Below are 57,671 nucleotides of genomic sequence, written 5' to 3'. Positions count from 1 at the left end.
ATTCGTAATCGCAAAAAATAAAGCTGGGAAATATTACCTATGAAAGGACTCTCAACTAAAAGTCTGTCTTTAGCTTATGATGGGGCGCTGATTATCCGTGACCTAAATTTGGCAATCCCTGCCGGACAAATCAGTGCTTTAGTTGGTGCTAATGGTTGTGGGAAATCAACTTTGTTACGAGGTCTGGCAAGATTGCTTCAACCCCGTAGCGGTACAGTCTATCTTGATGGAACGTCTATTTTCAATCTTTCTACCAAAGAAGTAGCACAGCAATTAGGTATTTTGCCCCAAGCACCAGTAGCACCAGAAGGGTTAACAGTGCAAGATTTAGTAGCACAAGGGCGTTATCCTTATCAAAATTGGTTACAGCAATGGTCGACAAAAGATGAAAAAATCGTGCAGCAGGCACTCTTAATTACAGATTTGTCGAAATTAGCAGATAGAGCATTAGATACTTTGTCTGGTGGACAACGACAAAGAGCTTGGATTGCAATGGCGTTGGCGCAAGATACAGAGATTTTACTTTTAGATGAACCGACTACTTTTTTAGATTTGGCGCACCAGATAGAAATTTTGGATTTGTTGTATGAGTTAAACCAAAATCAGAGACGGACAATTGTGATGGTACTGCATGATTTAAATCAAGCGTGTCGTTATGCTGATTACTTAGTTGCAGTCAAAGATGGTCGAATTTTTGCTGCTGGGGAACCAAAGCGAGTGATGACTCAAGAAATGGTTCAAGAGGTTTTTGGGTTGGAGTGTCGGATTATTCCTGACCCAGTGGTGGAGACGCCAATGTGTGTACCAATAGGACGCAAGGGAAAAGTAGTAAATAACAAACAAATGTACTTAAATTCCTGATTCTATTTTTATTAGAAATATCGCTCTCATGAATCATCTAACTACAAATAAGAAACTGTCGTGACAATCACATCAAAATCTCCTAGAGTATCTAAAAATCAAAGAAATTCAGCCCATCCTTTACAACGCTTGCTCAACTATGGCAGCCAATATCGACAAAAAATTTGGCAGGCAACAGCATGTTCTATAATTAATACAATTTTAGATTTAGCACCACCGTGGTTAATTGGTATTGCGGTAGATATTCTCGTAGAGCAGCAAAATTCTGTATTTGCTAAGTTGGGTGTAAAAGAAATATTTTGGCAGTTTTCACTACTTTCATTTATCACTATCATTGTCTGGATACTAGAATCTACTTCTGAGTACGCATATAACAGAATTTGGCGTAATTTAGCCCAAAATATCCAGCATAATTTACGCTTGGATACCTACAATCATGTACAAGAATTAGATTCAGCTTACTTTGAAGAAAGCAGTACTGGCGGTTTGATGGCAATTTTGAATGATGATATCAACCAGTTAGAAGATTTTTTAAATTTTGGAGCCAATGAAATTATCAATATTATCGCTTCACTGATCATTTTAAGTGGTGGTGCATTCTTCATTTTACCTCCCTACATCACCTTTGCTGCAATGTTACCAATGCCATTTATTGTTTGGGGTTCCTTTAGTTATCAAAAGCGTCTGGAAGCTCGTTACGCTGAAGTCCGGGAAAGAGTAAGCTTTCTGAACTCACGACTAGCCAATAATATTAGCGGTATTACTACAATTAAAAGTTTCACTGCTGAACCTTATGAAAGCGCTAGATTGGCAGGAGATAGCGAAGCTTATAGAAAAAGTAACACTAAAGCAATTAAACTTTCTGCCGCATTTGTGCCCTTAATCAGAATGCTAGTTTTAGCAGGGTTCACAGCTTTATTATTTTGGGGAGGTATGGCAGCATATGCTGGTCAAATATCTATCGGAAATTACAGCGTTTTACTCGTTTTAGTACAGCGATTATTGTGGCCTTTAGTAACATTAGGAGAAATATTTGACAAATATCAAAGGTCAATGGCTTCTACTAATCGGGTGATGAATTTATTAGATGCTCCCATCAACATTACTGCGGGAGACAGATTCTTACCTGTGGATCGAGTTCGAGGTAAAATTGACTTTAAACAAGTTACTTTTGCTTATCACGATAGAGAAGCAGTAATTAAGAAATTATCTTTACATATCCCCGCAGGTAAAACTATTGCTATTGTTGGTTCTACAGGTTCTGGAAAAAGCACTTTAGTTAAATTATTGTTGCGATTGTATGATATTTCTTCTGGCACAATTACTATTGATGATATTAATATTCAAAAATTAAATTTACGTGATTTGCGTCGCAGTATTGGCTTGGTCAGCCAAGACGTATTCTTATTTCATGGTACTATTGCTGAAAATATCGCCTATGGTACTTTCGATGCTACTGATAAACAAATCATTGAAGCTGCGAAAATTGCCGAAGCTGATGATTTTATTATCAGCCTACCCCAAGGTTATGAGACAATAGTCGGAGAACGGGGTCAAAAATTATCTGGTGGACAACGCCAAAGAATTGCGATCGCTAGGGCTGTTTTGAAAAACCCGCCTATATTAGTTTTAGATGAAGCTACCTCAGCAGTGGATAATGAAACTGAAGCTGCCATTCAGCGTTCTTTGGAACGAATTACTGTTAATCGAACCACAATAGCCATAGCTCATCGTCTTTCCACTATCCGCAATGCTGATTGTATTTATGTGATGGAATATGGAGAATTAGTTGAATCGGGAACACACGAACAATTGTTAGAGAAAAATGGGATTTATGCTGGTTTATGGAACGTGCAATTGGGGGTGAAATAAAATATAGGATGTTGCTGAATTATCAAATCAAACATACTTTATCAAAGCTATGATTTCACAGGCGGAATTTGCGCTATGCTCGCAGACTGCAAAAGATCGGGAAGTTGTTCCCAAGCTAAAACTCCTTTACGGCTCTTGATATAGAGTTGTATAAATTCTAGTAACGGTGCTGGGCTTTCTTCAGGGAGAAGATTAGCAAAAACATAGGTGGGCTTATTGTGGCTCGATACAGATACAACGCAGCCTTTATTGCAAGCCCATAAACATCCAACGGGCTGAATTTTAAGTTCATTAGCATGAAATTGTTGGGCGCATAAAGTGTTTAGTTGGTCAAGTAAAATATCACCATCGAAAGGCGCTTTTTCTGGTCGTTCTTCAGATGAGCGATGACAAGATTTGCAGACGAATAACGTGTGTTTAGTCATTTAATTTAAGGGGTGTTAACAAGGTATTTGTAGAGGTCATCTATTACTGCATTGACCGCAAGCAAATTTGACCGTGCCAATTTTAGATTTTAGATTTTAGATTTTGGATTTTAGATTGAGGTGGCTTTCAGCGCTTTCTATAATAGTTTTTGCTAGAGTTTTTTAAAAATTTTTTGTTCGTCATCTCCATCAAACCCTATAAATATAATAATATCACCGTCTATCTTCGATAGTTCTTTTTCAGGAATAAAAATATATCCTTTATAGATGAATAGGGGATGTTTAGTCATCATTTAGAATGTATTGACGAGGTATTTATAAAGGTCATCAATTACTACATCAGTTCCAAGCATATTTGTCGCAGCCCATGACGTAAAATCAACATAATAAACATGATTCTCTTGAACAGCCTTAAGGCTTTTCCAAAGTGGCTCTCGTTGTTTATCTTCAAGAAATTGATTGCCACCACTTGAATAAGTTGTCACAAATAAAATATCGCCATCTGCTTTTTTTAATTCCTCTAATGAAATAGGAAACGATCCATAAACTGAATCCCTATTTTGTGAAGCTGGACGCTGCAAAAGAACATCGTTAAGAATTGAACCAGCAAAGGAATTTTTTGCATCAATATATATTTGATTGTGCCCAAGAGTTACGAATGATATTTTTTTACCTTGATAGCGACTTCCTAATGCTTGTTTTAGCTTTTGTATTCGTTGATAGTAGCGTTCCCAAAGTTCTTTCTCAACTTCTTGTTTTCCCAGTGATTGTGCAACAAAACTGAAATGTCTTTGCCAGTTGACGTAATCAATTTCGCCTAATACTGTAGGGGCAATTTTAGATAGTAAAGGATATATTGGCTTAAACCAATCTACACCAATAATTAAATCTGGTTTGAGTAGTAATGTTGCTTCTAAATTGGGTTGAGAAAGTCCAAGTAATTTTATTCCCTTTGGATCGCCATTCATGGATGTTAGAGAGTTTCCTTCTACGTAAACTTCGTTAGTTGTCCCGATGGGTTTAACCCCAAGTGCTAGGACATTGCCTAAAGTACATGAAGATAAGGTAACAACACGCTGGGGGTTAATAGGAACACAGGTTTCCCCCATTGTGTGTTTAACCATACGACATTCTGCGGTTGGTTGTTTAGGTAATGAGGATGTATTGTGAAGTGCGCGATCGCTGCAAGCTGTAACTAGAGTAAATCCTAAGATGCCCAATATTAGCCAATAGGAAAAATGTCGCATGATTGTCTTAAGTCTTAATTATTAAAGCTGCCACGAAATGGTTCCTTGGACTGTAAAAGGCTGTCCATAACCAACACGACCGCCAAAATACGTATTTTCAAAATACTCTACGTCAAATAAGTTTTTGAAATTGAGTCCGACTCTAAATCTATCTCTGTTGTAGAAAATAGCTGCATCAGTCCGAACATAACTCGGTACTTCATAAGTATTTGGCAAATCTCCAGCGCGATCGCCCACAAAAAATAAACCTAAACCAAATCCTAACCCTTGTAAATCACCTTTTTGAATTTCGTAGGTTGTCCATACGTTGAAAGCATGGTCTGCGGTATTGGGCAAACGACTTCCAACTGGAATAGTAGCATCCTCGGTAATACGGGCATCAGTATAAGCATAGCCTGCAAGAATATTCCATCCTGGCAAAATTTCGCCCGTCAGACTCAGTTCAATCCCTCGGCTGTTCTGCTCACCTGTTTGGATTTGAAAATCTTGATTATTCGGGTCAGTTACTAAAACATTGGTACGGGTCAAATCATAGAAAGCAAGCGTTGCCGAAAGTCGGTCGTTTAAATCTGCCTTTACGCCAACCTCATACTGCCTACCCCGTTCTGGGTCAAAACCTGTCGCCAAACTAGCGCCAAAAAGATATGTGCCTCTTGCTGGAGTAAATGAACTGATATAGCTGGCATACAGCGAAATAGCTTTTATGGGTTGATAAACAATTCCAAACCGAGGATTTAAGGCGCTATCTGACTGGCTACTTTCTGTATTAGTAGGAAAATCTTCAGAGTATTGCTTAAAACCATCAAACCGCGCACCCAACAGCAGCTTCAAGTTTTCTGTTATGGCGATTTGATCTTGAAGATAAATTCCTAAAGAATCTGTTGTTGCTTTATTGCTAGTTTCAAAAGTAAACTCACCTCTTGGTTGACCGTAAATAGGGTTAAATATATCAATGGATGCAGCATCAGCAAACGCATATCTTGGTGTTGCGTTTATATAATGATTCAGATCGACTCCAAATAGAAGCTGATGCCGAATAGAACCTGTGGAAAACTTACCTACAACATTTGTTGTGAGAATATAATTCGTGAAATATTGGTCAAATATTGAGAAAGAACGGCTAATAGTTCGGTTGTCTGCATCTAAACTTCCAGGTCTCGTTTGTGCAGCATAGTAACTGTTAAAACCATACCGAAAAGCATTGTTCAAAGACCAATTGTCGCTAAATTTATGTTCTAGCTGATATCCAATCCTTGTAGTCGATCCGTTTATTTCATCGGTCGGTTCAGTAAGGTTGCGATTACGGGGGATTTTACCGTAAGGGTTCGGAAATATAGTGCCAACAGTCGGTACACCAAATTCTGTGCCAGAATTTCTAGTCTCAATGTAGTCTGCGCTTAAAGTCAGCTTAGTTCTTTCGCCAATCGCCACATCGATCGTAGGTGATATATTGAAGTTTTCACTACTGTAGAAATCGATAAAACTGCCTGAATTTCTATAAGCTGTATTGAGCCGATACAATACGCTTTTTGAGTCATTTAACGGCCCAGAAAGATCGATTGCACCTCTGTAGAAACTATAGCTGCCAACGGTTGCATCAACAGCGTAAAAAGGATCGCTTAAAGGAGGTTTAGTAACGATATTGATGCTTCCTCCCGGACTACCCAAGCCAAATAGTACGGATGCTGGCCCTCTGAGTACCTCGACTCGCTCAACATTGGCAAGTTCAACCGTATCTCCAACCCCAGGGTCGGGTAAACCATTCCTAAGCAAATTATTATCCGATAGAGCAAATCCGCGAAGTCTATAGTAAACACCTGGGCCACTGGTAAATTCTTGAGTTACACCCGCAACGTTTCTGAGTGCATCGTCTAGGCGAGTAACCTGTTGGTCGCGCAACACTTGTTGTGGTACTATCTGAATCGATTGAGGAATGTCACGCAAGGGTGTATCGGTTCTTGTCGCAGTTGAAGAATCAGGTACGCGATACCCATCTTGCTCCCCTGTCACCACCAATTCAATCGGCTCATCTGGTTGCGCTGCTGGTTCCTCTTGCGGTGTCTCATTTACTGGTTGCTGTGGTGTTACCGGTGGCTGCGTCGCCGTTGCAGCAGTTGTTGTCACTCCAAAAATCAGACCTTCATCACCATCAAACAACTCAGCTTGTGGTAGTCCTGCCTCACCTACCACCATCACCCGGACAGTATTCGCATCCTGGTTGATGACTGTAATCTCAGTCACTCCCGTAAGTGGTTTTTCTGAACGAAATACGAAAGCTTCACCACTGGGTAAACGCAGTTGGGCGTTGGGAATATCAGCAATAAAGTTATTCCCCTGACTACGATTTGTTATTTGTAGTTTTTCCCCAAGAGATGTCTCTAGAATTAGCTCTACACCTTTGTCTGTGGGATTTACCTTGACTCCTGTGATTGGTATGACTTGTTGATCCCCATTTCTTTGTTCTGAGTTAGGGGGGTTAGTTGGTGTTGGTGACTGTACCAGCATTTGAGCGCTAGTAGCGGGAAGTTCGATTTCGCTTAGTCGGCGAATATTTTTACTTGTTTTATCCGACTTTGTTTTAAGGAGTTGGGATTTGTTGCTACTGGGAGTTAGTACTGGAGATTTGCTGTTCGCAAATTTTTTATCTGTAACTGCAACCTTTTCATCTAATGCAGATTTCCCTACCTTGTGGGTAGAAGATTTGCTTTGAACATTCTCTCGTACTTCCTCACCTTTAGCTGGAGTGTTAATCACAACAACAACCGCACCTGTTAACAGCAGGCTTTGAAAAAATTTATCTAACTTCATTGATCCGCTTACACTCAATCACACTACTTGGCCGGACTCGGAGACACAATGACAATCTTTGAAAAGAATTGTCATTTAGGTTTAAGCTAGTTGAATCATATTATGAAGTGATGCTAGACACAAGATAATTAATAATCTTTTTTATTTAATCTGGATAGCAAGCAGCAATTATTCTTATAGCTAGTTGTTTGCTTGACGCGTCATCAGAGATTTAACTAGTAGCTAAAACTACTTCCTCGATAAGTATTTCCAAAATGCTTAGATAACCTTATTGTTTATTTATTTGCCCAAATAGAACGAAATCCTGTGTTATTTAGCCCTATGCAAAACTTAGACATCTATTTTGAGATGGGGTTTGGAAAAGTATATTGCTCGTCATCTATAAACAAGGTTACATAAAAAAAGCTGATATAGATGTAGCTTTTTGATAATTTTTATATATAAATTTTCTCTTGCTAAAGCAACTCATTCTCGTTAATCTAATCAAGGATAAATAAAAATTACTTGCAATAAAGAAAATATTTATCCAAAAAAATTCTATGGAATTTTTTTTGTACTTACGCAATATATTACTCAAACTCTGATTTCTCCGTGTCCTCTGCGGTAGCCTGCGCCTTCGCCTTTGGCGTTCAGAGGAGCAGCTTCTACGAGAACCTAGCGTGTGGTAGACAGAAGCTTTGCAAATGCGTCTACGTTATTCCGTAACTCGTGCGTAAGTCCTATCTTGAAAAAAATCTTTGATTGATGCTCTTACACCAAAACAAGTTGCACATCGTGCTGAGTATGTTGGAGTTTTTATGCAAATTCAAGCTAATGAATCAATTTTAAAAATCAAAAGTCCTAGTACAAAGCAATTTTCAGAGTTATTGAAACAATATCATCCTTTTATAATTAAAGATGTTGCTCAATATTGGGATGCTTGTAATAATTGGACAAATGATTATCTGATAAAAAAGTGCGGAAATAATCTGGTTCCAGTACGGTTTTTTAAGAAAGATTTTTGGCAAGACTATAAAAACTTTGCTTATGAAGATGGGTACGAAACTCCAAAAGAAATGAAATTGGAGGAGTATATAAATAACCATATAGAAGATAGGGTTAGTAAAAATAATAATATTCATAGTTTAGAATGTTATTTAAATCAGGCATATTTTGAAGAGCGCTTCCCTGAAATTATTGGAGATATAACTTATCCAGAATACTTCAACAGGAAGGCGTTTGTGATGTTATGGTTTGGTTTATCAAGTAAAAGTTTTTCCTCAAATAGTCCTCTTCACTTTGACTTATCACATAATCTTTTTGCCCAAATTAGAGGTAGAAAAAGAGTACTCTTATTTCCACCTTCAAATTATTTGTCATTCTATCCACCTCTTGAGGCTCGTTCTGGGGCAGCATATGATAGTAAGGTCAATCCGGATCTATTAAATTTGGAATTATTTCCGAAGTTTCCCTGGCAAGAAAAAATAGAATTTGTACTTCAACCGGGAGAAATACTTTACCTACCACCTTTTTGGTGGCATCGAATGACCGCAGTAGATGATAATATCTCATTATCATTTTGGTACGATGTTAAAATCCAAGACTTTTTCTGGCAAAAGAATATGTTGTCAGTTTTTTTAAAGACTGCACCTTATTATTTATATCATTCAATTTCTGTTGGAAATCTCACTTTCAAAGATTTTATGATTTTTTTAAGGCAATTTTTGATTGATGCTCTTGTGACCAAATAAGTTGCATATTACGTTGAGTTGAAATCAAAATAAATAAAAATTTTCATAGTGGTTTATAAGCATTGGTTTTGCCTGGAAAAATTGTTTGATTAGGAAATAATCAAAAATATTAAATTGGAGTCAATAGAATGACATCAACCAAGAAACTGCTTTCATAATTTATAGATGAATAAAAACCTAATAGTCATTCTAGATGGCAATATCTATAAATAGTGCAAAAATTTTAGTTAAATTCAGGAGATTGAAGTTTCTATGCAAATTCAAGCGAGTGAATCAGTTTTAAAATTCAAAAGCCCTAGTACAAAAGAATTTTCAGAAATATGTAAACAATATCAACCTTTTATCATTGAAGATGTTGCCCAACATTGGGGTGCTTGTCAGAATTGGTCTAATGATTATCTGATAAAACATTGTGGAAATAACATGGTGCCAGTCCGGTTTTATAAGAAAAATTTTTGGGACGATCATAAAAACTTTTCTTATGAAGATGGTTACGAGCCTAAAAAAGAAATGAAATTTCAGGAGTATATCAAGAACCATATAGATCGTAAAAACAATAACGAGCAAGATTTAGAATGTTATTTATCTGAAGCAGGTTTTGAAGAGCGTTTTCCTGAAATTTTTCAAGATGTAACTTATCCAGAATACTTTGACAGGAAAGCATTTGTGACATTGTGGTATGGCTTTTCAAGTAAAAACTTTTCTTCAACTACTACACTTCACTTTGACCCACTACATAATATTTTTGCTCAAATTCGAGGAAGAAAAAGAATACTTTTATTTCCGCCTTCAAATTATTTGTCATTTTATCCACCTCTTGAGGCTAGTTCTGGCGCAGCATATAATAGTAAGGTAAATCCAGTTCTCTTTAATTCGGAGTTATTTCCGAACTTTCCTTGGGAAGAAAGAATAGAAGTTATACTTCAACCGGGAGAAATACTCTACATTCCGCCTTTTTGGTGGCATCATCTTTCCGCAGTAGATGATAATATCTCATTATCATTTTGGTACGATCTTAAAATACAAGATTTTTTATGGCAAAAGAATATGGTGTCAGTTTTTTTCAACATTGCACCTCATTATTTATCTCATATAATCTCTGGTGGAAATCTGAATAATTTTATGGAATTTTTTAAAAGTATGTTTGTTTGATAAATTTTCTGGTAACAAAGTAAGTTGCACATCGCGCTGGGTTGAAAATAAAAATGAATAGTTTTTCTCATAGCTTCTTTGATATTGTTGGCAACTTTTCTACAGTTGTCGAACTACTACGCTTAAGAAGCTCTACGCAACCAGATAGAGATGCTTTTACCTTTTTGTTAGATGGGGAGACAGAACAAACCACGCTTACATATCAAGAATTAGATAGACGATCGCGGCAAATAGCTGCTCAATTACAAGCATTGGGTTTGACTGGGGAACGCGCTTTACTACTTTATCCCGCAGGACTAGATTTTTTAGTTGCTTTTTTTGGTTGCTTATATGCAGGAGTTGTGGCTATAACTGCATATCCCCCTCGAAATGAGCGCAATACACCAAGAATAAAAGCTATCTCTATAGATGCACAAGCAGCGATCGCTCTCACTACAACAGAAATCCTGCCTAATGTGCAGTCTTTAATGACACAAAAGACTGACTTAGAATCCTTACAGTGGCTAACTACTGATAATCTTGCAGAGGGAATAGAAGATAATTGGCAAGAACCCTCTATCGATCGAGATACTTTAGCTTTTCTGCAATACACCTCTGGTTCTACAGGGACACCCAAAGGTGTAATGATTAGTCATGGGAACCTACTGCACAATGCTCACACAACTTACCAATTTATGGAGCATTCTCCAGAAAGTAAGTTCGTGACGTGGTTGCCGATGTACCACGATATGGGCTTGATTGGAGGAATATTGCAACCTTTATATGGAGGTTTTCCTTGCATCATTATGCCTCCAACTTCCTTTCTTCAACGTCCTTACCGTTGGTTGCAAGCTATATCTCACTACAAAGGCACAACCAGTGGAGGCCCTAATTTTGCCTATGAGTTATGTACTCAAAAAATTACTCCTGAACAAAAAGAAACTCTTGACTTGAGTAGTTGGAGTGTGGCATTTAACGGCGCGGAACCGATTCGGTATGATACTTTAGAGCGGTTTGCAGCAGCTTTTGCCGATTGTGGCTTCCGTAAAGAGGCATTCTACCCTTGTTACGGGATGGCTGAAACAACTCTGATGGTTTCTGGGGTGCAGAAGGCGACATCACCGATAATCAAAACAGTCCAGAAGTCTGCATTAGAATCTAATCGGGTAGTTGAATTGGGGACTGGGGATTGGGGACTAGGGACTGGGGATGGGGAGCGGGGATTGGGGACTGGGGAACGGGAAGATTTGCATGAGGATTCAGACTCAGACTCGAACCATATATTAAAGCCGAGTGAAGTGGAGGCTTTAAAAGAATTTCCTTCCCAGTACCCAGTACCCAGTACCCAGAGTACTGAAGATGTCTATTATTTTGTCAGTTGTGGTCGAGTTATACCACAACTGGAAGTAGCGATCGCTAATCCAGAAACACTCAGTAGTTGTAAACCTGGTGAAATTGGGGAAATCTGGGTATCTGGGCCGAGTGTTGGTCAAGGTTATTGGAATCGCGATCGAGAGACAACAGAAACTTTTCATGCTTATCTATCTGACACCGGTGTAGGCCCTTTTCTGCGGACGGGAGATTTAGGTTTTTTAGAAAATAGCGAGCTTTTTATTACAGGTAGAGCCAAAGATTTAATTATTATTCGCGGTAGAAATCTTTACCCACAGGATATAGAATTAACCGCCCAACGCAGCCATTCATCTTTAAATTCTGGTGCTAGCGCCGCATTTACAGTCGAGGTTCACAATGAAGAACGGCTGGTAATCGTCCAAGAATTGAAGTTTCGCGCCAAGCCAAATTTAGAAGAAGTTATATCTGCAATTCGCCAAGCTGTAACTGAAGAACATGAAGTCCAAGTTTATGCTGTGGTTTTGATTAAACCCGGTAGTATTCCCAAGACTTCCAGTGGTAAAATTCAACGTCGTGCAACTCGCGCCCAGTTTCAGAATGGTGAACTGAATGTAGTTGTCAGTAACATTCTCAAAATTAGCAATATTCTCACAGAGGAAACTCGATTACAGCGTTCCGAACTTTTGGCGCTTTCCCCAAGGGAATGTCAAAAACTTCTAGAAACATATTTGATTGAACAGGAAGCGAGAGTACTGGCGATCGCACCAGATGATATCAATCCTCAAGAACCATTAAGTGTTCTGGGGCTTGATTCTTTAAAAGTGTTTGAGTTGAAAAACCGGATTGAGGTTGATTTAGAGGTAGAAGTATCCGTAGCAGACTTCTTTGAAGGGATGAATACGCTCGCGCTAGCTACAAAAATACTCGCTCAATTGACAACAGACGCAATACCCTCAATATCTCTTACTCAACAAGAGAAAAATACATCTATTAATCCTCTCTCTTTTGCCCAGCAGGGATTGTGGTTTATCAATCAGTTAAATCCTGATAGTCCTACATATAATATTCCTATAGTTATTAACTTCAAAGGTTGTATTGACAAAGCCAGCTTAGAAGATAGTCTTAACGAGATTATTAGACGACACGAAGTCTTACGTACAAGCTTTACAGTGTCAGATGGACAACCCATTCAAGTTATCAATCAAGCTGTACCTTTAACTTTAGCGGTTGAAGATTTGCGTTTACTATCAGAAAATCAGCGTACCCAAGAAGCCCAACGTTTGGCTATAGAACTCGCACAGCAGCCATTTGACTTATCTGCTCAATCGCTTTTGCGTACTAAAATTTTACAATTAAATGATAAAAGTTATCAATTGTTGATCGCTCTGCATCATATAATTGCAGATGGTTGGTCTATCGGTATTCTGATTAAAGAACTAACTGCACTATATGAAGCATTCTCAACAGGCAAACTTTCTCTGCATTCGCGCAGCGTGTTGCAGACACACGCTCTTGCTAGCTTGCTTCCCCAAAGGGGTACACCACTTCCCGAATTAGCTATTCAGTATAGAGATTTTGTCAATTGGCAACAAAAATGGCTTGATGGCGAACGTATTCAACCGTTATTGACTTATTGGAAACAAAAATTGCAGGGTGAGCTACCTGTACTGAATTTACCAACCGATCGGGCGCGATCGCCAGTTCAAACATTCAAAGGCGCTCAAGCAAAATTAGTTCTTTCCCAAACTCTGACAAAAGAGCTAAAGAATTTGAGCCGTCATGCAGGAGTAACTCTATTTATGACCTTGCTTACAGCCTTCAAAACCTTGCTGTATCGCTATACAGGTCAGACAGATATTTTAGTCGGTTCGCCAATCGCCAATCGCAACAGAGCAGAAGTTGAATTATTAATAGGACTTTTTGTCAATGTTTTAGTTCTGCGTACAGACCTTTCTGGCGACCTAAGTTTTCAGGAGTTATTAGCACGAGTGAAGTCTACAGCTTTAGAGGCTTATGTTCATCAAGACTTACCTTTTGAAAAGTTAGTAAAGGAGCTACAGCCAAATAGAGACTTGAGTTACAATCCACTATTTCAAGTCATGTTCGTTCTCCAAAATGTTCCAAAACCCAATATAAGCCTATCGGATGTATCAGTGACTTATGAGGAAGGTTACAACGGGACATCTAAGTTTGATTTGACATTGTTTATGGAGGATTCCGAGCAAGGGTTAATTGCGACTTGCGAGTACAATACAGATTTGTTTAATGTAGATACCGTTACTCGGATGCTGGGACACTTGCAGACTTTGCTAGAAAGCATAGTTAGCGATCCCCAACAACGCATTTCAGACTTGCAATTACTAACACCATCTGAAGTACAGCAATTATTAGTTGAGTGGAATGATACCAAGACAGATTACCCACAAGACAAGTGCATTCATCAACTATTTGAAGCACAGGTAGAGAAAACACCAGATGCTGTTGCAGTCGTCTTTGAAAATCAACAATTAACCTATCGGGAATTAAACAACCGGGCAAATCAACTGGCGCACTACTTGCGATCGCTAGGTGTCAAACCAGAGGTATTGGTGGGAATTTGTCTGGAGCGATCGCTGGAAATGGTGATTGGATTACTAGGGATTTTGAAAACAGGTGGTGCTTACTTACCTTTAGACCCCAGCTACCCCAAAGAACGTTTGGCATTTATGTTGGTAGATGCTCAAGTATCAGTGTTGTTAACACAACTGCATCTAGTTAATGAACTACTATCACATCAAGGAAAATTAGTATGTATAGATACTCAAAGTACAGAATTTGAAAATTATAGTTTCCAAAATATAGTTAGCGACGTGAAGCCAGAAAATTTAGCTTATGTAATTTATACTTCTGGTTCTACGGGTACACCTAAAGGAGTGATGAATACTCATCTGGGTTTGTGCAATCGCTTACTATGGATGCAAGATGCTTATCAAATAACATCATCTGACAGGATTTTGCAAAAGACTCCTTTTAGTTTTGATGTCTCGGTTTGGGAATTCTTCTGGCCATTGTTGACGGGTGCAAGTTTAATTTTAGCTAAACCAGGTGGTCATCAAGATGCGCGATATATAGCCAAAATTATATCAGAGAAAGAAATAACGACACTTCACTTTGTTCCCTCTATGTTGCAAGTTTTTCTAGAGGCACAAGAACATCAAAAGTGTAAAAGTATCAAGCGCGTTATTTGTAGCGGGGAAGCTTTATCTTTTGATTTACAACAGCGATTTTTCAATAGTTTTGATGGAAAATTGTATAACCTGTATGGCCCGACAGAAGCATCTATTGATGTGACAGCATGGTGCTGTGAATCTGTTACTGATGAAAAAATTGTTCCTATAGGTCGTCCAATAGCCAATACACAGATATATATTTTAAATAAACATTTACAACCTGTTCCTATTGGAGTATCGGGGGAACTATATCTAGCTGGAATTGGATTAGCACGAGGTTATTTAAATAGACCTGAGTTAACTGAAGAAAAGTTTATTGCCAATCCCTTTAATGATGTAGACTTAAGTAAAAGATTTAAAATAGCAAAATTTCCAATCCACAATTCAAATACACGCCTTTACAAAACAGGTGATTTAGCACGCTATCGCCCAGATGGAAATATAGAGTTTTTAGGCAGAATAGACCATCAAGTAAAAGTTCGCGGAAATCGCATTGAGTTAGGAGAAATAGAAGCTTTATTAGAGCAACATCCACAGGTACGAGAAACGGTAGTATTAGCTAGAAAGGATATAGCAAATGACTGCCGCCTAGTTGCCTATATAGTTAATTATGAAAACACTACGCATTCTGTAAATGAACTACGAGAATTTCTTAAAGAAAAACTGCCTGAATATATGCTTCCTTCTGCCTTTGTCGTGTTAGATGCTTTACCTTTAACTCCTAATGGTAAAGTAGACCGTCGTGCTTTACCTGTACCTGACAATCTGCGTCCAGAATTGACAGCAGCTTTTCAGTTACCTCAGTCTAAAATGGAACAGCAGATAGCAAAGCTTTGGCAAGAATTACTGCATCTCGATCGAGTGGGGATTCATGATAACTTTTTTGATTTAGGTGGGCATTCACTACTAATGCTTCAGGTTAATCATCAACTGTGTGCAATTTTGCAGCGAGATATATCAGTAGTGACGATGTTTCAAAATCCAACTATTTACTCCCTAGCGCAATGTTTAAGTCAACAGCAACAACTTTCTTTTACAGTCACACGCGATCGCGTAAATAAGCAAATTGAGGCTATCAAGCGCCAAAAGCAACATTTGAGTAAGCAAGGTAAAAATATTTATGGTTAACGCTACACATAATGATGCTTTAGAAGCCATAGCCATCATTGGGATGGCCGGGCGTTTTCCCGATGCGAAAAATATTGAAGAGTTTTGGCAAAATTTACAGTCTGGTGTAGAGTCAATTTCTCTCTTCACAAATGAAGAAGTAGTCTCTGATGGGATTGAACCTAATATATTAAGCGATCGCAATTATGTAAAAGCCAGTGCCATATTAAAAGATATCGATTTATTTGACGCGGCATTTTTTAGTTTTAATCCCAAAGAAGCAGAAATTACTGACCCCCAACACCGGATTTTTTTAGAGTGTGCTTTAGAAGCATTAGAAAATGCTGGCTATGATTCAAATAGATGTGACAGTCGCATTGGAGTTTACGCTGGTGCTAGCTTAAATAACTATTATTCATTAGATTTAAACCGCGATCGCCTGGGTTCAGCCCAATGCTACCAAACAGTAATTGGTAACGATAAAGATTTCCTTACAACTCGTGTTTCTTACAAATTAAATCTTACCGGCCCAAGTATTACAGTCCAAACAGCTTGCTCCACCTCATTAGTTGCAACCACACTTGCTTGTCAAAGTTTGTTGAATTATCAATGCGACATGGCTTTAGCCGGTGGGGTTTCTATCCACGTACCGCAAAAAACGGGTTATCTGTACGAACCCGGAGGCACATTATCGCCTGATGGTCACTGTCGTGCTTTTGATGCGAAAGCGCAGGGAACAACTATCGGTAATGGTGTAGGAATTGTTGTCCTGAAGCGATTGAGTGATGCTCTAGCAGATGGCGATCGCATCCATGCTGTAATTAAAGGTTCAGCTATTAATAATGATGGCTCTGGTAAAGTTGGCTACACAGCGCCTAGCGTCAATGGTCAAGCAGAAGTGATTGCTGAAGCGATGATGCTGGCGGGAGTTGAGCCTGAGACAATTAACTATATTGAAGCTCATGGGACTGGTACAGCTTTAGGCGATCCCATTGAAATTGCCGCACTCTCCCAAGTCTTTCGTAGCAGTACCACCAAAAAAGGCTTCTGTGCGATCGCTTCAGTGAAGACAAACATCGGTCATTTAGATGCAGCAGCTGGGATTGCCGGACTGATTAAAACAGTTTTAGCCCTGAAACATCAGCAGATACCACCCAGTTTAAATTTTGAGCAGCCAAATCCCCAGATTGATTTTGCCAATAGTCCCTTTTATGTAAATACAACCCTCACAGAATGGAAAGCGGGAAGTACCCCTCGGCGTGCTGGTGTGAGTTCTTTGGGTATTGGTGGGACTAATGCTCATGTCATTCTAGAAGAAGCACCAGTACTGGAACCGTCTAGCCCTTCTCGTCCCTGGCAGTTGTTAGTACTTTCTGCCAAAACTGACTCAGCTTTAGAAACTGCAACAAAAAATCTGGCTAATCACCTCCAGCAACATCCCGATGTGAACTTAGCGGATGTTGCCCATACCCTGCAAGTAGGACGTGGTGAATTTAATCATCGTCGCGTACTGGTGTGCCAAGATATCGAGGATGCAGCCAGCGCCTTACGAGATCCGCAAAGAGTTTTGACTCGCTTAGTTGAAAATAGCGATCGCCCCATCGCTTTCATGTTCCCCGGACAGGGCGCTCAGTATGTAGACATGGGTAAAGAACTTTACCAGACTGAGCCAGTTTTTCAAGAACAAGTCGATTTTTGCTGTCAATTGCTGCAACCACATTTGGGGTTGGATTTGCGTTCAGTTATTTATCCCAAGGAGTCGGAATCAAAAGCCGCAGCCGAAAAACTGCAACAAACTGACATCACTCAACCAGCATTGTTTGTCATAGAATACGCTTTGGCTCAATTGTGGATATCGTGGGGGATTTCTCCCCAAGCGATGATTGGTCATAGCATTGGGGAATATGTCGCTGCCTGTTTAGCTGGTGTAATGTCTGTTGAAGATGCCTTAAGACTGGTAGCTGCTCGTGGGCGATTGATGCAACAACTTCCATTTGGTGCGATGCTCTCTGTACCCCTACCAGAAGCGGAAGTTAGAGGTTTACTGAATGAAAATTTATCCTTAGCTGCTAGTAATGCACCAGCTTTGTGTGTGGTATCGGGAACTGATGATGCTATAAATGCATTGCAAAACCAGCTTCAAGGGATAGAATGTCGGCGTTTGCATACCTCCCACGCTTTTCATTCTCCGATGATGGAAACCATCTTGGAGCCATTCGAGAAGGAAGTCAGTAAAGTTAGACTAAATCCCCCGAAAATTCCCTTTATTTCCAATGTTACGGGCACTTGGATTACGGCAGAGCAAGCCACAGATCCAAATTATTGGGCGAGACATTTACGCTCCTGTGTTCGCTTCTCGGAAGGAATCTCTGCATTACTACAAGAGCCAAATCGCATCCTGCTGGAGGTTGGGCCTGGGCATACTTTATCTACCTTTGCCAAAAAGCATTCAGAACCGATCGCATTATCTTCATTACGACATCCCCAGGAAAAACACTCAGATGTAGCGTTCTTAATGAACACATTAGGTAAGCTCTGGCTATCTGGAGTAAATGTGGATTGGTCGGGATTTTATATTCATGAGCGCCGTCATCGTCTTCCCTTACCGACGTATCCCTTCGAGCGCCAGCGTTACTGGATTCATGACCAAAAATCAGCAGTTGTCAATACAAGTTTACAGACGCCGATCGCCTCTGTAACGGGTAAAAAGTCAGATATTGCTGACTGGTTTTACGTCCCATCATGGAAACGCTCTCCACTACCCGAAAAACCCAAGAGTGAAAAATCGGTTTTGGCTTGCACTCTGGTGTTTACCGATGAGTGCGGATTGGGTGAAGAATTAGTAAACCGATTGAAACTGCAAGGTCGAGATGCGATCGCACTCAGCATCGGATTGAAGTTGAGAAAACTAAGCGATCGCCACTACAGCTTAAATCCCCAACAACCAGATGACTATGATGCTTTGCTCAAAGAACTTCTAGCAGAAAACAAATTCCCACACACAATTGTGCATTTATGGAATGTCACTCCTGTTAACAATACAGAATCAGCAGTTGACACAAAAGATTTAGGATTTTATAGTTTGCTATTTCTCGCTCAGGCACTTGGGAAACATCATTTTAGCGAACAACTGCAAATAGCCGTCATCTCCAACAACATCCAGGAAGTGACTGGAGATGAAATTCTTTGTCCTGAAAAGGCAACTATTCTTGGGCCTGTGAAGGTGATACCAAAAGAGTATTTAAATATCAGTTGTCGCAGCATTGATATTACTACTCCCTCAAATCAATCTTGGCACCAAGAGAAACTGATAGAACAATTGCTGAGTGAACTACAAACACAATCTTCTGACTCAGTTATCGCCTACCGAGGAAATCATCGTTGGGTACAACAATTTGAACCTGTTTCCTTAGAGCCAGCATCTGCAAAAATACCAAAACTAAAAGAAAAAGGCGTATATTTAATCACTGGGGGATTGGGAGGCATTGGACTGGTGCTAGCGGAGCATCTGGCGAAGACTGTAAAGGCAAAATTGCTGCTCACAGGACGTTCATCATTTCCGGCAAAAGACGAATGGTCAGAGTGGCTGAACGCTCACGGTGAGCAAGATAGTATTAGTTGCAAGATTCAAAAACTCCAAGAACTCGAACAGTTGGGTGCAGAAATTTTGGTGGTGAGTGCTGATGTCACCGATCGCGAACAAATGCTTGAGGCGATCGCAAAGGCGCAGGAGCATTTTGGTAAGTTCAATGGTGTAATTCACGCCGCTGGGATTCCGGGAGGTGGAATCATTCAGCTAAAAACGGCAGAAATGACAGCAAAGGTTCTCGCTCCTAAAGTGAAGGGAACGCTAGTTATTAATAGTATTTTTCAGGATACTCCGCTAGATTTCTTGGTTTTGTGTTCCTCAATGACTGCCATTCAAGGAGAATTAGGACAGGTAGATTATGCCAGTGCTAATGCTTTTCTGGATGCTTTTGCTCACTATAAGAGTAATCGAGATGGCATATTTACTACATCTATTAACTGGTCTGCTTGGCAGGAAGTTGGGATGGCAGCCACAGCCGCAAATATATCAACCCCATCCCAGATCGTCAAACCTCAATTTCAAGCAGTGAACCATCCATTATTTGAGCAATGCATAGTGGAGAGTTCAGAGCAAGAAATATATATCTCGAAATTTAGCGTCATCAAACACTGGGTTTTGAATGAACACATAGTCATGGGAAAAGCCACACTTCCAGGAACAGCTTACCTGGAAATGGCTAGAGCTGCTTTTGAAAAGCATAGGGAAAATCGCCCAATAGAAATCAGTGAAGTGTATTTTCTTACGCCCTTAGTAGTAGAAGGTGATGAAGAAAAAGAAGTTCGGACACTGTTGAAAAAACAGGGAGATAAATTTGAATTCTCGATCATCAGCCAATCAAGCTCTGAGGGAGATAAATGGTTAGAACATGCTAAAGGAGAAATAGCCTTTAGAGAAACAGAATTACCTAATCAATATGACATCGAAACAATTATCGCCAGATGTAACAAGCAGGAAATTACCAATGCAGAAAGGGATAGTAAACTTCAAGGAGGATATATAAAATTTGGCTCTAGATGGAACAACTTCAAACAGGCAAAATTCGGTACAAATGAAGGTTTAGCTATCCTAGAAATACCTAGCCAATTTGCCAATGATATTAATTTATATAAATTACATCCGGCTTTACTAGATAATGCCGTTGGTTTTCTGAGCATCAAACAAAAAAGCGCTTACTTACCATTTTCTTATAAAAAATTGAAGTTTAGAGAATCTTTACCTGAAAAAGTATACAGTCACATTAGATCCACTAAAAATGAAAAATCTCGGAATGATACTCTGAAATTTGATATCACTATTATGGATGAGCAAGGGAGAGAATTGGTTGAGATAGAAGAGTATACTTTGAGAAAAGTAGATGTCATCCCCAAAAAATCTCCTATTTCCGAAAGCCAAAACTTTTGTTTAAAAATTTCTTCTCCTGGCACTTTAGATACTTTGACATTTCAATCAATATCGCGCCAGCAACCAGGTCGAGGAGAGATAGAAATTGAGGTGGCTGCAACTGGTCTTAACTTTAAAGAAGTACTTCTGGCTCTAGGAATGCTTCCTATCCCAACTGATGCCGATCTCAAGTTCGGTTTAGAGTGTGCTGGAAAAATAGTTGCATTAGGAGAAGGCGTTGAGGGGTTTGAAATTGGAGATGAAGTGATTGCCTTTGGCGATGGTTGCTTTAGCCGATTCCTCACGACTTCTGCTTTGTCAGTTGCACTCAAACCTAAACATTTGAGTTTAGAAGCAGCAGCAACAATTCCCGTAGCCTTTACTACAGCTTACTATTCCCTAATACAATTAGGTAGGTTGAGTAAAGGCGATCGCGTTCTCATTCATGCTGCGGCTGGTGGAGTCGGCATGGCGGCAGTTCAAATTGCTCAGTGGATAGGAGCAGAAATCTTTGCCACGGCAGGTAATCCAGAGAAGCGAGCTTTTCTGCATTCAATTGGGATTGAGCATGTCTTTGATTCTAGGTCTGTTGCTTTTGCTGACGAAGTGATGCAACGCACGCATGGCAAGGGTGTAGATGTAGTTTTGAATTCCCTTGCCGGAGAATTCTTGACCAAAAGTCTAGACGTATTAGCACCTTACGGACGCTTTCTAGAAATTGGTAAGCGGGATATTCTCAATAACAGCCAACTAGGTCTAAAAGTCTTTGCAAAATGCTTATCGTTCTTTGCTATTAACGTAGACCGACAACTTCCCAACTTTAGCGACCTGTGGCGCGAAGTAGTACAACATTTCCACCAGAGAAATTTTCAACCCTTGCCTTATCAGGTCTTTGCTATTGATTCCGTGGCTCGTGCTTTTGAAGAGATGGCAAGAGCGAAGCATATTGGTAAGATTGTTGTATCTTTGGAAAATCCAGACTCCTTATCTATTGGGGAAAACAAAGACACTAAAGTATCCGTAGCTTTCAGTCCTAGAGAGCCGAAAAAATCTCTCACACCTGCCCAAACGTATCAAAAACAGCTGCTTGAGCAAGGGTTATCATCTACTGAGGGGATAGAAGCGTTCAACCGGATTCTGGAGAATACTCTTTCTCAAGTTCTAGTATCAACCCATGATTTTCGACTTCAAATCAAGCCGGATCTCGTGAGCTACTCACCCAATCCAGAAGCTACAAACAAAGATAACCTCTCAAAACCAACGTATTCAAGACCAGAACTGAGTACTACTTATATTGCTCCCAGAAACGAAATCGAGCAAAAAATCTCTTCGATCTGGCAAGAACTCCTGGGTAGCGAACAAGTAGGTATCCACGATAACTTCTTTGAGCTAGGTGGCGATTCACTTCTCATGGTACAGGTACGCAGTAAATTGCAGGCTGCTTTAAACTGTGATATCTCCACAGCTGACTTATTTGAATATCCCACCATCAATGTCTTGGCAGGATATCTCAGCCAGACACAAAATGAACAACCAGCCTTCGAGCAAGCCCAAGAGCGTGCCAAGAGGCAAGAAGCAGCAATTGAAGAAGAAATGGATCTGATGAAGCTCAGGAGGAGGGTGTATGAGTAATCGATTGAAAGGAATAGCCGTAATTGGCATGGCAGGTCGGTTTCCCGGAGCCAAAAATGTGGCTCAGTTTTGGCAGAATTTGTGCAACGGTGTAGAGTCTATTTCATCCTTCAGCGATGAAGAATTAATCGCACAAGGCGTAGATCCAACTTGTTTGCAAGACCCTAACTATGTAAAAGCTGGGTTTGTGCTAGAAGACATCGAGATGTTTGACGCTTCATTCTTTGGCTACTCTCCTAGAGAAGCTGAGATTCTCGACCCACAACAGCGAATTTTTTTAGAGTGTGCGTGGGAAGCTTTAGAAAATGCTGGTTACGATCCAAAAACAGACAATAACCTGATTGGTGTATATGCTGGGGGCAATCTAAGTACTTACCTGCTGAATAATCTCGCCTCACACCCTGACTTGCTCAAATCACTGAATATGCAAATTGCCCTTGGCAATGATAAGGATTCTATATCTACACGAACTTCTTACAAGTTAAATTTAAAAGGGCCGAGTATTAGTGTTGGTACAGCTTGTTCCACCTCCTTAGTAGCTGTTCATCTAGCGTGCCGAGGGTTGCAAAGTTACCAGTGCGATATGGCACTGGCTGGTGGTATCGCGATCCAAACTCCCCAAGTAGAAGGTTATTTCTATCAAACTGGCGGGATGGCTTCTGCTGATGCTCACACTCGTGCCTTTGATGCTAAAGCTACTGGTGGCCCTTTTGGCAGAGGCGTGGGTATTGCGATCTTAAAGAGATTAGAGGATGCCGTAGCGGATGGCGACTATATTTATGGGGTAATTAAAGGTTCAGCTATTAATAATGATGGTGCAGTGAAAGTAAGCTATACAGCACCGAGCGTTGCAGGTCAAGCAGAAGCGATCGCCCAAGCCCAAGCGATCGCAGGATTTGATCCTGATACTATTACCTACATTGAAACTCATGGCACTGGTACAGCCTTGGGCGATCCGATTGAAATTCGAGCGCTAGAAAAAGTATTTCGTGCCCAGACCAGTAAGAAGGGTTTTTGTGCGATCGGTTCGGTGAAACCTAATGTCAGCCATTTGAATACCGCTGCTGGGGTAACGGGTTTAATTAAAACTGTTTTAGCTCTAAAGCATCAACAAATACCACCCAGCTTGTACTTTGAAGAACCCAATCCCGAAATAGACTTTGCCAACAGCCCTTTTTACGTTAATACCCAACTATCTGCATGGCAAACAAACGGAACACCACGCCGCGCTGGGGTCAGTTCTTTTGGTCTTGGGGGGACTAATGCTCATGTTGTTTTAGAAGAAGCCCCGGAAGTGGAGCAGAGGGGCAGGGGAGCAGGGGAGCAGGGGAGAAATTATCAATTGCTGGTAGTTTCTGCTAAAACTAGCTCTGCTTTAGAGACGGCGACTACAAATTTGGTTAATCACCTGGAACAGCACCCAGAACTTAACCTTGCGGATGTAGCTTATACATTGCAAGTTGGGCGGCATGGTTTGAGTCATCGGCGGACAGTTGTTTGTCAAGATACTCAAGATGCGATCGCAGCTTTCCAAAATCCCAAACGAGTCTTAACTAGCACTCAGGATATGAATGAGCGCCCAGTAGTCTTGATGTTTACTGGTTTGGGAACTCATTATCTCAACATGGGTTCTGAATTATACCAATTTGAACCAACTTTCCGCGAACACCTCGATCGCTGTTGCTCGTTGTTTGAACCCCTTTTAGGTCTTAATCTCAAAGAAGTTATTTATCCTACTTCCCATTCAACAACCGAAACAACCAAAGAAAAACTGGGTATAGATTTACGCCAAATGCTTGGTCGCGCTCCTCAATCACTAGATCCCGCCGCCCAAAAACTAAATCAGACATACCTCACGCAGCCAGCATTGTTTGCCATTGAGTATGCTTTAGCTCAATTATGGATATCCTGGGGCATTCGTCCAGTAGCAATGATTGGTTACAGCATCGGTGAATATACCGCAGCAACAATAGCCGGAGTATTGTCTCTAGAAGATGCGATTACTCTTGTTGCCAAAAGAGCGCAAATGATTCAAGAGTTGCCAGGGGGAGCAATGCTGGCGGTTCCTTTGACAGAGGAAGAAGTGCAACCTTTCTTGAATAGAAACCTTTCCTTATCAGCAGTCAATGGCTCATTTCAGTGTGTACTTGCCGGCACTACACAGGCTGTAGAAGAACTGGCACGTGAGTTGAATGGTAAGGGATTAGCCTGTCGGCAATTGCAGACTTCCCATGCCTTTCATTCTTACATGATGGAGGCGATCGCTGACTCTTTCACCGAACTAGTGCAAACTATCAGCCTCAAACCACCGCAAATTCCTTATATATCTAACGTTACCGGAACTTGGATTACAGCAGAGCAAGCCACAAATCCCAGCTACTGGACACAGCATCTATGCCAACCCGTGCGCTTTGCTGATGGAGTAAATCAGTTATGGACAAAACACAGTCCAATTTTATTAGAGGTGGGGCCAGGACAAGCATTAAGCAGTTTAGCAATGCAATGCTTAGATAATGTTCCTGGCGATCGCAAAGTAATATTATCCTCGCTGCGCTATGCTTATGAGCGACAATCTGACGTTGTGTTTATCCTCAACACATTAGGACAACTGTGGCTTGAGGGAATCAAGATAGATTGGTCGGGATTTCATACCCATGAGCGCCGACATCGCCTTCCCTTACCAACATATCCCTTTGAGCGACAAAGATATTGGATTGAACCACAAAAATTGTTACCTGTACAAATAAATTTCCAGCCCAAGTTAACAGCATCAGAGCTTTGGAAATCTTTAGTAGAAGCTGGTCAACTCCAAGCTAATACAGGAGCTTTGGAATTTGACGAGCAAATTGCTCAAGAAAAAAGAGAGTGTTTAGATCGTTTATGTATTGCTTATATTAATCTTACAACAGCACATTTAGGAGCTTTTAGCAATCCCACTAAAAAGTATTTTTTAGAAGAGTTATTTGACCAATGTCAGATTATTCCTTCCTATAAAGAATTGTTCAGTCGATGGCTAGAAATATTGGTAGAGCAAGGTCAGTTACATGAAGAACAAGGACTGTTTACTAACTTTTTACCAATATCAATAGACTTTGTTAATCAGCTTTTGGTAGAAGTCAGAACCAAATGGACAGACACACCGCAACAAATAGATTTGCTGCTACTGTATGGCGAAAATATGGTAGCTCTGCTGACTGGTAAAAAAGAACCATTAGAGTTCCATGTTTCCACCTTATTAAAGTCAGGAGAATTTTCAGTCCAACAATTGCCTGAAAATAAGTACTACAACTCAATCATGCGGGTATGCTTAGAACAAGTGTCAAAAGCACTACCTCCTCAAGTGAATCTCAGAATTTTAGAACTTGGCGCTGGAACTGGTACTGGCACGGCAGAGTTATTACCTATATTGCCATCAGACAAAACTAATTATACCTTCACCGATGTGGGAGGTTTCTTCCTGAATGCAGCTAAGAAGAAATTTAGCGATTATCCATTTATTGAATACCAATTGCTAGACCTTGAGCGATCGCCACAAGAACAAGGATACTCAAGCCACAGCTTTGATGTAATTGTAGCTTTCCAAGTGTTGCACGTCGCTCGAAATATTGGAGAAACTCTCGATCGCATTCGCTCTTTACTCGCTCCTGGAGGTTTGCTTCTTTTTTGGGAAACAACTCAACCACGCTTGGAATTTGAGTTCATTGACGCGCTGCTGATGAATCCGATAGAGGATTTAGAAAGCGATCGTAACATGTGCAATCCCTTTTTATCCAAAGAGCAGTGGCAACAAGAACTCAAATCTCATGGTTTTGTGCAGGTGACAGCCTTTTCAGAATTCGCACCTTTTACAGACCACATAATTGTCGCTCAGGCTACTACACAAACAACGCCCAAAGCACCAGCAGCATTTACAGCATTACTTCATGAACAGCAAGAAGTTTCATTTGGTAAAAAGTCCAATATTGCTGACTGGTTCTACATCCCTTCATGGAAACGTTCGCTACCACCACAATCAAAAGGTCAGGTGAAACAAGCAGAACGCTGGTTAATATTTGTTGATGAGTATGGATTAGGCGCTCAAATCGTGCAGCGACTCCAACTTGAAGGTCATGATGTAATTACCGTCAGAATTGGAAAACAATTTGAGACTACGAGTGAATCTTCAAGAAAGCATCTGGGTAAACGTGCATATACAATAGCACCGCAACAACAAGATGATTACAATACTCTACTCAAAGAACTTCGTGCCCAAGACTTAATACCACAAAGAATTATTCATCTGTGGAGTGTAACCCAGTCAGAATTTGCAGATTCTAACACAACAGAAGGATTCCAAAGTTTGTTATTGTTGACACAAGCGCTAGAAAAACAGAACTATATTAATGAGTTACAGCTTGTAGTTATCTCCAACAATATGCAAGCTGTAACTGGAGTTGAAAATCTTTGTCCAGAAAAAGCAACCCTCCTTGCACTTGTTAAGGTCATCCCACAAGAATATTCAAATATTAAATGTCGTAGCATTGATGTTATTATTCCCTCACCAGGAAGTTGGCAAGAAGAAAAATTTGTAGAACAACTACTGACGGAACTTCAAACCAATTCCTCTGACTCAGTTATTGCTTACCGTGGTTTGGAACGTTGGGTGCAAACCTTTGAGTCTGTTCAATTAGATGCAAACGTCTCGGATACACTCAGGTTAAGAGAAAAAGGAGTCTACTTAATTACAGGTGGACTGAAAGATATAGGACTTGTAATAGCTGAACATTTAGCAAAGACAGTACAGGCAAAACTGCTGCTTTTAGAAGCTGAGGATTTTCCCAACCGACCGGATTGGTCAGAGTGGCTGACAGCTCACGATGAGCAAGATAACATCAGCTGCAAGATACGGAAAGTACAAGAACTGGAGAATCTGGGCGCAGAAGTCTTAATCGAAAGCGCTGATGTGGTAAATTTAGTACAAAATAAGTTTAGTCAAATAAATGGGGTATTCCACACAACTAAAATACCCGCAGATAAGTTATTTAGCCCCATCGTAGAGATAGACCCAAGAGAATGTCAACAGCAACTTCAGCAAGAAATACAAAGACTCTTAGTATTAGAAGAAGTTTTGCAGTCCCAAAAGCTTGATTTTTGTCTATTAATGTCTTCTTTAACCTCAGTTTTAGGAGGATTAGGCTCTGTTACCTACTCAGCACCCAGTCTGTTTATGGATGCTTTTGCTTACCAGCACAATCAGAGAAATCCTATTCCTTGGATGAGTATTAACTGGGATGCATGGCGATTTGCAGTAGACAATTCACAAATACCTGCTAATACAACTTTGGCTGAATTCGCCATCGAACCTTTAGAAGGTATTAATGCCCTTGAACGGATTATTTTATGGAGTCAATATCATCAAATAGTTGTTTCAACTGGGAATTTACAATCTAGAATTGACCAATGGATTAGATTAAAACCTTTACAACAAAAAAATACTGCCCAAACAGTTAATTTATCTTCTCGTCACTCTAGACCAAACTTAAAAAATGCATACATTGCTCCTAGTAATGATGTAGAGCAAAAACTAGTTGAAGTTTTTCAAGAGTTACTGGGTATAGAGCCAGTAGGTATTCATGACAGCTTTTTTGCTTTAGGGGGAGACTCTCTGACGGGAACTGTACTTATTTCTCAGCTTCGCAAAACTTTTCAAATAGAACTACCTGTTCGTTCTCTTTTTGAAGCTCCCACTATTGATGAATTAGCTTTGGTGATTGAAGAAATTCTCATAGAAGAGTTAGAACAATTATCTAGAAACGAAACAAGTGTAACTGGAGAGATTAACAAAACTCTTAATGTGCAATTGTCAAACTAGATCGAAAAAGTTAGTCATTGCAGGATAAAATTATGAAAATTCAAACTGTCGGTGTTGTCGGAGCAGGTGTGATGGGAATTGGGTTAGCTCAAAGCCTCGCCCAGAGCGGTCATCACGTAATATTAGTAGATATTTGCGAAGAGATTTTGTCAGATGCTAACAAACAAATCAGAAATAATATCCGTTTTCAAGGTTTTTTCAATAAAAATGAAAAAGTAGACAATCCTGATACCACTCTTCAAAGAATTAAATTTTCTACAAATTATAAATTTTTTGAAGATACAGAATTTGTGATTGAAAATGTCACCGAAAAGTGGGATATTAAAGAGGGAGTATACGCACAGCTTGATGCGATTTGTCCAGAACAAACTATATTTGCAGCTAATACATCTGCTATTCCCATTACTCGCATTGCTTCATTAACTAAGCGTGCTGATAAAGTGATTGGTATGCATTTCATGAACCCGGTTCCCATGAAGCCGATGGTTGAAATGATTCGCGGGTATCACACATCCGATGAAACAATCTCAATAGCGAAAGAATTACTGGCTCAGATGGGTAAAGAAAGCATCCTCGTCAATGATGCGCCAGGTTTTGTTTCTAACCGAGTTCTCATGTTGATGATTAATGAAGCAATTTTCTTGCTACAAGACCAAGTTGCTTCAGTGGAAGAAGTAGATAGAATTTTTAAAAGTTGTTTTGGGCACAAGATGGGCCCTCTAGAAACTGCTGATTTAATTGGATTGGATACGATTCTTTTTTCTATCGAAGTTTTGTATGAAAGTTTCAACGACAGCAAATATAGACCTTGTCAATTACTAAAAAAAATGGTAAATGCCGGGTTATTTGGTCGCAAGAGTGGGCAAGGTTTTTATACTTACAATGGAGCAATTTGAAATTGGATATGAAAACAAAGTCCTTAGCCATTCTGAAAATCAAGGCAAATTGAAAAATGTCAGAAATACAAGTAAAAATTAGAGAATTTTTATCCCGATTTTTCCGAAATCATGATTTGCAGTTAGATGAAGATATCTTTGCCCTTGGTTTTGTCAATTCAATGTTTGCTATGCAACTTGTCTTATTTATAGAACAAGCGTTTCAAATTACTATTGACAACGAAGACCTGGAACTTGATAACTTCAGAACTATAAATTCTATGACTCGTTTAGTTGAACGGAAAACAACTTTAGTCGCATAAATCATGAATAAATATAAAAATTACCATCCTTTCTACCAAATAAGTAATCATCATGAAAATTGAGTTGACATCTCAACAAAAAGATGATAAATCTAAGTTTAGAGGTTTCGTAAACGAAGAAATTATACCTCATGCAAATTCCTTCGATCGAGATGAGTGTACCTCTTCAAAAGTTATAGAAAAGTTTGCTCATCAAGGATATTTGGGTGCAATATTACCTGAAGAATTTGGTGGCAAAAGTATGGATATCATCACCTATGGTCTTCTTAATGAAGAAATTGGACGAGGATGTTCTTCTTTACGGAGTTTGCTCACAGTTCACAGTATGGTTTCTTATGCTCTTTGTCGATGGGGTAGTAAGTCTCAAAAAGAGTATTGGCTGCCAAAATTATCATCCGGTGAAGTTATAGCTGCTTTCGCCTTAAGTGAACCTAACGTAGGTAGCGATGCCAAAAGTATAGAAACCACAGCAACACTTTCTGGTGACTCTTATGTTTTAAATGGAAATAAAAAATGGATTACCTACGGACAAATTGCAGATGTATTTTTGGTATTTGCCCAATGTTCGGGTAAACCTTCTGCTTTTTTAGTTGAAAAGAATAGTCCAGGATTTTCAATACAACCTATTTCTGGAATATTAGGTGTTCGGGCTTCAATGCTTGCTCAATTAAACTTTCTAGATTGTCGAATTCCTAAAGAAAACCTGGTAGGCAGATTGGGTTTTGGTTTCTCTTATATAGCTTCTTCTGCATTAGATTATGGAAGATATAGTGTGGCATGGGGTTCTGTAGGTATTGCTCAAGCCTGCCTAGAAGACTGCATTCATTACACGAGTGAACGAAAACAGTTTGATGTTTATTTGAAAGAACACCAATTAATTCAGCAAATGATTACCGACATGATAGTCAATGTGAAAGCAGCAAGATTACTATGCTATCAAGCTGGCTATCTCAAAGAAATTGGCGATCCCAATTCCATTACAGAGACTTCAATCGCCAAATATTTTGCATCTACAACAGCAACTAAAGTCGCAAATGATGCCGTACAAATTCACGGGGCTAATGGTTGTACTAATGAATATTCGGTTGCTAGATATTTCCGAGATGCCAAAATTATGGAAATCATTGAAGGAAGTACACAAATACAACAGATTACCATCGCTGATTACGGTTATCAGGAGTACATATCAAAACCTGTTTCCACTGCCAATTCTCAAAACTTACTGGCAATAATGTGAGAATATGATTAGCACAAACACTGAAATCTCAAGCGATCGACAAGTCGATAAAAAAACTATCAAATGCGTAGTTTGGGATTTAGATAACACGCTTTGGGATGGTGTTTTATTAGAGGATGACTGTGTTTACCTGTTCCCCGATGTAATCGATATTATCAAAACATTAGATAGTCGAGGTATTTTGCAGTCTATTGCCAGTAAAAATGACTATGCCAAAGCAATGGAAAAAATCCAGGAGTTTGGGCTACACGAATATTTTCTCTATCCCCAAATCAATTGGAACTCAAAATCAAGTTCTATCCAAGAAATTGCTAAGTCGCTCAATATTGGTATCGATGTATTTGCTTTTATCGATGACCAGTTATTTGAACTTGAAGAAGTCAATTTCTCCCTTTCTGAAGTACATTGTATTAGTGTAACTGATTTAACGGCTCTCTTAGATAAACCAGAAATGAATCCTCGTTTTATTACAGAGGATTCAAAACTGAGAAGATTAATGTATATTAGTGATATTGAACGAAATAATTCGGAAAAAGAATTTATTGGTACTCAAGACGAATTTTTAGCTACGCTTAATATGACTTTTACTATCTCTGATGCTCAAGAAGATGATTTACAAAGAGCTGAGGAGTTAACATTAAGAACTAATCAATTAAATACAACTGGTTATACATACTCCTATGACGAATTGAATTATTTCCAAAAATCAAATCAACATAAAATCCTAATTGCTAGTTTAGAAGATAAATACGGCAGTTATGGAAAAATTGGGTTAGCTCTTGTGGAATGTGGAGAGCTTATATGGACTCTAAAACTTTTGTTGATGTCTTGTCGAGTTATGTCCAGAGGTGTGGGCACAATTATGCTAAATCATATTATGACCTTGGCTAAGAAGAATAATGTTCATTTGCGGGCTGAGTTTGTTTCAAATAATCGTAATCGAATGATGTATATATCTTATAAATTTGCAGGGTTTCAAGAAATTGATAAATGTGGAGATTTGCAGATTTTAGAAAATGATCTAACCCAAATACAGCCTATCCCTGAGTATATAAAGGTCAAAGTTATAGATTAAAAAGCATTGCTAGTTCTCGTAGTTTGACAGGGGGGATTATGGAAACAAGAAAAGATGAAATTTTAAAACGACGGTCAAAGCTTTCACTCGCTCAACAGGCGCTTCTCACAAAGCGATTGCGCGGTGAAGTTGACTCTCGCTCTCAATTAGAAGTTATTCCAAAACGTTCTCAAATAAGTCCTGCTCCCCTATCCTTTGCCCAGCAACGGCTGTGGTTTCTTCAACAGTTAGATATCGACAATCCTTACTACAGCGAACTAGCGTGTGTACAGTTGTTAGGTGCGCTTAACGTAGATGCGTTAGAGCGAAGTCTCAATGAGATTGTGCGGCGTCATGAAGCGTTACGTACTACTTTTGAGATGCTTGAGGAAGAAGCAATTCAAATTATTCATCCTGCTGTAACTGTGACGCTGCCAGTGGTGAATTTGCTCTCGATGTCAGAAGCGAAACGGCAAGCACAAGTTGAACGGTTAACAACAGAGATAGCTCAAAAACCTTTTAATTTAGTGACTGGCCCGTTGCTGCGAGTCATGTTGCTACAAACAGGTGCCGAAGAATACTTGCTGCTATTCACAATCCACCACATTGCCGTTGATGGTTGGTCTATAGGAGTGCTGATTCGTGAATTAGCAGGACTCTATGAAGCCTTTTCCATCGGCAAAGCATCTCCCCTGCCTGATATCTCTATTCAATACGCAGACTTTGCTATTTGGCAGCGTCAGTGGTTACAAGGGGAATTACAAAAGACGCAACTTGATTATTGGAAGCAACAGTTGGCAGATGCTTCAACTTTAGCTTTGCCCACAGATCGCCCACGACCCCCAATTCAAAGCTTTCGAGGCGCAATTGCTTCTTTTGAGCTATCAGCGAGCCTAACAGATATGCTCAGATCCCTGAGCAATCAGGAAGGAGTAACCTTGTTTATGACGCTACTGGGAGCATTTCAAGCTTTACTGTACCGTTATACAGGGCAAGAAGATATCTGCGTTGGCTCCCCAATTGCTAACCGCAACCAAGCTGAAATTCAAGGGCTGATTGGTTTTTTTGTCAATACCCTGGTGCTGCGGACTCATCTTTCTGGTAATACAAGTTTTTTAGAATTGTTGAATAAAGTGCGCGAGGTATGCGTGGGTGCATACGCTCATGCAGATATACCTTTCGAGCAATTAGTGGAAGAACTTCAGCCAGATAGAAATCTCAGTCAGATGCCCTTGTTTCAGGTAATGTTTGCTTGGCAGGAAGACACTCAAAAGGAACTGACACTACCTGGTTTGACTCTGAATTGGCTCCCAATGTACGGCCAGACTGCCAAATTTGATTTAACCCTGCACATAGTGAATGCAGAGTCAGAATTGAAGGGGTGCTTAGAATACAATACCGACTTATTTGATGCTGAAACCATTACTCGGATAGTAAAGCATTTTTCTACTTTGCTAGAGGGGATTGTTGCAAATCCACAAGCAAGATTATCTGACTTACCACTATTGACGGCTGAAGAGTTACATCAGCAGCTAGTGGAGTGGAATAACACTCAGGTTGAATATCCTGAACAACAATGTATTCATCAGTTGTTTGAAGCGCAAGTAGAACACACACCTGATGCTGTAGCAGTAGTATTTGAAGATGAGCAATTAACCTACTGCGAACTGAATGCTAAAGCAAATCAACTAGCGCACTATCTGAAAAAGCTGGGAGTGAAGCCAGAGATATTAGTTGGGATTTGTGTGGAGCGATCGCTCTCTACGATCGTCGCATTATTAGGTATCCTGAAAGCTGGTGGTGCATACGTACCTATAGACCCAGCCTATCCACCAGAACGCATAGCATTTATACTAGAAGATGCCCAAGCGCCAGTATTGCTGACTACTGCGTTGCTCCTAGAGGCAATGCCCCAAAACAAAGCTAAAGTCGTTTGTTTAGATACTGATTGGCATCTAGTAGCCCAACAAAGCCAAGAAAATTTATTCTCTGAAGTAATTACTGACAACCTAGCTTATGTCATCTATACCTCTGGTTCAACGGGCAGACCAAAAGGTGTAATGATTAAACACGCTAGCACAGTTGCAATGCTCGATTGGGCAAACAAAACCTTTGCAATTGAAGCTATGCAAGGTGTTTTAGCATCAACCTCAATTTGCTTCGACCTTTCGGTGTTCGAGGTGTTTGTTCCTCTGTGTTGCGGTGGCAAGGTAATTTTAATCGAGAACGCACTATATTTACCAACTTTGCCAACAGATCAAAATGTAACCTTAATAAATACTGTCCCAAGTGTAATTTCACAGTTATTAAGAACTGATAGCATTCCAACTTCAGTACAGACGATCAATGTAGCAGGTGAACCACTTCATAATCAAATCGTACAACAACTTTATCAGCAGGATAATATACAACAGGTTTTTAACCTATATGGCCCTTCTGAAGATACAACTTATTCAACATCTGCCTGGATACACAAAGATACTAACAACATTCCACCTATTGGTCGTCCGATTCACAACACGCAGATTTATTTATTAGATAAAAATTACCAACCTGTTCCTGTAGGCGTGCCAGGGATGTTGTATATTGGTGGTGCAGGTTTATCCCGTGGTTATCTAAACAAACCAGAACTGACTGCGGATAAATTTATTCCCAATCCCTACGCGAATCTACCAGGGGAACGTTTGTATAAAACTGGGGATTTAGGCCGCTATTTACCAAGTGGAGAGATAGAATACATTGGTCGCATTGACTATCAAGTAAAAATACGTGGTTTTCGCATTGAATTGGGGGAGATTGAAGCACTCATCATTAAATATCCTAAAGTCCGAGAAGCTGTAGTTACGGTTCATTCTTTGGAAACAGATTCTCAACAAATAGTTGCCTACTTAGTCCCGAACTCAGAGCAAACGCTAACGATTTCTGAATTGCGCGATTTTTTAGAGGCAAAGTTGCCAAATTACATGGTGCCAACAGCTTTTGTCATCTTGGAGATGTTACCATTAACACCTAATGGCAAGATTGACCGTAAAGCACTCAAAGCACCTGATACAAGAAGACCTGAAGACAAAGAACTACTAGCCCCTCGTAATTTCGTAGAAACCAAGCTGGCTGAAATTTGGGCAGCAGTACTTGGTGTAGATAAAGTGGGTATTTTCGATAACTTTTTTGAGTTAGGTGGGGATTCGATCCTTGCCATTGTAGTTATCACCAAAGCCAAACAAGCTGGTCTACAACTGGCAGTTAAACAGTTATTTCAACATCAAACAGTTGCTGGTTTGGCAAGTGTGGCAGTTGCGAAAAAGGTAAAACAAGCTGAACAAGGACTGATTACAGGTTTAGCTTCTCTGACACCAATACAATACTGGTTTTTTGAACAGAACCTACTCGAACCCCACCACTGGAATCAAGCAGTCTTACTAGAAGTTAAACAAGTTCTTGACCTAGCTGTATTAGAAAAATCCGTACAGCAACTACTGTTACACCATGATGCTCTCCGCTTACGCTTTGAACAAACAGAGTCTAGCTGGCAACAGGTTATAGCCAGCCCTGATGTAGAAGTCCCCTGGACACACTTGGATTTCTCTGCCCTATCAGCAAGCGAACAAGAATTAGCCATCGAAACAGCTGCTACCAAATTACAAGCCAGTCTTAATCTCTCAACAGGCCCATTGATACGAGTTGCTCTGTTTGATTTAGGGCAGCAACCAAGCCATTTGCTGATAGTCATTCACCATTTAGCCGTAGATGGCGTTTCTTGGCGAATTTTACTGGAGGACTTGGAAACAGCATACCAACTGATAAGCCAAGGCAAGAAAGTGCAACTACCAGCAAAGACAACTTCGTTTAAATACTGGTCGGAATGTCTACAGGAATATGCACAATCAGCTACTCTCCAGCAACAATGGGACTATTGGCTGAGAGAGTCTTGGCAAAAAATTGCTCCTTTGCCAGTCGATTTTGCTGACGGCGACAATACAGTGGCTTCGGCTCAGAACATCTCGATTTTTTTGACTGAGGAACAGACTCAAATCTTGCTAAAAGAAGTACCAAAAGCTTACAATACACAAATTAACGATGTCTTGCTCACGGCGCTAGTACAAGCTTTTTCTCAATGGACTGGCAATAATTCCCTATTACTAGCTCTAGAAGGTCATGGGCGGGAAGAGATTTTTGATAATGTCGATTTGTCGCGCACAGTAGGTTGGTTTACATCTATTTTTCCTGTGCTGTTAGATTTGGGAAAAATCTCTCATCCCGTAGAGGCTTTGAAATCGATCAAAGAGCAACTGCGGAGCATTCCAAATAAGGGGATGGGCTATGGTGTCCTACGTTACCTTAGTAAGGATACTGCCAGAATAGAGTCACTGCGATCGCTTCCACAAGCTGAGGTGGTCTTCAATTATCTAGGTCAGTTCGATCGAACATTTTCCGACTCATCAATATTTAAAATCTCTCAAGGTTCCCAAGGACAAACACGCAGCCTTTGCAACCGCGAGGCCTATATGCTCAATATCAACGCTTTGGTAGTTAATAACCAGTTGAGAGTGGATTGGACGTACAGCGAAAAAATACATCGACGAAGCACTATTGAACGATTAGCACAAGGGTTTGTAGAAGCTTTGCAAATACTTATGACTCATTGTCATTCTCCTAAAGTCGGAGGATATACACCTTCTGACTTTCCAGAAGCAGACTTCAATCAACAAGACCTCGATCTGTTTTTAGAGAAAATCAACCGAGGGAGTAAAAATAAAACACTATGAAAGAAGATATTCAAGACATATACCCACTATCTCCAATACAGCATGGTATGCTGTTTCACGGTTTGCACACTCCAGAAATGGGACTATACCATTCACAGTTTGTCTACACTTTTAGTGGCAATCTGAACATTGCTGCTTTTAAATACGCTTGGCAGCAAGTAGCAACCCGGCACACAATCTTGCGTACCAGCTTCTATTGGGAAGAATTGGATAAACCATTACAAGTTGTGCATCAGCAAGTAGAAGTACCTGTAGAGTACCAGGATTGGCAGGAACTCGATCCATTAGAACAACAAGAGCGTTTAAAGTCTTTTCTCGACAGCGATCGCTCCCGGCGGTTTGATTTTTCCCAAGCACCTCTAATGCGTGTGGCTGTAATCCAGATTCAAGAAGATGTTTACTATCTTGTTTGGAGTAGCAACCTAATCATTCTCGATGGTTGGTCATATCCATTGGTATTAAATGATGTGATTGAAATTTATGAAGCATATTGTCGGGGTCAAGATGCACCCTTAGTAGACGGCAGTTGTTTTAAAGACTACATCAAATGGTTGAAACAGCAGGATTTATCCAAAGCAGAGGAATTTTGGCGACAGCAACTCAATGAAGTAAAAGAGCCTACTCCCTTAACTAACCTATACTCAAACAACTTGTCCAATCTAGAAGAACGCTATGAGGATATACAAATCAGTCTATCGGAAGCAACTACAAGAAATCTAGATTCATTAGCAAGACAGCATCACCTGACTATGAATACAATAGTTCAGGGAGTTTGGGCCATACTCCTTAGTCGCTACAGTGGTAAAAATGATGTAACTTATGGCTGTACTACTTCTGGTCGCCCAGTAGATTTAGAGCGATCGGAGTCAATGGTAGGAGAAATGGTTAATACCTTACCAGTCCACATCAAGATAGATTTGGAGGAGTATTTATTACCTTGGCTTCAGCAATTACAAACTCAATTGATAGAAGTTCGAGAGTATGAGTATTCTCCACTGGTAGATATTCAAAAGTGCAGTAAAGTGCTGGGTAATGTGCCTTTGTTTGAAAGCTTTGTGGTGTTCGAGAACCAAAAAACAGGCAAGTTTCTGCAAGAATGGGGAAGTCTAAACATCTCTGAGCAAACTAGCTATTACAAAACAAACTATCCTTTAAATATAGTTGGGTATCCTGGCTCAGAACTGACGATTGGAATTAATTATGATTTTCGCCGTTTTGATGGGGCAACAATAATTAATATATTGGAGCATTTCAAAATATTGCTCGAAGGTATAGTAACGAATCCAAAAGTGCGTCTTCAGGAGTTATTGTTGCTTACAGAGCAAAAACCCCATATTGAATTGTTAATATTAGAAAAAGAAATGTCATTAAATTTCGATTATATCTTGAACACTTCAATAACTAATAAAGTAATTTAATATTGAAAAACTATTTTGTTATCAGTTTTAATTTTTATTTATTATAAAAAAGCTGGTTAAAAATATTAAGTTCATATATTTATTTGATTACTTAGTCTACAAGGAAAGAAGCATGAGTACACATTTAGACTCTAATGACTTATTATCTCAAAAAATCTATTGGATAAATAAACTATCGGGAGAATTACCTGAAACAAATCTGATGTTAGACTATGTAAGACCTTTATTTTATAGCGGTAAAAATAAATCTCTTAGCTTTGATTTATCAAACAATTTATCTCAATCAATCATTAAACTGGCTCAAGGTTCTCATTTTTCAATATACTGGATACTAGTATCTGCATTGAATATATTGCTGCAAAAGTATACTCGAAACAATGATGTTATTATTGGAATACCAATATATGAGAAACTTTTTCTAAATGAGATAAATAACAAAGTTATTCCATTGCATACTCAGGTAAAACCTCATCTCTCATTCAAAGATTTTCTTTTTCAAGTCAAAGATTCAATAATTAGTGCTTACAACAACCAAAGCTGTGATTTTGATGAAGTAATCCAGTTGTTGAATATATCAAAAATTCCTAACCGCCATCCAATTTTTGACATAGTAGTTTGTTTAGAAAATATTCATAATAAAAATAATTTAAATCAACTAAATAATGATATTATAATTTCTTTAAAAGTTGATTGTGGAAGTATTAGTGTTGACATAGAGTATAAGGAATATTTGTTTCAAGATGAAAATGTAAAATTCCTAAGTAGATATTATACTAATCTTCTTGAAAGCTGTATTAATCAAGTAAATACTAAAATATCAGAGATTGTTTTCTTAAAAGACTTCGATCGACACCAGATATTAACAGAGTTTAATAATAAAACCAAACAGTATCCTGTTACCCAGACAATAAATCAATTATTTGAAACCCAAGTATCTGAAACTCCAAATAATATAGCCGTCATTCATCAACACACTCAACTCACATATCAAGAACTAAACCATCAAGCGAATCAGCTAGCTGAATTATTGCGGAGATTAGGAGTCTGTAAAGGAGAGTTTGTCGGAATTTTTAAAGACCGCGACATTAACTTTCTCATTGCTATTCTTGCTATATATAAGGCAGGTGGAGCATACGTACCCATTGATAGCACTTACCCACCAAATCGAATTAAGTATATGCTATCTAATAGCGAAGTGAGGTTTTTATTCACGGATTATTCGCTATTCAATGTTTTATCAGACCTGGGAGAAGACTATTCTCAATTATCATCGATTATTTGCTTAGATAGCATTGCTAATGATCGGACGCTATTTCTTAGACCAGAAAATTTAAAGATATATAATAAATTGGATTTTCAGCAGCTATCTCATGATAATCTAGAAAGTATCAATGATGCTGTTGACCCAGCTTATATGCTTTACACTTCTGGGTCTACAGGATTACCAAAGGGGGCAATTGTCAGGCATGATGGTGCAATTAATCATATTTATGCCCAATTTGATGAGTTGGATTTAACGCCAGAATTTTGTTTTCTGCAAAGCGCTCCTGCTTCTACAGATATTTCTGTATGGCAATTTTTAGCACCACTTCTAATTGGTGGAAAGACAGTAATAGTAGATATCGAAACCGTTGCGATTCCTGAGCAGTTATTTCTTGCACTCAAATCACAAAAAATTACAGTTGTTGAATTAGTACCAGCATTATTTGTCGGCTTGCTTGAATATACTTCCCAGCTACCGATTCACCAAAGAGAATTACCTGATTTAAAATGGATGATGGTTGTCGGGGAACCAGTATCGGTAAGTTTGGTAAATAAGTGGCTTGAGATATATCCCGAAATCAAAATAGTTAACGCCTATGGTCCAACTGAGGCTGCTGATGATATCACCCAGTTTATCGTTGACAAGCCTTTGCCAGAAAATCAGCGAACGGTTCCAATTGGGAAACCATTAGCTAATTTAAATCTCTACATTCTGGATGGAGAAATGCAATTATTACCCATTGGCGCTCCTGGAGAGATTTGTGTATCAGGAATTGGTGTCGGTGATGGCTACTGGAAAAATCAAGAAAAAACTAATTTCAGTTTTGTTACCAATCCATTTACAGATGTTAGTCAGAAGTTACCAGAAAATCGCAAAGATTTAATCTATAAAACTGGAGATTTAGGAAGGTGGCTTCCTGATGGGAATATAGAATTTCTCGGACGTATTGACCATCAGGTGAAGATTCGTGGTTTTCGGGTTGAACTTGGAGAAATTGAAACATTTTTGCTTCAGCACCAAGCTGTTAGAGAAGCTGTAGTTGTAGTTATGGAGGAAAACCCTGATGATAAACGCTTAGTGGCTTATGTTGTTCCTAGCGCTGAGTGCGATCGCAATGACCTAAGTAGTAGCAAACTAATTCAACAACTACGCGATTTACTTAAAGAAAAGCTACCTGGGTATATGATACCTTCTGCGATCGTACAGATTGAAGCATTGCCTTTAAGTCCCAGTGGTAAAGTAGATCGCCGCGCATTACCTGTACCAAATTTCCAGAATGAATCGGAACTAGGCTTCGTTGCACCCCGTACTCCCACAGAGGAGATAGTTGCTGACATCTGGATTCAGATATTAAAGCGAGAGCATATAGGCATTTACGATAACTTTTTTGACTTGGGTGGACATTCTTTATTGGCTACTCAAGCGATTTCCAGGTTACGGAAAGCTTTTAAGGTGGAATTGCCTTTACGCAGTTTATTTGAAGCACCTACACTAGCTCAGTTGGTAGAACGGATCGAGAAGATGCTTGCAGTCCAACAGCTAGAGCTTGTTTCTATGGACGAGGTAGACTGCGATCGCGAGGAGATAGAACTATGAAAACTATTGAAGAGTTCTTATTATACCTTGACAGCCTCAACATCAAATTTAGAGTTGATGGCGATCGCTTATACTGTAACGCTCCTCAAGGGGTACTCTCACCAGAGTTAAGCACTCAGTTACGAGAGCGGAAACAAGAAATCCTCACACATTTAACATCAAGCGTTGCTCTTTTGCCCATAGTACCTGTTCCTCAAAATGCCAATTTACCCCTGTCCTTTGCCCAACAAAGGCTATGGTTTCTGAATCAGTTAGAGCCAAATAGCACCACTTACAACCTTCCCTTTGCCGTGCGTCTTACTGGTACGCTGAATGTGCCTGCATTGGAACGAAGTCTCAACGAAATTGTGCAGCGTCATGAAGCCTTGCGAACCACTTTTGCGATCGCCAATGGACAACCAATTCAGGTGATTACTCCAACCCTAACCTTGAAGCTATCTGTGGTGGACTTGCAAGAGTACTCAATAACAAAGCAAGAAACTGAAGTTTTGCGGTTAGCAGTTCAAGAAAGTCAGTCGCTTTTTAACTTAGCGCAGGGGCCTTTGCTGAGGACGACTTTGTTGCACTTAAGCGAACAACAATATGTCCTGTTGTTAATCATGCATCATATTGTCTCTGATGGCTGGTCTATAGGGCTACTCATCAAAGAAGTAACAGCACTTTACGAAGCTTTCTGCAAAGGACAGCCTTCCCCACTCTCGGAACTACCAATACAGTACGCTGACTTCGCAGCTTGGCAACAAAACTGGTTACAGGGTGAGGTACTTAACACCTTACTTACATACTGGAAAAAGCAATTAGGAGATAATTTACCAGTTTTACAATTGCCTATAATTCGTCAGCCTTCAGAAATGAAAACCTCTCAGGAGGAGCGGCAAAATTTTATACTTTCTAAAACATTATCTCAAGCGATTAAAAAGTTAGGTGATAGTGTTGGAACGACATTATTTATGACTCTACTCGGAGCATTTAAAGTTTTATTATATTGGTATACAGGCGACATAGATATTGTTGTCGGTACTGATATTGCCAACCGAAATAGAATCGAAATAGAGAATTTAATCGGTTTTTTTGTTAATCAACTAGTATTGCGTACTAACCTATCTGAAAATCCCACTTTTAGCGATCTTTTGCAACGAGTTCGGAAGGTTTGTTTGGAAGCTTATGCTCACCAAGATTTACCATTTGAAAAACTAGTTAGCGCTCTGAATCCAAAAAGAGACTTCAACCAAACTCCTCTGTTTCAAGTCAAGTTTATCCTCCAAAATGCCCCCATACATTCTTTAGAGCTTTCAGACTTAACTTTGACTAGCTTAGATTTAGAAAATCAGATAGCAAGTGTTGATTTACTTTTAGAATTAACCGATACCAACCAAGGAATAGTTGGGTTATTTAAATACAATAAAGACCGATTTGATGCTAGTAGCATAACCAGATTAATAAATAATTTTAAAACAATTTTATCTCAAATTATTATAGAACCTACTATGAGCTTAAATCAGTTAGAAGAAATGATTATAAAATCTGATAAAGAATATCAATTGAGTGAAGAACGGAAACGTAAAGAAAAATCTCAACAAAAATTAAGCACAATTAAACGAAAAGCGATCGCAATTGAAGTAGAGAAGTAAAATGGAACAGATAAAAGTAAGTAATTCTAATTTCAAACCGGAATTTAATAGAGCTACTAGAAAATCCATAAATCTACAAAAAGAATTAATTAAACTAGATAATTCGGGAGGCGAACAAATACCACTAATAATAAAACCTTCTATATCAGATGTCGATCTTGCAGATTGGGCGGAAGCAAATCGAGAATTTTTAGATACACATTTAACTAAACATGGTGCTATCCTTTTCCAAGGATTTAATATTACTACAGCAGCCGGATTTGAAAGATTTGGTCTAGCGGTTTGCTCAGAACTATTCAATGAAAACGGCGAACATACCCGTGAAACACTAACCGGCAAAGTTTATACTCCAGTTTTTTACCCTGCGGATAGCAAGTTATTATGGCACAACGAAAATTCTTTTAATTATCGATGGCCTAGAAAAATTCTGTTCGGTTGTCATCAACCTGCACAGCAAGGAGGAGAAACTCCAATAGTTGATAGTCGTAAGGTATTTCAACTGATAGAACCCAAAATTAGGGACAAATTTGTTGAAAAGCAGGTTATGTATGTTCGTAATTATGGAAACGGATTAGGACTTGACTGGCAAACAGTTTTTCAAACTCAAAGTAAAGCAGATGTAGAAAAGTTTTGTCAAAGCAACTTAATTGAATTTGAATGGAAAAGTAATGGTGGTTTGAAAACTATTTCAATTCGTCCAGCGGTAATCAAGCATCCTCAAACAGGCGAATTGTCTTGGTTTAATCAAGCACAACATTGGCATTTAGCTTGTTTAGAAACGCAAACCCGCGAGTCGCTTTTATCAACTTTTAAAAAAGAAGATTTGCCACGAGATTGTTTTTACGGAGATGGTACTCTTATTGAAGACTCAGTAATGACACACATTTGTGATATTTATCAAAATTTAGAAGTATCTTTTCCTTGGCAACAAGGAGATATATTATTACTAGACAATGTGTTAACCGCTCATGGACGCAATCCCTATGTGGGAGAACGTAAGCTTTTTGTGGCGATGAGTGAACTGATAAGTTTTAGCCATACTTGAGATAGTTAAAATATTTTTCTTCAACTCACCACCTCAATATTTAATTAAATCACCGCCACTTATTATAACTGCTGAAAATTACGATCGAATTGGAAATGTAATTTTATCAAATAAAATGCAACAAATAATTCAAGGTTTTCCATTATCTCCTCAACAAAAGCACCTTTGGTTATTACAAGAAAGTAGTAATTTATATTGTAGTCAATGTGCTATCCTTGTTGAAGGAAATGTCAATGTAGAGGTATTAAAAGAAGCGTTAGAGAAAGTTATCGCTAAAAATGAAATTCTTCGCACAAGTTTTCATCGCCCACGTGGTCTAAAAATACCTGTTCAAGTGATAGAAACTAACACTAGTGTATCTTTTGACGAGTATATTTTAGAGAATCAATCTTCTCATGAGGAAGAAATAGAAGCATTTATTGAGAAATTTAAACAAGAATCTAGACAATTACAACCAGGTCAATTATTAAAATTATATTTACTAAAATATTCATTAAAAAAATACATTTTATTTATAAATTTGCCATCTCTTTGTGCAGATTATAAAACATTAATAAACATAGTTAATGAAATTAGTCAGCATTACACTGCCTGCTTGCAGAATGCAGAACTCAGCGAAGAACCACTACAATATGCTGATGTCGCTACATGGCAAAATGAATTACTGGCAGCAGAGGAGACTACATCAAGGAAAAATTATTGGCAGCAAGTAGATTTTTCTGCTCTGGATAGCTTAAAACTTCCTTTAGAGAATAATCTTTCTGACAAATCGGAATTTGAACCTAAATTGATTAAGTTAGCTATTCCTAGTGATTTACTAACTAAAATCGATCGGATTGTCCAAAAATATCAAATTTCGATAGATATATTCTTCCTGACTTGCTGGCAAACTCTAATTTGGCGTTTAACTGGGCAATCAAACTTAATTATAGGTTTAGGCTGTGATGGTCGCAATTATGAAGAATTAAAAACAGCGCTAGGTTTATTCGCCAAATATTTACCCCTTGCTTATCATTTACAAGAAAATGAATCATTCAGTAATACCTTAATAAAGGTTAAAAACTTAACCGATGAAATACTAGAATGGCAGGACAGTTTTAGTTGGGACGCATTTGCTAAAACAAATGTAAATGAGAGTGAAGAGTCATTTTTACCATTTTGTTTTGACTTTGCAGAAACGGTAAGTAATTATTCTGCTCCTCAAGTAACATTTTCAATTTATCAGCATTACGTCTGCTTTGACCGATTTAAAGTAAAACTTTCTTGTGTTTGTACACAAGATGATTTAGTCAAATTAGAATTTCACTATGATGCAAAGCTTTTCCGTCAAGAAGATATTCAACGTTTGGCGAATCAGTGGCAAACTTTGTTAACTAGCGTTATTGACAATCCCTCTACAGCCATATCACGCCTGGATATCCTCAGTGAAGGAGAGCGTGAAGAACTTTTAGTTGCATTCAATAACACTAAAACGGGAGAGCTAGAATACACGTGTATCCATAATTGGTTTGAACAGCAGTGCGATCGCACGCCAGACAATATTGCTATTGTTTATAAAAATCAGCAGCTTACCTACCGGGAATTAAACAGTCGCGCTAACCAGCTAGCTCATTACCTACAACAATTAGGTGTGAAGCCGGATGTAATGGTAGGACTTTGTGTAGAGCGATCGCTTTTTATGGTCATCGGACTTTTAGCTGTCCTCAAAGCAGGTGGTGCTTATGTACCAATTGATCCTAGCTATCCCTTAGAAAGAAAAACTTTTATACTAAACGATTCTCAAATGCCAGTGCTGTTGAGTCAACAGCATTTAATTCCAGATTTAGCTACAGATGGCATTAAAGTAATTTGTATTGATAGCGATTGGCAAACTATAAAGCAACAAAAAGTTGAAAATCCAATTACTAAAACAACCGAATTAAATTTAGCCTATGTTATTTATACATCCGGTTCTACTGGTAAACCTAAAGGAACTCTAATTCCTCATCAAGGATTAGTTAACTACTTAAGCTGGTGTACCAAAACATATCAAGTAGAACAAGGAGCAGGAACTTTAGTTCACTCACCTTTGGGTTTTGACTTAACAATCACCAGTCTTTTTTCACCTTTATTAGTTGGTCGTACTGTCGAATTACTATCAGAAGAACAAGGTATTGAAACTCTTTCCCAAGCTTTAAAGAAAAGCTCAAATTTAAGTTTAGTGAAAATCACCCCTGCTCACTTGGATTTACTTAAACAACAGTTATCCCAAGAAGAAATAGCAAATAAAACTAGAGCTTTTATTATTGGTGGGGAAAATTTATTAGCTGAAAGCATCACCTTCTGGCAAGATGTAACTCCAGATACAATATTAGTAAACGAATACGGCCCCACAGAGACAGTAGTAGGCTGCTGTGTTTATCAAGTTCCAGTCGGTAAGCACTCTACAGGCTCCATACCCATTGGTAGAGCCATCGCTAATACCCAACTGTATATTCTAGACCAATATTTGCAACCAGTAGCAATGGGAGTACCCGGTGAATTGCACATTGGTGGACTTGGGTTAGCCAGAGGTTATCTCAATCAACCTGAATTAACAGCCCTTAAATTTATCCCCAATCCCTTTAGTAAACAAGAAGGCGATCGCCTTTACAAAACAGGTGATTTAGTTCGTTTTCTACCGAGTGGAGATATCGAGTATATCGGCCGCATTGATAACCAAGTTAAAATCCGTGGTTTCCGTGTTGAACTGGGAGAAATTGAAGCAGTTATCAATCAACATCCATCAGTATCAACAAGTGTAGTTATCCTTCGGGAGGATAAATCTGGAAATCAAAGTTTAATAGCTTATACAACTCTCCAGCCAGACAAAACATTAACTATTCCTGAACTGCGCCGCTTCTTGGATAATAAATTGCTCGATCATATGCTACCAACAGCATTTATGATATTAGAAGCATTACCATTAACATCTAATGGGAAAGTAGACCGTCAAGCACTGCCTATGCCCGATGCTCTACGCCCAGAGTTAGAAGTTGCTTATGTAGTACCGCAAACTGAGGTCGAGAAGACAATAGCCTCTGTTTGGCAAAAAGCTTTGAATCTTGAAAAGATAGGCATTCACGATAATTTCTTTGAAATTGGCGGTCATTCATTACTCTTAGTGACAGTTCACAGCCAATTGCAGGAAATATTAAAAGTAGAACTGTCAACCCTTGATTTGTTTAGATATCCCACCATCAATTCTTTAGCAGAATATTTAAATTCATCTCCAAATTCCACAGCATTTTTACAAGAGAATGATATTCAAATAGAGAAAATTTTATCTGGTAAGGCGCAACAGAAAAAACGTCTACAGAAAATGAAATCAGTTGAAAATAATTAAGGAATTAACAAATAATGAATATTCCAACTGGTGCATACCATAGTAATGGTTCAGAAATCGCAATTATTGGATTATCAGGAAGATTTCCCGGAGCAAAAAATGTTGATGAGTTTTGGAATAACCTCCAAAATGGGATAGAATCAATTTCTTTTTTCAGTGATGAAGAACTGTTGGCAGCAGGAGTAGATGCAGCGCTGATCGGCAATCCCAACTATGTTAAAAGAAATGCTGTAATAGAAGATGCAGAACTTTTTGATGCTGAGTTTTTTGGCTTTAATCCCAGAGATGCAGAAATTACTGACCCGCAACACCGGATTTTTTTAGAGTGTGCTTGGGAAGCGCTGGAAAAAGCAGGCTATAATTCCGAAACCTACAATGGTTCTATCGGTGTTTTCGCTGGTTCTAACTTCAGCGGTTATTTACTAAACATTTATTTTAATCAAAATATTAGAAACTCAGTAGACGAACAACAAATAGCGATCGCTGGCGACAAAGATTACCTGGCGACACGTACTTCTTACAAACTTAATTTAACGGGGCCTAGCTATACAGTTCAAACCGCTTGCTCAACTTCATTAGTAGCAGTACATTTAGCCTGCCAAAGTTTACTTAACGGTGAATGTGATATCGCTTTGGTTGGCGGTGTTTCCATCAGCGCCTCAAGAAAAGCTGGCTATCTTTATAACCAAGGGGGTATTAATTCTCCTGATGGACACTGCCGCGCCTTTGATGCTAAAGCAGGGGGAACAGTGGGCGGAGAAGGTGTAGGAATCGTTATTTTAAAAAGATTAGAAGACGCTCTAACTGATAGAGATTCTATTGATGCTGTGATTAAAGGTTCGGCGATAAATAACGATGGCTCAAACAAAGTTAGCTACACAGCACCTCGGATAGAAGGTCAAGCTAAAGTTATCAAAACTGCTCAAGTTGTTGCAGAGTTAGATCCAGAAACAATAACTTATATTGAAGCTCACGGTACAGGAACATCTTTAGGAGATCCAATTGAAATCGCAGCACTGACGCAAACATTTAGAAGCAGCACAAAAAAGAAAAACTTTTGTGCAATTGGTTCCCTAAAAACAAATATTGGGCACTTGGATGCTGCTGCTGGTGTTGCAGGTTTAATTAAAACTGTCTTAGCTCTTAAACACAAACAAATTCCTCCTAGTTTGCACTTTGAGCAACCGAATCCTCAAATTGATTTTGCTAACAGTCCCTTTTATGTCAATAACAAACTTTCTCAATGGGAAGTAGACAAACATCCTAGACGAGCAGGAGTCAGTTCTTTTGGTATTGGCGGTACTAATGCTCATGTAATTTTAGAAGAAGCTCCAGTTTTTACCAGCAAAAAAAGTATTTCTCGTCCTTGGCAGTTGTTAGTTCTATCTGCAAAAACTCAAACAGCTTTAGAATCTGCTACAACTAATCTTATTGACTATTTAGCACACCATCCTGATACCAATCTTGCTGATGTAGCTTATACTTTACAAGTTGGTCGCCGAAATTTTAACCATCGTCGGGTAGTGCTATGTCAGGATACTCAAGATGCTATAAAAATATTAACAGCGCCAGATCAACAAGGAGTTTTGAGTAATTTTTCAGAAACCCGTAACCATTCAATTGTATTTATGTTTCCCGGACAGGGAGCGCAGTATGTAAACATGGGACGGGAATTATATGAAACAGAAGCAATTTTTCGGCAACAAGTTGATGATTGCTCTGAATTGCTAAAACCCCATTTAAAGTTAGACCTGAAAGATATACTTTATCCCTCGACAGTAGAAACTACACAAGAACAACTTAAACAAACTTCCTTAACGCAAGTTGCGCTATTTGTAATCGAATATGCACTTGCTAAACTTTGGATGGCGTGGGGCGTACATCCGCAAGTGATGATTGGTCACAGCATTGGTGAGTATGTAGCTGCTTGTATTTCTGGTGTTTTTTCTTTAGAAGATGCATTGACTTTAGTCGTAATTCGCGGACGACTGATGCAACAAGTTGAACCAGGATCGATGCTTTCCGTTTCTCTCTCTGCCAAAGAAATACAACCTATGTTAGGTTCAGAACTTTCTTTAGCAGCTAGCAATGCGCCATCTCTTTGTGTGGTTTCTGGGACGAAGGAAGCGATCGCAGCATTACAAAATAGTTTGATTGAGCAAGGTGTTGATTGTCGTCTCCTGCACACATCTCACGCTTTTCATTCTCAGATGATGGAGCCGATTTTAGAGCCATTTGTACGGCAAGTTAAAGATGTCAACCTACAACCACCTCAAATTCTTTTTGTTTCTAATGTTACCGGAACTTGGATTACAGCAGAACAGGCGACCGATCCTGACTACTGGGCTAGACATCTACGGCAAACCGTATTATTTAACGAGGGAATCGCCGAATTGCTGCAACAGCCACGAACCCTATTGGAAGTTGGCCCGGGACGAACATTAACTACCTTAGCCAAACGACAGTTGATTTCACCGCCTGTAGTTCTAACTTCGTTGCGACATCCCCAAGAGCAAATTTCTGATGTTGCATTTTTGCTCAATACTCTTTCTCGGCTTTGGCTATCAGGATTGCAAATAAACTGGGCAAGCTTTTATACAAAAGAGCAACGCAGACATATTCCTTTGCCTACCTATCCTTTTGAGCGTCAGCGTTACTGGATTGAAGCTAACCCCGAAACTGTATTATCAAAGGCATGGCAAAAATCATTAGTTAAAAAGCCAGATATTGCCGATTGGTTTTATATTCCAATTTGGAAACAATCTACACTACTTGAGTTTTCCCAAGGGAAGGAATTAGTAACTGAGCAAAACACCCACTGGTTAATTTTTATCGATGATTATGGAATTGGAGGCGAAGTTGCTAAACGACTCGAACAGCAAAGTCAAAATGTAGTTACAGTTAGGGTCGCAGACAAATTTACGAAGCTGAACAAATATACATATACCATTGACCCACAGCAAAGTGATGACTACGATGCCTTGCTTCAAGAACTCCAAAAAGAGAGTTTAATTCCAAATGGATTAGCTCACTTTTGGAGCATTACGCCAGATGATACTTTATCTGGTAATAAGTTCAGAAAACAAACGCCGGAAGATTACCAGAATCTTGGTTTTTGGAGCTTATTGTATTTAACCCAGGCATTAGGAAGGCAAAATATCAGCAATTCTCTGAAGTTAAGGGTTGTAACTAATAATCTATATAATGTCATTGGTGATGAAATTTTATGCCCAGAAAAAGCAACAATCTTGGGGCCGTGTAAGATAATTCCCAAAGAATATTTAAACATTAATTCCTGTGCGATCGATGTAGTAATTCCTGCTTCTAATATCCCACCAACACCAAAATTTATCGACTATCTGATTACTGAACTGACAACACAGCAAACCAATAATATAGTTGCTTACCGTGGATCTCATCGCTGGATTCAAACCTTTGAAACTGTTCGTCTGGATGAAAGCACCCCAGCTAAAACTAAGTTAAAGCCAAGAGGAGTTTATTTAATTACTGGTGGACTTGGTGGTATAGGTTTGGTGTTGGCGGAATATTTAGCCAAGACAGTACAAGCTAAGTTGGTTTTAATTGGAAGAAAGGGATTACCGGAGCGATCGCAGTGGGAACAATGGCTAGAAACTCATGATAGCCAAGATAATATTAGCTGTAAGATCCAAAAAATGCTTCTACTAGAAGAGTTAGGATCAGAAATTGAAATTAAAAGTGCCGATGTTGCCAACTACGAACAAATGCAAGTAGCTGTTACTGAAGCCTTAGAAAAATTTGGTCAAATCAATGGGGTTATCCATGCGGCAGGTATTGCTGGTGGTGGCATTGTTCAATTAAAAACACAGGATTTAGCAAACAGCGTATTAGCACCAAAAGTTAAGGGCACATTAGTATTAGAGGAGATTTTCAACTTAAAAAATATTAACTTAGATTTTTTAGTACTTTGTTCATCTCAAAGTTCGATCTTGAACGAATTTGGACAGGTAGATTATTGTGCAGCTAATGCATTTCTGGATATTTATGCAGATTATCGTACTGCTAAATCCGATCGATTTACAGTGGCAATCAACTGGGGTACTTGGCAAGAAGTAGGGATGGCAGTAGAGACAGCACTACCAGAACAATTAAAGCATCAACGTGAAGAGGATCTCAAAAAAGGAATATTATCTCAAGAAGGTGCCGAAGCTTTTAATCGGATTTTGCTAAGTAGCTTGCATCATGTCGTTGTCTCTCCACAAGACTTCCAAACGGTAATTGAGCAAGACAATTCTTTCAATTATCTAGAACAAGAATTAGCGTTTTTATCAGATGCATCAAAAACAAATCTTTCTCAACTAAGCCATCCACGTCCAAGCTTGGTAAATGCTTATGTTGCTCCTTGTAACGAAATAGAGCAGAACCTTGCTGACATTTGGCAGCAATTTTTGGGCATCGATCGAGTTGGAATTTATGACAACTTTTTTGAGTTGGCAGGAGATTCGATTATTGCAATTCAAATTGTTGCCAAAGCTAATCAATTAGGTTTAAAGCTAACTTCTCAACAAATGTTCCTACACCAAACTATTGCTGAATTAGCAACAGCCACAAGTGCAGATCCAAGCAAGGAAAATCAAAATAATTCCAGAACTGGAGAAATACATCTCACCCCCTTTCAGTATCGTTTGTTCGATAAAAATCAGTCAAACGAACATTTATTAAGCCAGTCTTTATTATTAGAAATTCCACAAATATGCAATCCCCAAATATTAGAGCAGGCTGTACGATATGTGATTGAATATCATGATGTATTTCGTCTGCGTTTTATTCAAAAAGAATCTGGATGGCAACAAATTGAAGCTGGCACTAACGATCTAATGGAGTACAAGCATATAAATTTGTCTCAACTTTCAAAAAATGAGCAAAAATATGCTTTTGAATCTGCTATCATAGAATTACAAAGCAACTTCAATTTAAGTGAGGGGTCGCTTGTAAAAGTTGCTTTTATTGAATTGCGATCGCAGCAAAATAGCTACCTAATAATTAGCATTCATCATCTTTTAGTAGATACTGTTTCTTGGCATATTTTGCTAGAAGATTTACAAACAGCCTATCAACTACTCACTCAAGGTAAAGCGATCCATTTGCCTGATAAAACTACTTCATTCAAGCGGTGGATGCAGTGTGTGCAAAAATATGACCAGGCTTCAGAAATGCTCCAAGAGCAAGACTACTGGTTGGCAAAAGCGGAAAAACCTCTCCACAGTCTACCTGTTGACTATTCTGCAAATAAAACTACAGTAGCCAATGTCGATCTGGTATCAATTTCTCTAAATAAAAAGGAAACGCAAGCATTATTAAAAAATGTCAATAAGGCTTACAATACCCAGATAATCGATGTTTTATTAACAGCGTTGGTGCAATCTTTTGCAAAGTGGACGGGGGAGCAGCAACTATGGGTAGATATTAAAGATAATGGTCGAGATATAATCTTCAAAGATGTAAATGATATATCTCTATCTCGTACAGTTGGTTTATTTACAACTTGCTTTCCAGCCATTTTAGATATAACAGAGGTTTCTAATCAAGGCAATGCATTGATAGCAGTCAAAGAGTATTTACGCAGCATTCCAAACAAAGGTATTGGTTACGATATACTACGCTATATAACCAACAATTCAGAAATCAATTCAAAGCTACAGTATTTTCCGCAGCCTCAGGTAAGTTTTAATTACTTAGGTAATTTTGATCCTACTATATCGCAGTCATCTTTATTTGATTTAACCGAACAGTCTATTAGACTTAGTGAAAGTTCAAGTGCAGAAAGATTTTACTTAGTGGAAATAAATGGAATTATTGTTCAAGAACAACTGCACTTGAATTGGACTTATAGTTCAGCTGTTCATCGTCGAGAAACAATTGAAACTTTAGCACAAAGCTTTATTGAAGCTACACAAAGCCTTATTGCCCACTGTGAGTCTCTTGAAGCAGAAAAATATACACCTTCTGATTTTCCCAGAGCAAACTTGAACCAACAAAACCTAGATAAATTTCTGGCAAAAATTAACCGAGCAAGTGAGAAAAACGCACAATGAAAACAGAAAATGTCGAGGACATTTATGAACTAACACCCGTACAAAAGGGTATGCTCTTTCACTGTTTGTATGCAAGCGAGTCAGCATTATACTTTTTTCACCATACCTTAACTTTGCATGGTAATCCAAATGTAGAGGCTTTTGAACAAGCATGGCAGCAAGTAGTTGATAGACATACAGTTTTGCGTACAGGATTTTATTGGGAAGACATTGATAATCCATTACAAGTTGTCTATAAACAAGTAAAAATTACTTTAAATCAATACGATTGGCGTGGTGTTGAGGAAGCAGAACAACAAAAGCGATTAAAATCATTTCTAGAGAGCGATCGCCAATTAGGTTTTGACTTTTCGCAACCATGTCTAATGCGGATAACTTTAATTCGTTTTGCTGATGAACGCTATGAATTTATTTGGAGCAATCACCATATCACCACAGACGGATGGTCTGGGCCGATAATATTAGAAGAATGCTTACAAATTTACGAGGCGCTTTGTGAATGCAAAAAAGTGACCTTAGCGCCAGCTCGTCCTTTTAGAAATTATATCGACTGGTTGCAGCAACAGAATATAGCTAAAACTGAAAGTTTTTGGCGCGAAGCATTACAAGGAATCAAAGCACCAACTCCTCTAACTTATATAGAAAATAATCAATTATCTAACCAAGAAGAAAGGTACGATGAGGAGATAATTAAACTATCGGAAGCAACTACAAAATCACTGTTATCTTTTGCTAACAAAAACCGCCTTACCCTTGCCACATTAGTTAATGGAATCTGGTCTATCCTCCTTAGTCGTTACACCTGTCGTAACAATGTAACTTATGGATTCACTGTCACAGGAAGACCAGTAGATTTAGTTGAAGTAGAGTCAATGGTTGGTATGTTCATAAATACCTTACCAATAAATGTCAAGTTAAATCCTGAGCAGCAGGTTTTGTCATGGCTACAAGAATTTCAGATCCAATTAGTAAAAGCACGCCATCATGAATACACTCCGCTTACTCAAATCCAGGGTTGGAGTGAAGTACCACGAAATTTACCTTTGTTTGAAACAATTGTTGTGGTTGAAAACTTTCCAGTCAGTCAATTTTTAAAAGAATGGAAAGGGAATATAGAATTTGAACTCACTGGAACTTATTACAGAAATAACTACCCTTTAAACTTAGTTATATATCCAGAAACAGAAATTTTAGTAGCAGTTTCATACGATTCTCGCAGATTTGATATTGCTACAATTACTGGGATAATTAGAGATTTTCAAATACTGCTACAACAAATCATGGTTAATCATGATGTTCAAATTAAAGACTTATCATTTTCAACACTACAGCAACAGCAAATATCAAAACTTCTAGAAAAAGAAGTATTGTTTGATTGGCAATTAGTTCCAATATCTTGAAATACTGATAATATTTTAGATTTAGCTTGTTTTTAGAGCACTTTAAAAATGCTTTTTCTACTAAAAAGCCGAAAATTAAAAAGATTCCAAAGGATAAAGTTATGATTGTTTCATCGGCAATAGAAAGAAGATATAAACTTTCAAGTGATGAGTTTTATAAAGATTATGTTGAATTAGGAAAACCAGTCATAATTTCTGGAGTAATTATCAATTGGAATGGTTTTGATAAATGGTCTTTAAAATACCTTAAAAATTTATCTCCTTCTCTAAATATTTATGCAAAGAAATTTAGCGATAACAAAATTGAGATATGTAGTTTGACAATGGAAAGATATATAGAATTAATAGAAAATTATGAACAAGATCCTCAAAATAATACTCGACCGCCATATTGTCATGACCTACCCTTATTTAGCTTAATACCTTCTTTAGTGAAAGATGCTCAACCATTTCCTTATAATTATTTGCCAGAATGGTATTGGCATAAGTGGTGGCGTTACTGCCAGTTTTTCTTAGGTTCTTCTAATAGTGTTACACCATTACATTTTGATTGCCTTCTGACTAACAATATTTTTTTTCAGATTGTTGGACGCAAACAATTCACTATATTACTACCTGAAGATGCTAAATATTGTTATCGCAAAGGCTGGCGATGGTTTCTCGTTAATCCAGAAAATCCAGATTTAAATAAATATCCTGAATACAAAAATGCAAGACCGATTCAATTTATTGTCAATCCTGGAGATATTTTATATATGCCCCCTGGAACACTGCATCATGTTCGGAGTTTAGATATGTCAATTTCTTTTAATATAGATTGGCATACTCCAAAAAGTTCGCTCAATGGTCTAGCAGCTATTACAAAAGGAATGCCAATTCAAAATTTATACTATAACTTTTTGTTAGCTATGGGTTTAGTTTTAAAACTACCTCCTCAAATTATTTTTAAATTTTATAAGTCTTATCTAAATTATGTTTCTTAAAAAGTAATACATTTCTCTGAAGATGTGCAATATACATAATCGCTAGACTGATTAATCCCTTTCGTAATTCAAACAGAACACTCTCATGAATATATTTGAAAAGTGTGAATCAAACGTCAGAAGCTATTGCCATAATTTCCCTGATATATTTCATAGAGCTAAAGGTTCTATAATTTATTCAGACTCAGGAAAGGAATATATTGACTTTTTTGCAGGAGCAGGTGCTTTAAATTATGGGCATAACCATGACTATATAAAACAAAAGGTTATGTCATATTTAGATGCCGATGGAATTGCACATGGTTTGGATATGTATACTTCAGCTAAAGAGAAGTTTTTAGCTAAGTTTGATGAGGTAGTATTAAGTTCAAAACAATTAGATTATCGCATTCAGTTTTGTGGGCCAACAGGAACAAATGCAGTTGAAGCAGCTTTAAAGTTAGCCAGAAAAGTAAAACAAAGATCGGGTATATTCTCCTTCATGGGAGCATATCATGGAATGACTTTAGGAAGCTTATCTATTAGTGGTAATGTCGGAATTAAAGCCGGGACAATTGGGACATCAAATAATGTAACCTTTATGCCTTATCCTTATGGATTTATGGAAAGCTTTGACACAATAGAATATATAGAAACAGTTTTAAATGATGTCAATTCTGGAATTGAAAAACCAGCAGCAATAATTTTTGAAACAGTGCAAGCTGAAGGTGGAGTTGTTATAGCTCCTATTGACTGGATGCAAAGACTGAGGAAGTTGTGTGACGAGAATGATATTTTATTAATCTGTGATGATATTCAAGTCGGCTGTGGTCGAACAGGGCCTTTCTTTTCTTTTGAAAGAGCAGATATAGTTCCTGATATGGTAGTACTATCTAAATCTATTAGTGGGTATGGGTTTCCAATGTCGTTATTATTGATTAAGCCGGAGTTGGATATATGGGAACCGGGCGAACATAATGGTACTTTTAGGGGTAATCAATTGGCATTTGTAGGAGCTACAGCTGCTCTAGAGTATAGAGAAAGTTGTAATTTTGAACAAGATGTTAAGGCTAAAGAGATTTTCTTGAAAAAATTTCTCACTCAAAAAATATTACCAATAAATGAATACATATCAATCCGTGGAATTGGGATGATTTGGGGCATTGATGTTAAAAATTTTGGCGGTAGTAGTTTAGCTAAAAGGATCACATCGCGTTGTTTTGAACTAGGATTAATAGTTGAAAGAGCAGGCAGAAATGATACTGTTATTAAAATTTTGCCTCCTTTAATAATTGATATGCTTACTTTAGAGAAAGGATGTTTGATTATCAAAGAAGCTTTTGATTATTGCATACAAAACTAGATATACATACTAGTATTTACAACTTGGAAAAGAATTGGTTACAAGCCAGGGGAAAACTATGGGTATACATTTACAGTCAAATGACTTCTTTTCTCAAAAAATTTATTGGATAAATCAATTATCGGGAGAACTACCAGAAACAAATCTAATGCTGGACTATGCAAGACCTTTGTTTTCTAGTGGTAAAAATAAATTTCTGAGTTTTGATTTACCAATTGATTCATCTCAATCAATCATTAAGCTAGCTAAAGGCTCTTACTTTTCAATCTATTTGATGCTTGTAGCTTGTTTTAATATATTGCTACAAAAATATACTAGAAATAATGATGTTATTATCGGAATACCAGTATATGAGGCAATTGATATCGATTGCGTAAATGCTAAAGTTATTCCTTTGCGTACTCAAGTCACACCTCAAGTTTCATTTAAAGATTTACTTTTTCAAGTCAAAGATGCTACGATCGCAGCTTATAGTCACCAAAACTATAATTTTGATGAACTAATTGATTTATTAGAACTACCAACAATTCCTAATCGCCATCCCATTTTTGACATAGTTGTTTGCTTAGAAAATATTCATAATAAAAATAATTTAAACGAACTTAATAATGACATCACAATCTCTTTTACAATTAACGGCGAAAGTATTAGTGCCAATATCGAGTATAAAGAAGATTTCTTTCAAGATGAAAGTATAAAATTAATGAGTAAATATTATACTAATCTTCTAGAAAATATTCTAAATAACGTTGATACTAAAATCTCAGATATTGTTTTCTTAAAAGAAGCTGACCAAAATCAGTTATTAATAGAATTTAACAAGAAAATAAAACAATATCCAACTGATAAAACAATAAATCAATTATTTGAAACCCAAGTATCTGAAACTCCAAACAATATAGCTGTTATTCATCAAGAAACTCAACTAACGTATCAAGAACTAAATCATCAAGCTAATCAGCTAGCTGAATTATTGCGGAAATTAGGAGTCTGTAAAGGAGAGTTTGTCGGAATTTTCAAAGACCGCGATCTCAATTTCCTGATTGCTATTCTTGCTATATATAAGGCAGGTGGAGCATACGTACCCATTGATAGCACTTACCC

General features: G+C 38.5%; 26 protein-coding genes (1 of these 26 running past the window's edge). 23 read left to right on the top strand and 3 right to left on the bottom strand.

Annotated features, from left to right (window positions below; translation table 11 throughout):
* The 3 genes in view from RMZ95_RS25510 to RMZ95_RS25500 are tightly spaced (at most 60 nt apart) and all read left to right on the top strand, a layout consistent with a single transcriptional unit that may run on beyond the window.
* Nucleotides 1-21: the 3' end of an iron ABC transporter permease gene (locus RMZ95_RS25510; protein WP_322682756.1), read on the top strand. 1,020 nt of this gene lie to the left of the window's left edge; the window shows 21 of its 1,041 coding nt (coding positions 1,021-1,041); the start codon falls outside the window, past its left edge; it ends in the stop codon at nucleotides 19-21.
* Nucleotides 22-39: 18 nt separating this feature from the next.
* Nucleotides 40-861, top strand: coding sequence for an ABC transporter ATP-binding protein (locus tag RMZ95_RS25505; protein WP_322682757.1), 822 nt, complete (start codon nucleotides 40-42; stop codon nucleotides 859-861).
* 60 nt (nucleotides 862-921) lie between these two features.
* Nucleotides 922-2,733: an ABC transporter ATP-binding protein gene (locus RMZ95_RS25500; protein ID WP_322682758.1), complete on the top strand. Its 1,812-nt coding sequence runs from the start codon at nucleotides 922-924 to the stop codon at nucleotides 2,731-2,733.
* Between the two features lie 47 nt (nucleotides 2,734-2,780).
* On the opposite strand, the gene RMZ95_RS25495 is transcribed toward RMZ95_RS25500, so the two are convergent.
* The 3 genes from RMZ95_RS25495 to RMZ95_RS25485 all read right to left on the bottom strand — a co-directional run bounded on the left by RMZ95_RS25495 (nucleotide 2,781) and on the right by RMZ95_RS25485 (nucleotide 7,213).
* Nucleotides 2,781-3,158 carry a DUF1636 family protein gene (locus tag RMZ95_RS25495; protein WP_322682759.1) on the bottom strand — a complete coding sequence of 126 codons (378 nt, stop codon included), beginning with the start codon at nucleotides 3,156-3,158 and terminating at the stop codon, nucleotides 2,781-2,783.
* Nucleotides 3,159-3,451: 293 nt separating this feature from the next.
* Nucleotides 3,452-4,282: an iron-siderophore ABC transporter substrate-binding protein gene (locus RMZ95_RS25490; RefSeq protein WP_322682760.1), complete on the bottom strand. Its 831-nt coding sequence runs from the start codon at nucleotides 4,280-4,282 to the stop codon at nucleotides 3,452-3,454.
* A 144-nt stretch (nucleotides 4,283-4,426) separates the two neighbouring features.
* Nucleotides 4,427-7,213, bottom strand: a complete 2,787-nt coding sequence (locus RMZ95_RS25485) for a TonB-dependent receptor (protein ID WP_322682761.1) — start codon at nucleotides 7,211-7,213, stop codon at nucleotides 4,427-4,429.
* Between the two features lie 737 nt (nucleotides 7,214-7,950).
* On the opposite strand from RMZ95_RS25485, the gene RMZ95_RS25480 reads away from it, so the two are divergent.
* From RMZ95_RS25480 to RMZ95_RS25385, 20 genes are all read left to right on the top strand, one after another.
* Nucleotides 7,951-8,943 (top strand): cupin-like domain-containing protein, encoded by a 993-nt coding sequence (locus RMZ95_RS25480; RefSeq protein ID WP_322682762.1) that lies wholly within the window; start codon nucleotides 7,951-7,953, stop codon nucleotides 8,941-8,943.
* A gap of 252 nt (nucleotides 8,944-9,195) precedes the next feature.
* Entirely contained in the window at nucleotides 9,196-10,095 is a 900-nt protein-coding gene (locus tag RMZ95_RS25475; protein WP_322682763.1) for a cupin-like domain-containing protein, read from the top strand.
* Nucleotides 10,096-10,148: 53 nt separating this feature from the next.
* Entirely contained in the window at nucleotides 10,149-15,764 is a 5,616-nt protein-coding gene (locus RMZ95_RS25470) for a non-ribosomal peptide synthetase (protein ID WP_322682764.1), read from the top strand.
* On the top strand, nucleotides 15,757-22,344 hold the full coding sequence (locus RMZ95_RS25465; protein WP_322682765.1) for an SDR family NAD(P)-dependent oxidoreductase: 6,588 nt from the start codon (nucleotides 15,757-15,759) through the stop codon (nucleotides 22,342-22,344). The genes RMZ95_RS25470 and RMZ95_RS25465 overlap by 8 nt, the downstream gene beginning before the upstream one ends.
* A complete protein-coding gene (locus RMZ95_RS25460) occupies nucleotides 22,337-28,195 on the top strand; it encodes a polyketide synthase (RefSeq protein WP_322682766.1) in 5,859 nt (1,952 codons plus the stop codon). The genes RMZ95_RS25465 and RMZ95_RS25460 overlap by 8 nt, the downstream gene beginning before the upstream one ends.
* Before the next feature lie 32 nt (nucleotides 28,196-28,227).
* On the top strand, nucleotides 28,228-29,091 hold the full coding sequence (locus tag RMZ95_RS25455) for a 3-hydroxyacyl-CoA dehydrogenase family protein (RefSeq protein ID WP_322682767.1): 864 nt from the start codon (nucleotides 28,228-28,230) through the stop codon (nucleotides 29,089-29,091).
* A 56-nt stretch (nucleotides 29,092-29,147) separates the two neighbouring features.
* Entirely contained in the window at nucleotides 29,148-29,393 is a 246-nt protein-coding gene (locus RMZ95_RS25450) for an acyl carrier protein (protein WP_322682768.1), read from the top strand.
* Between the two features lie 52 nt (nucleotides 29,394-29,445).
* Entirely contained in the window at nucleotides 29,446-30,630 is a 1,185-nt protein-coding gene (locus tag RMZ95_RS25445) for an acyl-CoA dehydrogenase family protein (RefSeq protein ID WP_322682769.1), read from the top strand.
* A gap of 4 nt (nucleotides 30,631-30,634) precedes the next feature.
* Nucleotides 30,635-31,705: an HAD-IIIC family phosphatase gene (locus tag RMZ95_RS25440; RefSeq protein WP_322682770.1), complete on the top strand. Its 1,071-nt coding sequence runs from the start codon at nucleotides 30,635-30,637 to the stop codon at nucleotides 31,703-31,705.
* A gap of 38 nt (nucleotides 31,706-31,743) precedes the next feature.
* The gene (locus tag RMZ95_RS25435) at nucleotides 31,744-36,450 is read left to right on the top strand and encodes a non-ribosomal peptide synthetase (protein ID WP_322682771.1); all 4,707 of its coding nucleotides are present in this window, start codon (nucleotides 31,744-31,746) and stop codon (nucleotides 36,448-36,450) included.
* Nucleotides 36,447-37,868 (top strand): condensation domain-containing protein, encoded by a 1,422-nt coding sequence (locus RMZ95_RS25430; RefSeq protein ID WP_322682772.1) that lies wholly within the window; start codon nucleotides 36,447-36,449, stop codon nucleotides 37,866-37,868. Before RMZ95_RS25435 ends, RMZ95_RS25430 begins: the two co-directional genes overlap by 4 nt.
* A gap of 112 nt (nucleotides 37,869-37,980) precedes the next feature.
* The gene (locus RMZ95_RS25425) at nucleotides 37,981-40,728 is read left to right on the top strand and encodes a non-ribosomal peptide synthetase (protein ID WP_409883783.1); all 2,748 of its coding nucleotides are present in this window, start codon (nucleotides 37,981-37,983) and stop codon (nucleotides 40,726-40,728) included.
* Nucleotides 40,725-42,359, top strand: a complete 1,635-nt coding sequence (locus RMZ95_RS25420; protein ID WP_409883781.1) for a condensation domain-containing protein — start codon at nucleotides 40,725-40,727, stop codon at nucleotides 42,357-42,359. The genes RMZ95_RS25425 and RMZ95_RS25420 overlap by 4 nt, the downstream gene beginning before the upstream one ends.
* Before the next feature lies 1 nt (nucleotide 42,360).
* Nucleotides 42,361-43,404 (top strand): TauD/TfdA family dioxygenase, encoded by a 1,044-nt coding sequence (locus tag RMZ95_RS25415; RefSeq protein WP_409883779.1) that lies wholly within the window; start codon nucleotides 42,361-42,363, stop codon nucleotides 43,402-43,404.
* Nucleotides 43,405-43,519: 115 nt separating this feature from the next.
* The gene (locus tag RMZ95_RS25410) at nucleotides 43,520-46,768 is read left to right on the top strand and encodes a non-ribosomal peptide synthetase (protein ID WP_409883777.1); all 3,249 of its coding nucleotides are present in this window, start codon (nucleotides 43,520-43,522) and stop codon (nucleotides 46,766-46,768) included.
* 14 nt (nucleotides 46,769-46,782) lie between these two features.
* The gene (locus RMZ95_RS25405) at nucleotides 46,783-52,842 is read left to right on the top strand and encodes a beta-ketoacyl synthase N-terminal-like domain-containing protein (RefSeq protein ID WP_409883775.1); all 6,060 of its coding nucleotides are present in this window, start codon (nucleotides 46,783-46,785) and stop codon (nucleotides 52,840-52,842) included.
* On the top strand, nucleotides 52,839-54,242 hold the full coding sequence (locus RMZ95_RS25400; RefSeq protein ID WP_409883773.1) for a condensation domain-containing protein: 1,404 nt from the start codon (nucleotides 52,839-52,841) through the stop codon (nucleotides 54,240-54,242). Before RMZ95_RS25405 ends, RMZ95_RS25400 begins: the two co-directional genes overlap by 4 nt.
* A gap of 26 nt (nucleotides 54,243-54,268) precedes the next feature.
* A complete protein-coding gene (locus tag RMZ95_RS25395; protein ID WP_409883771.1) occupies nucleotides 54,269-55,225 on the top strand; it encodes a cupin-like domain-containing protein in 957 nt (318 codons plus the stop codon).
* 85 nt (nucleotides 55,226-55,310) lie between these two features.
* Nucleotides 55,311-56,567 carry a diaminobutyrate--2-oxoglutarate transaminase gene (gene ectB / locus RMZ95_RS25390; RefSeq protein ID WP_409883769.1) on the top strand — a complete coding sequence of 419 codons (1,257 nt, stop codon included), beginning with the start codon at nucleotides 55,311-55,313 and terminating at the stop codon, nucleotides 56,565-56,567.
* 58 nt (nucleotides 56,568-56,625) lie between these two features.
* The coding region (locus RMZ95_RS25385) for a condensation domain-containing protein (protein WP_409883767.1) at nucleotides 56,626-57,671 on the top strand (1,046 nt) is incomplete at its 3' end.

The organism is Nostoc sp. DedQUE07, from assembly GCF_034530975.2.
Classification (GTDB): domain Bacteria; phylum Cyanobacteriota; class Cyanobacteriia; order Cyanobacteriales; family Nostocaceae; genus Nostoc.
This window is presented reverse-complemented; position numbering and strand designations above follow the sequence as displayed.

Excerpts from the sequence above, each read along its gene's own strand:
- RMZ95_RS25505 (WP_322682757.1), top strand. The coding sequence starts at position 40 with ATGAAAGGACTCTCAACTAAAAGTCTGTCTTTAGCTTATGATGGGGCG.
- RMZ95_RS25460 (WP_322682766.1), top strand. The coding sequence starts at position 22,337 with ATGAGTAATCGATTGAAAGGAATAGCCGTAATTGGCATGGCAGGTCGG.
- RMZ95_RS25490 (WP_322682760.1), bottom strand. The coding sequence starts at position 4,282 with ATGGTTAAACACACAATGGGGGAAACCTGTGTTCCTATTAACCCCCAG.
- RMZ95_RS25470 (WP_322682764.1), top strand. The coding sequence starts at position 10,149 with ATGAATAGTTTTTCTCATAGCTTCTTTGATATTGTTGGCAACTTTTCT.
- ectB (WP_409883769.1), top strand. The coding sequence starts at position 55,311 with ATGAATATATTTGAAAAGTGTGAATCAAACGTCAGAAGCTATTGCCAT.
- RMZ95_RS25405 (WP_409883775.1), top strand. The coding sequence starts at position 46,783 with ATGAATATTCCAACTGGTGCATACCATAGTAATGGTTCAGAAATCGCA.
- RMZ95_RS25485 (WP_322682761.1), bottom strand. The coding sequence starts at position 7,213 with ATGAAGTTAGATAAATTTTTTCAAAGCCTGCTGTTAACAGGTGCGGTT.
- RMZ95_RS25425 (WP_409883783.1), top strand. The coding sequence starts at position 37,981 with ATGAGTACACATTTAGACTCTAATGACTTATTATCTCAAAAAATCTAT.
- RMZ95_RS25420 (WP_409883781.1), top strand. The coding sequence starts at position 40,725 with ATGAAAACTATTGAAGAGTTCTTATTATACCTTGACAGCCTCAACATC.
- RMZ95_RS25450 (WP_322682768.1), top strand. The coding sequence starts at position 29,148 with ATGTCAGAAATACAAGTAAAAATTAGAGAATTTTTATCCCGATTTTTC.
- RMZ95_RS25495 (WP_322682759.1), bottom strand. The coding sequence starts at position 3,158 with ATGACTAAACACACGTTATTCGTCTGCAAATCTTGTCATCGCTCATCT.
- RMZ95_RS25455 (WP_322682767.1), top strand. The coding sequence starts at position 28,228 with ATGAAAATTCAAACTGTCGGTGTTGTCGGAGCAGGTGTGATGGGAATT.
- RMZ95_RS25430 (WP_322682772.1), top strand. The coding sequence starts at position 36,447 with ATGAAAGAAGATATTCAAGACATATACCCACTATCTCCAATACAGCAT.
- RMZ95_RS25415 (WP_409883779.1), top strand. The coding sequence starts at position 42,361 with ATGGAACAGATAAAAGTAAGTAATTCTAATTTCAAACCGGAATTTAAT.
- RMZ95_RS25435 (WP_322682771.1), top strand. The coding sequence starts at position 31,744 with ATGGAAACAAGAAAAGATGAAATTTTAAAACGACGGTCAAAGCTTTCA.
- RMZ95_RS25440 (WP_322682770.1), top strand. The coding sequence starts at position 30,635 with ATGATTAGCACAAACACTGAAATCTCAAGCGATCGACAAGTCGATAAA.
- RMZ95_RS25445 (WP_322682769.1), top strand. The coding sequence starts at position 29,446 with ATGAAAATTGAGTTGACATCTCAACAAAAAGATGATAAATCTAAGTTT.
- RMZ95_RS25400 (WP_409883773.1), top strand. The coding sequence starts at position 52,839 with ATGAAAACAGAAAATGTCGAGGACATTTATGAACTAACACCCGTACAA.
- RMZ95_RS25465 (WP_322682765.1), top strand. The coding sequence starts at position 15,757 with ATGGTTAACGCTACACATAATGATGCTTTAGAAGCCATAGCCATCATT.
- RMZ95_RS25410 (WP_409883777.1), top strand. The coding sequence starts at position 43,520 with ATGCAACAAATAATTCAAGGTTTTCCATTATCTCCTCAACAAAAGCAC.
- RMZ95_RS25475 (WP_322682763.1), top strand. The coding sequence starts at position 9,196 with ATGCAAATTCAAGCGAGTGAATCAGTTTTAAAATTCAAAAGCCCTAGT.